Raw genomic sequence first — 56,662 nt, 5'->3', positions numbered from 1 at the left:
CCGCGGGCTTGGCGGGCAGGAACACCACACCGGAATCCAGGTCCAACGGCCCGCGCGGCTCGGCCAACTGCCCGCTGCCACCCTCCTCCTCGGTCACCTTGCGCAGCTTCTGCCCGGGGATCAGTTCGCCGAAGGTCGCCATGCCCCCGATGCTAAGCGCTCCGGCCTCTTGCTCCCACCCTCCGGCCCCAGTGGCAGTGGTCCGCGCGGCTGCTGCCAGCGGTCAGGTTCGAGGCAATGCCACGACCAAGGGAAGGATCGATGGGAAGAGCACACCGCAGGACTGGGTTCGCCACCGCCAGGAAGGCGGCGGGACACACGCGGGAGAGCCTGGCCGCGGCGCTGGGGGTCGACCGGACCACGGTCTCCACCTGGGAGTCGGGGGAGGCGATCCGGCGCAGTCGGGAGGAGTGGCTGCGGATGCGGTCTCCCGAGGGGGTTCGGGGGCGGGAGTTGTCGGAGTTGGCGGCGTGGTTGTACCCGGAGGAGGTCAGGGCTCCTGGGGGGCACGTGCTCGCCGGGCCCGGGTGGCTGTGGGATGAGCCGGTGCCGCTGGACGAGGTGCGATTGCGGTGGGTGGAGGCGGCGCAGCCGGGGGCGTTGGAGGTCGAGCACCTCGTCCCGTTGACCGATCTCGGGGTGCCCTACCGCGGGTACAGCCGGGCGGTGCGGGACGTGGTGCGGCCGCGGTTGATGGAGAACCGACCGAGCTACCGGTTGACCGAGGTGGGGCCGGGTGCCTCGTTCGGGTTCGGGATGACCGCGTTCTTCTCGGTGTTCGACGTGAAGCAGGCGGTGGCGCACGAGTTCAAGGCGGCGTGGGCCGCGGGTGGGCGGGAAGCGCCCGGGTGGGACGAGCTGCCGGTGCGGCGGTCGATCGGGATGCCGTTCGACCCGGCGGCCCTGTTGATGTCGCCGGGGATCTCGACGTTGACCATCCGGCGGGGGAGGCGGGGGGAACACACCTTCGTGCTGCACGAGCGCGACAGCGCCAAGGTGGCAGACGGGGGTGGGTTGGCGCATGTGCTGCCCGCGGGGGAGTTCCAGCCCGCCACCGCCGACCCCCGTGCGGACCTGTCGCTGTGGAACACGATCATGCGGGAGTTCTCCGAGGAGTTCCTCGGCGACCCGGAGCACGACGGCGTCGACCCGGTCGACTACACCCGGCCTCCCTTCACGCGGTTCGAGGCGGCCAAGCGACGTGGGCGGTTCCGGGTCTCCCACTACGGGCTCGTGATGGAGCCGCTGGAGCTCGGCGCGGGCCAGCTCACTGTCGCGGTGGTCGACGGGGACACGTTCGACGTGTTGTTCGCGGACCGGGTGGCTGTCAATGACGAGGGCGCGGTGGGGCGGGATGTCCCCTTCACCGACGAAGCCGTTCGGCGGCTCGAGCCGAGGTTGTCCGGGAGCGCGCTCACGTTGCTGCGGTTGGCGTTGCGGGATCGGCGGTCGCTCGTGTGAGAGGAACGGTGGACAGCCCGGCGGTGCGGGGGTAGCTTGCTAAGCGCTTGCTTAGTGCACAGACGTCGTCGATGATCTGGGAGGATCTTGTGGCTCAGGCCCGTACCGCCATCGTGACCGGGGCCGCGCGCGGCATCGGCGCCGCCGTGGCCAAGCGGCTCGCCAAGGACGGGTTCGCGGTCGCGGTGATCGACCTGGACGCGGCGAGCACCCAGGAGACTGTCGCGGCCATCGAGGCCGAGGGCGGCAAGGCGATCGGCGTGGGGGCCGACGTCAGCGACGCCGAGCAGGTCGCCGCGGCGGTGGCCGAGGTGGCCGAGAAGCTCGGGCCGCCGACCGTGCTGGTGAACAACGCGGGCGTGCTGCGCGACAACCTGCTGTTCAAGATGACCGACAGCGACTGGGACACGGTCATCAACGTGCACCTGCGAGGCTCGTTCCTGATGACCCGCGAGGTGCAGAAGCACCAGACCGAGCAGAAGTACGGCCGGATCGTGAACCTGTCCAGCACCTCCGCGCTGGGCAACCGCGGCCAGGCCAACTACTCCGCGGCCAAGGCGGGCCTGCAGGGCTTCACCAAGACGCTGGCGATCGAGCTGGGCAAGTTCGGTGTCACCGCCAACGCGATCGCCCCCGGGTTCATCGCCACCGACATGACCGCGGCGACCGCCGAGCGGGTCGGCGCGTCGTTCGAGGACTTCAAGAAGGGCGCCGCGGCGATGATCCCGGTCGGCCGGGTCGGCACGCCGGAGGACATCGCCGCCACCGCGTCGTTCCTGGTCTCGGAGGAGGCCGGGTTCGTCTCCGGCCAGGTCATCTACGTCGCGGGCGGGCCACGGGACTAAGCAGAGCACTGGGCCGAGGGGAACACTGTGCACATTTTCGACGGACCCGACTCCATCCCGGCCGCGGTCGGGACGCACCTGGGCCACGGCGACTGGGTGGAGATCACCCAGGAGCGGGTGGACCGGTTCGCCGACGCCACCGGCGACCACCAGTGGATCCACACCGATGTCGACAAGGCCGCGCGGGGCCCGTTCGGCGGCACCGTCGCCCACGGCTACCTGACGCTGTCGCTGCTGCCCATGCTCGGGGCCACGGTCTACCGCTTCGAGAACTTCCTCATGGGCGTCAACTACGGCCTCAACAAGGTCCGCTTCCCCCAGCCGGTGCGGGTGGGGGCGCGGGTGCGCATGGGCTCGGAGGTCGTCGAGGTCAAGCCCGGCGCCCAGGGCATCCAGGTCGTGCTGCGCAACACCATCGAGATCGAGGGCGCGGACAAGCCCGCCTGCGTCGCCGAGGCCGTGGTGCTGCTGGTGCCCAAGCCGGGGGACACCGCGTGAGCGCGCCCGCCACGCCCGAGCAGGTCCGCGGCCTCGTCGCGGACCTGCTCGCCGCGCACGACCCCGCGACCACCGACCGCCTGGCGTTCCTGCGCGCCCGCTGGGCCGCGGGTCTGGCCTGGGTCAACTTCCCGGTCGGCCTCGGCGGTCTCGGCGCGCCCCGCGCGCTGCAGCAGGTCGTCGACGCCGAGCTGGCGGCCGCGGGCGCCCCGGACAACGACCCGCGGCGCATCGGCATCGGCCTGGGCATGGCGGCGCCGACCATCCTCACCTTCGGCTCCGACGAGGTGAAGCAGCGCTTCCTGCGTCCGCTGTGGACCGGGGAGGAGGTGTGGTGCCAGCTGTTCTCCGAGCCGGGCGCGGGCTCCGACCTCGCCGCCCTGGGCACCCGCGCCCGCCGCGACGGCGACGACTGGGTGGTCACCGGGCAGAAGGTGTGGACCTCGCAGGCGCAGACCGCGCGGTGGGCCATCCTGGTCACCCGCACCGACCCGGACGTGCCCAAGCACGCGGGCATGACCTACTTCCTGTGCGACATGCACGCCCCCGGCGTCGAGGTCCGCCCGCTGCGCCAGGTCACCGGCGAGGCCGAGTTCAACGAGGTCTTCCTGACCGACGTGCGCATCCCCGACGCGCACCGGCTCGGCGCGGTCGGCGAGGGCTGGAAGGTCGCCCAGACCACCCTGATGAACGAGCGGGTCGCCATCGGCGGCCGGGCCACCCCGCGCGAGGGCGGCATGATCGGCGTCGTCGCCGACACCTGGCGCGCCCGGCCCGAGCTGCACACCCCCGAGGCGCTCGACCGGCTCACGGCGCTGTGGGTGGAGTCCGAGGCCCTGCGGCTGGCGGGCGCCCGCCAGCGCCAGCAGCTCGCCGCGGGCTCGGTGGGCCCCGAGGGCTCGGCGATGAAGCTCGCCTTCGCCCGCCTGGCCCAGGAGCTGTCCGGGTTCGAGGTGGAACTGCTCGGCGAGGACGGGCTGCGCTACAGCGACTGGACCATGGTGCGCCCGGAGATCGTCGACTTCACCGGCCGCGACGCCGGGTACCGATACCTGCGCGCCAAGGGCAACTCCATCGAGGGCGGCACCTCGGAGATCCTGCGCAACATCATCGCCGAGCGCGTCCTGGGCCTGCCCTCGGAGCCCCGGGTGGACAAGGACGTGGCGTGGAAGGACCTGCCCCGATGAGCGAGCCCGACCTGCTCTACACCGACGTCGAGGAGGAGTTGCGCGCCAGCGTGCGCTCCCTGCTCGCCGACCGCGCCGACGCCGCCGAGGTGCTCGGCCGGGTGGAGTCCGCCCAGCCGCTCGACCTGGACCTGTGGCGCACGCTGGCCGTCGAGGTCGGCGCGACGTCGCTGCCCGTGCCCGAGGCGCTGGGCGGGCAGGGCGCGAGCTGGCGGGAGACCGCCGTCGTCGCCGAGGAGCTGGGCCGGTCCGTCGCGCCGGTGCCGTTCCTGGGCAGCGCGGTGCTCGCCTCGGCGACGCTGCTGCACCTGCTCGGGCAGGGCGCCGACGCCAACGCCGAGGCGCTGCTGTCCCGGCTCGCCGAGGGCGCCGCGACCGCCGTGCTGGCCGTGCCGCTCTCCGCCTTCCCCGGCAGCCCGCTGGCCCCGGTGTCCGACCACGGCGGCGCGCTGTCCGGGTCGATCCGCTCGGTGGCCGACGCGACCGCCGCCGACGTGCTGATCGTGCCCGCGGGCACGGTCCTGCACCTGGTCGAGGCGGCCACCGCGACCGTCAAGCCGGTCGTCTCGCTCGACCTGACCCGCCCGGTGTCCGACATCGAGCTGACGGCGTCGCCGTCGGTCGCGCTGGCGGGCGACGGGGCGGCCGCCGTCCGCGCGGCGCTGCTCGTCGGCGCCGGGGTGCTGGCCTCGGAGCAGGTGGGCGTCGCCGAGTGGTGCCTGACCACGACCGTGGCCTACCTCAAGGAGCGCTACCAGTTCGGCCGCCCGGTCGGCTCGTTCCAGGCGCTCAAGCACCGCCTCGCCGACCTGTGGCAGCGCGTCGCCCTGGCCAGGGCGGCTGCCCGGGCCGCTGCGGACGCGCTCGCCACGGGCGCGCGGGACCTGGAGATCACCGTGCGGGTGGCGCAGGCGCTGTGCGCGCAGACGGCCGTGCACGCGGCCGAGGAGGCGTTGCAGCTCCACGGCGGCATCGGCATGACCTGGGAGCACCCGGTGCACCTGTACCTCAAGCGTGCCAAGGCCGACGAGATCGCCCTCGGCACGCCGGGGCGGCACCGGGCGGCGCTGGCCCCGCTGGTGGGCCTCACCGCATGACCGACCCGGTCGACCTGTGGCCCGACGTGCGGCCCGACGCCGCCAAGCGGCTGATGGCCTCGGCGGTCGACGCCTTCGCCGAGCGGGGCTTCCACGCCACGACGACCAGGGACATCGCGACGGCGGCGGGCATGTCGCCCGCAGCCCTGTACGTGCACTTCCCGTCGAAGGCCGCGGTGCTGTTCGCGATCAGCCGCAGCGGCCACGAGCGGGCGCTGGCGATGGTGAGCGCGGCCGCGGCCGGGCCCGGCGACCCGGCCGCGCGCGTGCGCGACCTGGTGGCCGGGTTCACCACCTGGCACGCCACCCGGCACCGGGTGGCCCGGATCGTGCAGTACGAGCTGCACGCCCTGCGCCCGGCCGACTTCGAGGTCGTCGCCGACCTGCGCAGGCGCACCGAGCGGACCGTGCGCGACCTGATCGCCGAGGGGGTCGCCGACGGCCTGTTCACCGTCGCCGACATCCCCACGGCCGCCCGCGCGATCCTGTCGCTGTGCGTCGACGTGGCCCGCTGGTACACCCCGGGGGCCAAGCCGGGACCCGAGGAGCTGGGCAGGCGCTACGCCGAGCTGGTCGCGGCCATGCTCGGCGCGCGCTGAGCCCCCGGCCCGGGGTCAGCCCTGGATGAGGCCGATCCGGTTGCCCTCGGCGTCGGCCACGGTGGCGACGGTGGTGTTCTCGGCGACCTGGTTGGGCTCGGACACGACCGTCCCGCCCGCCTCGACCGCCGCGGCCACGGCCTTGGCCACGTCGTCGACCCCGAAGAACGGGGTGGGGCCGGTCAGCCCGGCGGCGTGCCCGTTCGGGTCGAGGCCGATCTCCAGGCCGTTGACGGTGAAGCCCACGTAGTAGGGCGACTCGGTGTGCGGGTCGGCGCCCAGCAGCGTCCGGTGGAACGCCGTCGCCGCGGCGGCGTCGCGGACGGGGATGACGAGGGACTGGATACCTGCGGTCACTGTGCTGCTCCTGTCGTGTCAAGGTGTTCATTGGTCAGACACGGGTGGACGGGGGTTTGTGACAGTGTGCTCCGACTTTTTCGAACCGCACCGGTCGAGGCTGGTCGCGGTGGCCACGCGCGTGCTCGGCTCACCCGCCGACGCCGAGGACGCGGTGCAGGAGGCCTGGCTGCGGGCCGGGGCGGCCGACCGGTCCGAGGTGCGCAACACCGAGGCCTGGCTGACCACGATCGTGTCCCGCGTCTGCCTCAACACCCTGCGCTCCCGCGCACCGCTCGACGCCGACGAGCCGCCGGACCGCCCCGACGACGCGGACGGCCCCGAGGCCCAGGCCGTGCGCACTGACGTCGTCGGGCAGGCGCTCGACGTGGTGCTGGACGCCCTGGCCCCGGCCGAGCGGGTCGCGTTCGTCCTGCACGACCTGTTCGGCGTCCCCTTCGACGACATCGCCACCGTGCTCGACCGCACCCCGGCCGCCACCCGCCAGTTGGCCAGCCGCGGCCGCCGCCGGGCCCGCGCCGCCGACCCGGAGCCCAACCCCGACCTGGCCCGCCGCCGCGAGGTCGTCGCGGCCTTCTTCGCCGCCTCCCGCGAGGGCGACCTGTCCCGCCTGCTGTCGGTGCTCGACCCGGACGTGGTCGTCCGCCCCGACGCCGCGGCCCTGGAGATGGGCTCGCCCGCGATGGCGGGCGCGGACACCGTCGCCCGGTTCTTCGACGGCGGCGCCGCCGCTGCCCGCCAGATGCTCATCGATGGCACGCCGGGCGCGGTCTGGTCGCACCGGGGCAAGGTCATGGTCGCCTTCGAGTTCACCGTCCGCGAGGGCCGGGTGGTCGCCATCGACCTGCACGGCGACCCGGCCCTGCTCGACGCGCTCGACCTGGACCGGCACTGAGCGCCAGGAGGGGGCCCAGTCGACTCGGTGGTCTTCGCCACCGGTCTGTCCGTTCGAGTGGGTCGTGCGTCGGTGGCGGCCTCGCGGGGGCGGGAGTGGACGGTCGAGCCGGGACACGCCGGTCGCCCGCCGCCCTGCGCCTGTCCTGAGCCCCGGCAGCCCGGGCTCAGGACAGGCGCAGGGCGGCGACCGCGGCCTCCGGGCCGAGGACCTCGAGGATGCGGTGCATGGAGGCAGGCGCGTTGTCCAGCACCAGGTGACAGCCCGCGGGCAGGGTCGCGGCCGCGTTGAGCAGGGCGATCACGCCGGAGACGTCGATGAAGTCGAGGCTGGCCAGATCCAGGTGGACGTCGCCGGTGGCGTGGGCGCACAGGACGTGGAGGAGGGCCTCGAAGTCGGGTCGGGTGGAGAGGTCCGCGTGCCCGGGGAGGCGGTTGTGCACGGGCGGTCGCGCGTCCCCGGGTTCAGCGATGGCGGCCACCGCCCCGGGCTGGGGGCCACCAACAGCAGCGCACGGCGTTGCCCTCCCAGCGGCGTCGGGTCTGAGTGGGTGGGAGCCTACGCGCGCCCGACGCCGCCGGTGCAGGGGTCGAAAGTCCCCCAAGCTCAGCCCAGCGGCAGGCTCAGGTCGTAGACGGTCTCGCCGCCGATCGAGACCTGGGTGAAGGTGGCCTCCACCCACGAGGAGATCGAGCCGCCACCGCCACCCCGGCCACCGGGGACGTAGTAGCGGACCTGGCCGTCGGCGACGTGGCGCTGGAACTCGGCCAGGGTGGGGGCCGGGTCGCCGCCGTTGAAGCCGCCGATGGCGATGACCGGTCGGCCGCTGGCCAGTTGCAGGCTGCCCGCGCCCATCGAGCCGTTGCTCGCCGCCGCCCACGTGCCCGTGGTCTCCCGCAAGGCGCGCACCAGTTCCGCGTTGGCCTGGCCGCCCGCGCCGCCGCCGAACCCGCCGCCCGTCTGGGACGACACCGGCCCGGAGGCCGGGATGGACCCGCTGTGCCCGGTCGCGGCCGTGGCCACCGCGTACGCCGACATCGCGCCGAACCCGGCCAGCAGCGCCGCCAGCGCCACCGCCACCGCCGCGCGGGCGAACCGGTGCACGCCCATGGTGATCGCCGTCGCGGCGCCCACGCCGAGCGACGCCACGGTCCAGCGCAGCCACGGCAGCCACTCCGGCACCCGGTTCAGCAGGACGAAACCCCAGCCCGCCGTCACCGCGACCAGCGCGCCGAGCACGATCCGCGCGGCCAGGTTGTCCCGGCCCCGCCACAGTTCCACCGCGCCGATGCCGACCAGCCCGGCGATGCCCGGGGCCAACGCCACCGCGTAGTACGGGTGAACAGTGCCTTGCATAAAGGAGAACACCACCGCGGTCACGACCGTCCAGCCGCCCCACAGCAGCAGACCCGCGCGGGTGCGGTCGGTGCGCGGTGCTCGGCGGGTGAACCACAGGCCCGCGACCAGTGCGATCAGCGCGGCGGGCAGCAGCCACGACACCTCGGCGCCGAACGAAGTGTTGACCATGCGGCCGAGCCCCGTCTCGCCGCCGAAGCCGGTGTTCCCGCCGCCCATCCCGCCGCCGTTGCCCTGGCCGCCGAACACGCGGCCGAGTCCGTTGTAGCCCAGCGCCAGGTCCAACTCGGTGTTGTCGGTGGAACCGCCGATGTAGGGCCGCGACGACGCGGGCCACAAGTCGACCACCACGACGAACCAGCCCGCCGACACCACCAGCGCCACCACCGCGCTCAGCAGGTGCAGCACCCGTTTGCCCAGGCCTGTCGGCGCGGCCATCAGGTACACCAGCCCGAACGCGGGCAGCACCAGGAACGCCTGCAACGTCTTCGCCAGGAACGCGAACCCCACCGCCACACCCGCCAGCGCCAGCCACCGCCACGACGCCGTCTCCGTGGCGCGCACGGTGAAGTACGCGCCGAACACCATCAGGAACACCAGCAGCGCGTCGGGGTTGTTGAACTTGAACATCAGCACGGCCACCGGCGTCAGCGCCAGCGCGGCGCCCGCGAGCAGCGCGGCCACCGGGCCGGACCAGCGGCGGACAGCGCTGTGCAGCAGCCACACCGAGCCGATCCCGCACAGCGCCTGCGGCAGCAGCATGCTGAACGAGGAGAAGCCGAACAGCCTCCCGGACAACCCCATCAGCCACAGCGACGCGGGCGGCTTGTCCACTGTGATCACGTTGCCCGCGTCCAGCGAGCCGAAGAACAGCGCCTTCCACGACTGGGTGCCCGCCTGTGCGGCGGCGGCGTAGAAGTCGTTGGCCCACCCGGAAGCGGACAGGTTCCACAGGTACAGCGCGCCGGTCAGCACCAGCAGCGCGATCAGCGACGGCCGCTCCCACCGCGCCCGGCCCGCCGGGGCGGCGGTGGGCGCGGAGGGGGCCGCGGGCAAGGTCTGCGTGATAGTCACCGAACGGTCTCCACACTCGTCTCCTCGAGGACGGACCGGTCTTCGGCACGGCGGAACACCCAGCCGCGCAGCAGCAGGAAGCGCAGGATGGTCGCGCCGAGGTTGGCCGCCACCAGCACGACGACCTCGGTGCCCCGGCTGGGCGCGCCGAGCCCGTGCAGCACCGCCAGCGACCCGCTGGTCAGGCCGAGGCCCAGGGCGAACACGAGCAGCCCCTGGAACTGGTGCTTGGCCGCGCCGCCGGACCCGCGCACGCCGAAGGTGAGCCGCCGGTTGGCCGCGGTGTTGGCCACGGCGGTCACCAGCAGCGCGGCGAAGTTGGCCGCCTGCGCGCCGATCCCGCCGCGCAGCACCACGTACAGCGCCAGGTAGGCCAGGGTGCTGGCGACACCGACCGCGCCGAAGCGCGCCAGTTGGCGCAGCAGCCTGGGCGGCACCCCCGGCGGGTCCACGTTGATGGCGCCGCGGGCGAGCTGTTCGCGCAGCCGGGCGATCGGGATAGCGCCGGTGGCCAGCCCGCGCGCGACCCTGGCGATGCCGCGCAGGTCGGCCAGGGCGGTGGCGACGACCTCGACGCGGCTGTCCGGGTCGTCCACCCAGTCCACGGGCACCTCGTGGATGCGCAGGCCCGCGCGCTGGGCCAGGACGAGCAGTTCGGTGTCGAAGAACCAGCCGGTGTCGGCCACGTGCGGCAGCAGCGCGCGCGCCACGTCCGACCGGATCGCCTTGAACCCGCACTGCGCGTCGGAGAACCGCACGCGCAGGGTGCCGCGCAGGATGATGTTGTAGGAGCGGGAGATGATCTCGCGCTTGGGTCCGCGCGCCACCCGCGCGCCGCGCGCCAGCCGCGAGCCGATCGCCACGTCGGAGTGCCCCGAGATCAGCGGGGCCACCAGGGGCGAGAGCGCGGCCAGGTCGGTCGACAGGTCCACGTCCATGTAGGCCAGCACCTCGGCGTCGGAGCCGAGCCAGGTGGTGTGCAGCGCCCGGCCCCGGCCCTTCTGCTCCAGCCGCACCGACCGCACCTCCGGCAGCTCCTCGGCCAGCGCGTCGGCGACCTCGGCGGTGCGGTCGGTGGAGGCGTTGTCCGCCACCGTGATCCGGAACCGGTAGGGGAACCGCGCCTTGAGGTGGGCGTGCAGCCGCCGCACGCACGGTTCCAGGTCGACCTCCTCGTTGTGCACGGGCACGACCACATCGAGGACGGGGGCCGGTCCGGTGACCCGCACGGGAGCGCGCGGCGATACCTGCCGCGTGGGGAGAGCCGAAGTCGCTGTCATGACGATGAGCCTGCGGTCGGGCGCTGGGTGGGCGGTGTGGTCCGGCTGTGCGCGACCTGTGCGCGGCGCGGTCGTGGGGCGCGTCACGCGGACAGGTCGTAAAGGGACACGCCGTCCACCTCGATGGCGGTGAAGTTCGCCGCGACCCAGTCGGCGATGTCGTGCGCCGCGTCGCTGCCGGAGCCGCCGCGCGGGAACTGCCCATCAATGAACCAGTGCACCTGGTTGTCGGCCACCATCCGCTGGAACCCGGCCAGGGTGGGCGCGGGATCGGTGCCGTTGAAGCCGCCCAGGGCGAACACCGGCAGCTCGACGGCGAGCTGGTAGCCCGCCGCGTTGTTGGACCCGATCACCGCCGCGGCCCAGGTGTGGTTCGCCGAACCCCGTCGCAGGGCCTCGACGACCTCGGTGCTGGGTGTCGGCGCGCCCGAGCAGTCCACCGGCCGCCCCGCCTCCGCGCCCGCCGCCGAAGGACATGCCGCTCGACGGGCCGACCGACGGCAGCGCGCCAGTGTGCGACCGCGCCGCGGTGGCCACCGAGTACGCGCCCGGGGCCAGCAACACCACGATCAACGCGAACGCCGCGATGCCGCGGTCGGCGAACCGGGGCAGCGAGGGCAGCACCACGATCAGCACCGCCGCGGTCAGCCCGCCGAACAGCACCACCGGCCGCAGCCAGGGCGACCAGTCGGGTTGGCGGGCCAGCAGCAGCGAGCACTCGACGGCGGTGATCGCCGTGCCCGCCGCGAGCAGCCCGACCGCGCCGCCGCCGGGCCTCGACCGCGCCGATGCCGACCAGGGCCGCCACCGCGGGGGCCAGCGCCACGGCGCAGTAGGGGTGGATGATCCCGTTCATCAGGCTGAACACGGCCACGGCGACCAGCAGCCAGCCACCCCAGACGACCAGCGCCGCCCGGGCGCGATCGGTGCGCGGCGGGTCAGCCACAGCCCGCACAGCAGGGCCAGCAGCGCCGCGGGCAGCAACCAGGCGATCCCGCTGCCCATCTCCGTGCCGAACAGCCGGGCCAGGCCGGGGGTGCCCCAACCGCCACCGCCACCGCCGACACTGCCCACCTCGTCGCCGTTGAGCCGCCCGATCCCGTTGTAGCCCAAGGTGAGCTCGAGGATGGAGTTGTCCTGCGACCCGCCGATGAACGGCCGGCTGCCCGCCGGGACCAGTTCGGCCACGGCGATCCACCAGCCGCCCGCCACCACCACGGTGCCGAGCGCGGCGGCCAGGTGCCCGACCCGTCTTCCCAGCGTCGTCGGCGCGGCGAGCAGGTAGACCAGCGCGAACGCCGGGAGCACCAGGAACGCCTGCAACATCTTGGTCAGGAACGCGAACCCGACGGCCGCGCCCGCGAGCACCAGCCACCTCGGACTCGCCTTGTCCAGGGCCCGGACCACGCAATAGGCCGCCGCGGTCAGCAGCAGCACGAGCAGCGCGTCGGGGTTGTTGAACCGGACCATCAGAGCGGCCACCGGCGTCAGCGCCAGGGCGGCGCCCGTGATCAACCCCGCCCCCGCGCCGGAGGTCCGCCGCACCGCCGCATGGAGCACCGCGACCGACGCGACGCCCGCGAGCGCCTGCGGCACGAGCACGCTCCACGGGCTGAGCCCCGAAGACCCGCACCGACAGCCCCATCACCCACACCGACGCCGGGGTCTTGTCGACCGTGACCCCACCAGCGGCGTCCGTGGCCCCGAAGAACCACGCCGACAAACTCTCCCCACCCGCCTGCGCCGCCGCCGAGTAGTAGGCGTTCGCCCATCCCGAGGCGCTCAGGTCCCACAGGTACAGCACGGCCGTGCCCGCCAGCAGCACCCCCCAGCCCGATCGGGCGCGGCCACGACCGGCGGTCGGGTGGCGGGGGAGGGGTGCCCTCGCCGGTGGGCACGGCTCGGTCGGCGACGAGTGTCATGGGCCCACCGTGTCCGGCCGCGCTGGGCCCGCTTCGTGCGTCGCCTGTGAACTAGTGGCCCGGTCCAGAACGTGACCCGCCCACGACGCGCCTGACCGGGTTGCCGAAACGACCGAGTACATCCAGTACGCGGCCGTTCCGGCGCCCCGCCCAGACACGCCGGTACACGGCGAACGTTCTGAGCCGAACCACTAGCTGTGCCTGTCGGGAGCGGGGACCCGGGTCCGGTCGGGGACCCCGGCCGGACCCGGGCACCTCACCGCGCCGACCGCCGCAGGTGCTCGCCCGTCGCGGTGCCCGCCAGCGCCAGGTCGGCGGCGGTGCCCTCGAAGACCACCTGCCCGCCGTGCCTGCCGCCCTCCGGGCCCAGCTCGACCACCCAGTCGGCGTGCCCGATCACCTCCAGGTTGTGCTCGATGACGATGACGGTCGACCCGTAGGCGTCCACCAGCCGGTCCAGAACGCCCAGCAGCCTGCCCACGTCGGCCATGTGCAGGCCGGTCGTCGGCTCGTCGAGCACGTAGGTCGCGCCCCGGGTGTGCAGCTGCGGGGCGAGCTTGACCCGCTGGCACTCCCCGCCGGAGAACGTGGTCAACGGCTGGCCCAGGCGCAGGTAGTCCAGACCGACGTCGGCCACCGCCGTCAGCACCTTCGAGACCTTCTTGTTGGCCTTGAAGAACTCCTGCCCGTCGGCGACGGTCATCTCCAGCACGTCGCTGATGCTGCGCCCGCGCAGCCGGTACCGCAGGACCTCGTCGGTGAAGCGGCGGCCGTCGCAGGTCTGGCACACCTGGGCGACCGCGTCGAAGCTGGCCAGGTCGGTGGTGACCACGCCCAGGCCCGCGCAGTTGCCGCAGGCCCCGGTCGAGTTGGCACTGAACAGGGCGGGCGCCACCCCGTTGGCCTTGGCGAACTCGGTCCGCACGGCGTCGGCGACCCCGGTGAAGGTCAGCGTCGTCGACCGCTTGTTGGCCTTGGGCGGGGACTGGTCGACCAGCACCGCCGTCGGGTGCTGGGCCAGGAACGCCCCGCCGACCAGGCTCGACTTGCCCGACCCGGCCACCCCGGCGACCACCGTCATCACCCCGGTGGGGATCTCGACGCTGACCCCGCGCAGGTTGTGGTGGCGGGCGTTCGACACCGCCAGCGTGCCCGTCGGCTCGCGCACGGCGGACTTGATGACCGTGCGGGTGGACAGGTGCTCGCCGGTCAGGGACCCCGACGCCGCCAGGCCCGCGAGGTCGCCCGAGTAGCACAGGCGGCCACCGGCGGCCCCCGCGCCGGGGCCGATGTCGATGACGTGGTCGGCGGCGAGGATCACGTCGCGGTCGTGCTCGACGACCAGGACCGTGTTCCCCTTGTCCCGCAACGCGTGCAGCAGCCGGGTCAGCCGGTGCACGTCGCGCGGGTGCAGCCCGATGCTGGGCTCGTCGAACACGTAGAGCATGTCGTTGAGGCTGCTCGACAGGTGCCGCACGATCTTCACCCGCTGCGCCTCCCCGCCCGACAGCGAGCCCGTCGCCCGGTCCAGGCTCAGGTAGCCCAAGCCGATGTCGACCAGGTGCCCGACGAGCCCGACCACCGAGTCGATGACCGGCTGCACCTCGGGCAGGCTCCACGACTTGAGCGTGCCGAGCAGGTCGTCCGCCTCCATCGCGTTGAGGTCCGCGATGGACAACCCCTCGATCTCGCAGTCCCGGGCGGCCTGGGACAGCCGAGTCCCGCCGCACTCCTCGCACCGCACGGAGGTGGTGTACCGCGCCACCATCTGCTTGGTGCGGTCGCTCTTCTCCTCGGCGACATCGATGTAGCGTCGGCGGAACTTCACCACCGCGCCCTCGTAGGTCAGGTTGACCGTCTGGCCCTTGAACTCCACCGGCACCGGGCCGCCGCTCGCGTGCAGCAGCTCCCGGCGCTCCTCGTCGGTGAACTCGGCCACGGGCTTGTCCATGTCGAACTTGCCGGACTCGGCGAACACCACCCAGTCGTACTTGCCGATGCCGAAGATCGGCGCCAGCAGCGCCCCGCCGTTGAGCGACTTGGACTCGTCGAGGAACGCGGCCATGTCGATCCCGACCACCCTGCCCAGCCCCTCACAGGCCGGGCACATGCCCGCGGGCATGTTGAACGAGAAGGCGTCCGAGTACCCGGCGAACGGCTGCCCGCCCCGGGAGAACAGCAGCCGCAGCATGGGCGCGATGTCGGTGATCGTCCCCACCGTCGACCGCGACCCGCCCGACAGCGGCCGCTGGTCCACCGCGATGGTCGCGGGCAGGTGCTCGACCAGGTCCACCGCGGGCCGCCCCTGGCCGGGCAGGAACCCCCGCACGAACGCGGGCAGCGTCTCGTGGAACTGCCGCGTCCCCTCCGCCGCCACGGTGTCGAACACCAGCGACGACTTGCCCGACCCGGACACCCCGGTCACGGCGGTGACCCGCCGCTTCGGGATCTCGACGTCGACCCCGGTCAGGTTGTGCTCCCGCGCGCCGACGACTCGAATGCACTCGGGAATCGCGTTGTCTGAATTCACGACCTCAACCGTATCGTTGAACCGCCGATGAATAGTTGACCTGCGGATCGCCGCCAGACCGTTGGTCAACCCTCAAATCGACATGGTAGGCATGCGCCCATGACCCTGCGCCCCGTCGACCTCGCCCGCCACGTCGGCGTCTCCACCCAGCAGATCCGCAACCACGAGGCCGCGGGCGTGCTCCCACCCACCACCCGCACCCCCACCGGCCACCGCGTCTACGGCCGCGAACACCTCGACGCCCTGCTGGCCTTCCGCGCCCTCGACGCCGCCGCGGGCCGCGAGACCGCCACCGCCATCATGCGCTCGCTGCACGCCCTGGACCTGTCCACCGCCCTGCGCCGCCTGGACCGCGCCCACGCCGACCTGCACGCCGCCCGCCAAGCCACCGAGGACACCGCCGCCGCACTCGAAGCCGTCGCCGACACCCCCACCGAAGACCAGGGCCCCTTGCGAATCGGCGACGTCGCCGGCCGCCTATCGATCCGCCCCTCCGCCCTGCGCGTCTGGGAGTTCGCGGGTCTGCTCCACCCCGCCCGCGAGAAGGGGACCGGCTACCGCACCTACACCGCCCTGGACCTGCGAGACGCCCGGGTCATCGCGACCCTGCGCGCGGCGGGCTACCCGTTCGCCCGCATCGCCCAGGTCCTCGCGGGCCTCCGGGAATCGGGTGACTCGGCGGCGTTGAGGTTGGCGATCACGGAGCGGCGAGCGGCCCAGGACGCGCAGTCCAGGGGCCTGCTGCGGGCGTCCGCGCACCTGCACGCCTACATCGAGGGCGACTAGAATTCGGCCGACTCACGAGGGGGTTCGGTCTTGGTCGAGCAATCGGCGCACGGGGACGGCATCAACATCCAGGTCGGCAACGACCTTCGCGGCGATGTGTACATCAACCACGGCAGAACCCCCGTCCTGGACGGGTGGCCCCGGCTGGTCGCCCAGTCCGGGGTCTGGCGGCATGTCGCGGACCCCGAGCCCGTGCTGACCGAGGCCGTCGAGATCGCCGCCGCGCTGGAGCGGGCGCACGCCGAACTGGCCGAAGCGCTGGCCGACGACCCGTGGTTCGACGCGGATCTTCCGACTCGGTTCGTCGACAACGTGGGGTGGCTGCTGGGGAAGCGGTCGCTGGAGCTGTCCGCCGCCGAGGGCGCGCTGTTCACGCTGCTGCCGCTCGTCTACCACGTTGTCCGCGCCGAAGCCGTCGTCGAGGGCCCGGGGCAGGGGTTCGAGGAGCACGCCGACCACCACCCGCTCCTGCGCACCCGGTCGGAGGGACCGGACGGCGCGCCGATCCAGGCCTGGCTGCTGCACCGCTGGCTGACCCGCCGCGAACTGGACCCCACTGCGGCCTGCGGCGACTCACCGCTGCTGGACCCCACCCGCGTCCGCCGCCTCCTGCGCGCCGTCCACCGCGGCCCCAGCGTCGGCGGCCGCGAGTTCCTGGACTCCCTCTACACCGAGGACACCCTCCGCCACCACGGCGTCCACCCAGTCCGTGAACGCCGCCTCGCCCTGCTCCTCGCCTTGGCGCACGCGGTCTCCATCGAGCCCCACACCTTCCCCACCGTCATCGCCGAGCACCTCGCCATCCCCGACCCCGTCGACCTGGCCCAACTCCGCACCACCCTCCGCAAAGCCACCTGGTCCGGCCAACACATCCCCGTCCTCCGCGCCACCTGCCACCACGCCGCCACCATCGAAGCCCTCCGCGACCACGTGACCCGCACCGACGAACTCCTCCACGCCCTCCACCGCGCCACCCGCGACGGCCTCGGCGCCCCCATGCCCGCCCTCCCCACCCGCCTCTCCTCCGACGGCGTCGCCCCAGCCGACGCCAGCCTCGCAGGCTGGGCCAGCTTCACCCTCGACACCACCAGGGTCCGCGAACTCCTCATCGGCGAGGCCCTGTACAAGGACCGCGACCTGGCCGTCCGCGAGCTGTACCAGAACGCCCTGGACGCCTGCCGCTACCGCAAGGCCCGCACCGAACACCTCGACCGAGTGCGCACCGCGACCTACACCTACGACGGCTCGATCGAGATCGAGCAGGGCGTGGACCCCGATGGCCGCCATTACCTGGAGTGCCGCGACAACGGCATCGGCATGGGCGAGACAGAGTTGCGCGGGGTCTTCTGTCAGGCGGGCAGCCGCTTCGCCGAACACCCGGACTTCCTCGCCGAGCAGTCGGACTGGTCCCGGCTTGACCCGCCCATCCGGCTGTACCCGAACAGCCGGTTCGGGATCGGGGTGCTGAGCTACTTCATGCTCGCCGAGGAGATCGTGGTGACGACGTGCCGGATGGGCAAGGACGGGGTGGAGGGGCCTGTCCTGCGGGCAACGATCTTCGGCCCAGGCCACCTGTTCCGAATCAGCAAGGTGGCCGAACAGGGAACCGAGTCAGGAACAACAGTCCGCCTCTACCTAAAACTGGATGACCAGTTCTGGGACGGCATCGAGGCTCTTGAGAAGGTGCTGCGCATCGCGGAGTTCCGCACTGTGGCCCGGAATCGACAGGCGGTTCTGACTTGGGACGCCAGGGTCCTTCGCTTAAGGGCGGCGAGTGGGGCAGACACACACGACCTAAGCGGTCCAACAGTCGAGTGGGGCCATGCCCCACCGGGGGTGGACGTTCATTGGTGCTGGTCGGGCGGCGCATTGTTGGTCGACGGACTGGTGGTAGGCACCGGGGATTCGATCGACCTGAAAGGCGTCATCGTCAACCTGACTGGTGAGTGGTCGCCCCGCAGGCTCACCGTGGATCGCAGCGAGGTGCTCGACGACCTCGATCCCACACTGCTCTCACTGCTCGCAGAAGCTGCAGAGGCGGCGCTCGACAGCGAGTTGTACAACTATGACTGGCTTTTCAGAGTCCATGAGGAAAGCGGTGAGCTCGGAGCCATTCTCGTCGATGCCGCCGTCAAGCGTGGGCACGACCTCGTCGACGGGCCGCAGGCACGCATCGCTCGGACGGGCTTGTTCAAGGTCGACCGTGCGCTTGTGCCCAGTCTCGCCTTGGCATCCGGCTCATCCGAGCACGGGTCTCGTCATGCGCGCGAGACCTCCATGGACATCCCCGATGAGGTCTTGTTGTGGCGTCTCGCCGCACACGAGCACTCCGAGGGGATTCGCAGATTTCCAGCTGTGTTCGCCGCCTACTCGGCGGCGATGCGGGTCAGCCCGACTCGCCAGTTCGACTGGTGGCTTCTGGTTGACAACACCCAAGGCTTCAAGGGAGGAGACCGGGTCTCGTTCGGCGACATCGTGGCGCGATTGCGGGAGTGCGGTGCCGACTGCCTGGACATCCCCACCTTGCGCGCCGAGCCCGCTACGGCGCAGACGGTGGAGCTACTCTGGGGACGCTGGCGTCGCCTGTTGGCCGCAGGCTGTGAGGTCAATGCTGCAGATCTGGCAAGCGCGGCCAACGGGTCGCAGCGGTTACCGGAGGATGTCGCCACGCTATGGCGGTCCGCAGGAATCGACGTGTCCGAGATCCATATCGAGCGCGCGTGCTTCTGGCTGGAAATTCACCGGCACATCGGGTCGGGATTGCCAGGTTGGTACACAGCGGATCGAGCGCCCCTGCCCGGCCAGGTCGTTCGGATGTGCCTCGACTGGCGAATGGACGCACACAGCGTGGTGGAACGGTTGCAACCATCAGGGTTGGAGGTCGACCTGAGCCGAGTGCCATCCGTGCCGGGGGAAGAGCACGCCGTCATGCTCAGCTGCGATGGCGACGGGCGATACCCTTGGCTCGACCCCGCGCACACCGTACTGCCACAGAGCATTTTGGCCTCCGCGTCCGAGTTGGGGCGAGAAGTGCACGAGGTTGCGGACTTCTTGCGCAACTTGGGTTTCAAGGTAGCGCCCCTCCCGGCTGACGCGTCAACCGCCCACCACGTACTGCTGGAGCTCGGTAGAGACCACGAGACGATGACGCTTAGCCACAAGGTGGTCTTCTCCGATTTCCCCCGTATCGCAGACACCATAGAGAGACTGCAGAGCTATGGGTTCGCCATTCCGATGCATGTGCCTGACACCGCGTCTCCCCTTGATGACGACCTCTTCGCCAGCGAAGACGGAGTGGTCGACTGGCATCATTGGCAAGTGGGGGCGGAGATTCCGGTCGTGGTGGCGGTCCGGGCGGCGTTCCTGCTCGATGCCCCGCTGAGCCGCGTGCTCGATCGCATGAGGGCCTGGGGCGTTTCGCTATCGGCCTGGGAGTTGCCCGCCGGCATGACGTTCGAGACCGCCACCAAGGTGGCGAGGGTTCGTGCCCGCCCGGACGACACTGACTGGGGGATCACCGACGAGCCGCTGTCCCTCATCGACCTGTACGTGCGGGCGGTCCGCTTGGACATCACCGTGGTGGAGGTGGCGGAGATGCTGCGCGGGTTGGGTTACGTCGTCCCCGACGTCGAGGAGATGGTGGTGGACGCCTTGAAGCGGGTACCGGTGGTCAGCCAGCCGGGAGCCGCACCGTGAAACGGGTGTCTCCCGGTTGGCTGACCACCCGCACAGTCCCGTCGTGCGCCTGCACCACCGCCGCCACAATGGCCAACCCCAACCCCGTGCTCCCCGCCGCCCGGTTCCGCGAACTGTCCCCCCGCGCGAACCGCTCGAACACCTCCGGCAGCAACTCAGCCGGAATCCCCGGCCCATCATCAGCCACCGTCACCACAGCCCACGAACCCTGCTGGGACAACCCCACCGCCACCGTCGTCCCCGGCGGCGTGTGCGTCCGCGCATTCGCCAGCAGATTCGCCACCACCTGGTGCAACCGCGCCTGATCCCCCACCGCCAACACCGGCTCGCCAGGCAGGTCCAGGTGCCACGCGTGCTCCGGCCCAGCCACCCGCGCATCACTCAACGCGTTGATCACCAGCACCGACAGGTCAACCGTCTCACACATCAGCGGCCGACCGGAGTCCAAGCGCGCCAACAACAGCAGGTCCTCGACCAGCACCGTCATCCGCCGCGCCTCAGACCCCACCCGAGACAGCGCGTGCGCCACATCCGGTGGCAGCTCGGCACTCCGACGCCCAGCCAGCTCCGCGTACCCGCTGATGGCGGCCAATGGTGTCCGGAGCTCGTGGCTGGCATCGGCCACGAACTGCCGCACCCGTGTCTCACTGGCGTGCCGGGCGGTCAGCGCCCGCTCGATGTGCCCGAGCATCCGGTTCAGCGCCGAGCCGACCTTCCCGACCTCCGTCCGCTCGTCGGTGTCGGACCGCGCCACCCGGACCGAGAACGCCACCTCGCCCTTGTCCAGCTCCATCTCGGACACCCGCTGCGCCGTCGCGGCCATGCGGTCCAGGGGGAGCAGGGTGCGGCGGATGATCAGAGCGCCCGCGACGCCCGCGATGGTGAGGCCGATGAGTGAGACGCCACCGAGGACGAAGCCGGTGGTCCAGAGGGTGTCGTCGATGCCGCGCATGGGCAGGCCGGTGAGGAGGACCAGCCCGGGTTCCCTGGCCTGGACCGCGATGACGCGGTAGTCGCCGAGGTCGCCGAGGCGCAGGGTGTGCGGTCGGCCGTCGGTGCGGACGGCGGTGAGCAGGGTGGACAGCTCGTCGGGGATGGTCACGCTCTCGCCGCGGGGGGTCTCGCGGTGGACGTTGACGACGGTGCCGTTGTAGATGGTGGCGTTGAGGGCGTCGGGGCCCTGGCCGGGGGCGTTGGCGCCGACGACGTTGACGGGGGGCCTGGGGCCGGGGCCTTCGGCGTAGCGGAGGACACGGCCGCTGGCGTCGCCGAGTTGGTCGTCGAGGGTGTTCACCAGGTAGGTGCGCAGGCCGAGGACGGTCACCACGCCGATCACCAGGCACACCAACGACAGCAGCACCAGTTGCTCGGCCAGCAGTCGCGCGCGCAGCGACGTCGGGCGGGCCTCGCGCAGCCGCTGCCGGGCCCGCGCGCGGGGGCTGAACCCGTCGACGAGAGAGCTCTCAGGCGGCGGGCTTGAGGACATAACCGGCTCCGCGCATGGTGTGGATCATCGGCTGCCTGCCTGCGTCGATCTTCTTGCGCAGGTAGGAGATGTAGAGCTCGACGATGTTGGCCTGGCCGCCGAAGTCGTAGTCCCACACCCGGTCGAGGATCTGCGTCTTGCTCAGCACCCGGCGCGGGTTGCGCATGAGGTAGCGCAGCAGCTCGAACTCGGTGGCGGTCAACGTGATCTCCTCGCCCGCCCGGTGCACCTCGCGGGTGTCCTCGTTCAGCGACAGGTCGCCGACCACGATGCTCGCGTCACCGCCCCCATCGGACACCCCGGCGCGGCGCATCAGCGCGCGCAGCCGCAGGACGACCTCCTCGACGCTGAACGGCTTGGTCACGTAGTCGTCGCCACCCGCGGTGAGCCCGGCGATGCGGTCCTCCACGGAGTCCTTGGCGGTCAGGAACAGCACCGGCAGGCCGTCGACCTCCGCGCGCACGCGGCGCAGCACCTCGATGCCGTCGAAGTCGGGCAGCATCACGTCGAGCACCACCGCGTCCGGCTTGAACTCACGCGCCGCGCGGACCGCGGCGGCCCCGTCGAGGGCGCTGCGCACGTCCCACCCCTCGTAGCGCAACGCCAGGGTCACCAGCTCGGCGAGTGTCGGCTCGTCGTCGACCACCAGCACGCGGACGGGCCGGCCGTCCGGCCTGCGCAACTCGGATCGGGACGGGGCGTTCACGGTCATGCTCCCATCGTCGTGCGCGCGCTTGGGGCAGTGCTGTGGGAATCCTGTGTACCACCTGTGCGAGGTCGACGCCCGGCCGCACAGACACCGCAGAACCGGCGCACAGCGCAGGCACAGGGGAGCCCGCCACTGTGGGTGGCACGCCGGAGGGCACGGGGCCCGAGGCGCCACAGGAGGAGACATGTCCGACCAGTCCGGCCAGCCCGCCCAGGAGCAGCCCGCCGACGCCCAGCGAACCGCGGCGGGGTCGGAGAACATGGAGACCTGGGGCGGTCCCGTCCCGGAGCGACGTGCGCAACCCCGCTGGTCGTGGAAGAAGACCGCCGCGGCCACCGCCGTCGCTGTCGGCGTCGCCACCGCGGGCGGCTTCGCCGTTTACGCGGCAGGCAGCGCCACCGCCGAGCAGGGCCAGCGCGGCGGCCCGGGCATGATGGACCGCCGCCCGGGCTCGAACATCATGGGCGCCCTGCACGGCGAGTTCGTCGTCTCCGACGACAACGGCGGCTACCGAACCATGCTCATGCAAACGGGGGAGGTCACCGCCGTCACCGACACCTCGATCACCACCAAGAGCGCCGACGGTTACACCAAGACTTACACGATCGACGCCGAAACAGTGAAATCATCAGTCACAACCGGCGACGAGGTCACCATCCTGGCCACCCCCTCCGGCGACCAGGCCACCGCCGACACCATCAACGAACCAGGAACCAGATCCCTCGGCAACGGCGGCACACCCGACCAACGAGACGGCCTCCCACCCCGCAGGAACGGCGACTCCGACTCCACTCCAGACCGCCCAGGAAACTGACACCCCCCCGACCCCGTCGACGCTACTTGTCGACGGGGTCGACCACCTTCGCCGCCGCGGTGATGATCGACCACAACGGACTGCGCGTCCGCTCGTAGTACACCCGCCGATTGGCAGGCTCCCGATGCTCGGTCAACATCCCCAGATCCACCAACCGAGTCAGCTCGACCCCACAAGCACTCTGCGCGATAACCGTCTTGGGCGGCTCCGACTGGAAGAACCGCGGACCCGCGTGCTGGTGAATCCACAAAGCCAACCGCAACCTGCTGGGCCGACCGAACAGCAGGCGGCCGACGTCCCCGGCATCCATCTGGTTACCCCTGACTATCGCTTGTCGCTATCCGGTATCAAGATAACGGGGTCGGGGGGTGGGGGCAAGGGGTGGGGGCTGGTTGGGGATGGATCGGTCTCGCTTGTGTGGGACGGCCGTGGAGGTCGTGGTAGCGGGAGAGCCTGAAACAGCCGCTTGCGCGGGTAGACGTGCGCACGGCTCGCTCGGCGTGCGGCCAGCCGGAAGCAGCCCCGCTAGCGCGGGGAAGACGACCACCTGCTGAGGCGAGGGGCTATAGCGCCGGGGAACAGCCCCGCCAGCGCGGGGAAGGCGGCAAGACCGCCCAGACCGTGAAGGGGAACGGGGGAACAGCCCCGCTCGCGCGGAGAAGACTCAACGCGGCCGTGCGCGAGTCCCCGGCCAGCGGGAACAGCCCCGCTCGCGCGGGGAAGACCGCCGACACCCCGCCGCAACCGACGCCGAACGGGAACAGTCCCGCTCGCGTGGGGAAGACCGGTCACACCAGCCTGGAGAACGACTTCGCACCGGGAACGCCCCGCTCGCGCGGGGAAGACGTGATCGTCGTGGGCAGAGGGAACAGCCCCGCTCGCGCGGGGAAGACACGGTGACCCGGCCGCCGGGTGCGCCGGTCTGGGGAACAGCCCCGCTCGCGCGGGGAAGACTCCACGGCCCAGGGGGCAGGCGGCGGCTCTGCCGGGAACAGCCCCGCTCGCGCGGGGAAGACCGACCCCCACCAGGCGCCCACACCAGTGATCACGGAACAGCCCCGCTCGCGCGGGGAAGACGACACCGTTCGCGGCAAGCGCACGGCCGAGCAGGGAACAGCCCCGCTTGCGCGGGGAAGACGTTGGTGGCGGTGGTGACGAGCACGTGCTGCCGGGGAACAGCCCCGCTCGCGCGGGGAAGACGGGTGCACCCCGTCGGCCGAGGCGTAGGCCGGGGGAACAGCCCCGCTCGCGCGGGGAAGACCCACTGCCTCGGGTCAAGCGCCATCTCGGTCTCGGAACAGCCCCGCTCGCGCGGGGAAGACGAGGGCGGCGCGCTCGTCGTCGGTCCAGTCGCGGGAACAGCCCCGCTCGCGCGGGGAAGACACCCGGTGGGACCCCAAGCGCGCCCGTCCCGGGGGAACAGCCCCGCTCGCGCGGGGAAGACGGTCTTTTCACCCCATAAATCCGCAACAAGCTGGGAACAGCCCCGCTCGCGCGGGGAAGACATGACCCACCCCGCTGACATCGAGCGCGTTCGGGGAACAGCCCCGCTCGCGCGGGGAAGACGCCGCGGGCCTGCTGCGCTACATCGTCGATGTCGGAACAGCCCCGCTCGCGCGGGGAAGACGGCACGGCTGTACACGCCTGGTTGGCGGACGCCGGAACAGCCCCGCTCGCGCGGGGAAGACTCTTGTTGACCTGCAGGTTTGTGAGCGCCGAGGCAAGTTTAGCATCACTTCTCGCAGGATCGGCAAGTTGTGTAGCGAACCGGCTACGCTGTGTAACAGGACGCCGTGTCGCGTCCATGTGAAGCTGCACAACGCCTCCGATCAGCTTCCAAGAACCTGCCAACCAGTCAATGTGAGCCGCTGACCACACGTCAAAGCAAAAGCGCCGCATATCACGAAGGTCAGCGCACGCCCGCGGGGCGGAACTGAATGCTGATGCGGGGCCCCACCGCCTTGGAAGTCTTCGGGACCGCATGTTCCCAAGTGCGCTGACAAGAACCACCCATCACCAGCAAATCCCCATGCCCCAACGGAATCCGGTGCCCAGCGCCACCGCCCTCGCGTGGTCGAAGAGCGAGGACCCTCGGTGCCCCCACCGAGACGATGGCCACGAAAGTGTCCGTGTGGGCGCCTCGGCCCTGGGTGTCGCCATGCCAGGCGACGCTGTCGGCGCCGGTTCTGTAGAAGCACAGGCCTGCGGTGGTGAAAGGTTCCGCGTAGTGGGCGCTCAGAGCATCGCGGGCTTGTGAGAGGACGGGGTGGGGGAAGGGGGTTTGGGCACCGTAGAAAGCCAGGAGGCGGGGGACGTCTACTACTGCGTCGTACATGCGGCGGCGTTCGGCGGCCCAGGGGACGGTGTCCACCAAGTGGTCGAACAGGGCGTCCGCGCCGGTGAGCCAGCCTGGCAGGAGATCGATCCAGGCGCCGTGGGAGAGGGGGGTTCGGCGGGTGGGGTGGAGGGGGCCGATGGCTGGTTGCTCGTCGGTCGACCAGAGGGTGGTCTGGAGCGCCTGTCGCATGCTGGGAGGGTACACGGGAGTCGAACGGGTGTTCGAGTGTTCAGGTGGGGGTGATGTTCATGTTTGAATGGTTGGGACCTGTGGTACTCGGCTCTGCCGCTGACCGCCCGCCGGAGAATCGAGGCCCCGTGTGTTTACCGGTGCTCCCGTCCCCGCCACACCCACCAGTCCCAACCTCGCCGTGCAGCCGGGACGTGTGCCTCAGCGCAAGCCTGTCCTGCCCCCGCCGGAACCCGTGCGGCCCGGTGTGCGGCTGCGCGCCGCCGCCGAGACCGTCCTGACCGGACTCAAGGCGGGGGTGGTCCAGGCCGACGCGGCGACCACCCTGGTCGTCGGGTTGGCCTGGACCGCCGCGATGGGGGAGACCTGCCAGGTCGCCGCGCAGGTGCGGGGGGTGCGCTTGGTCATCGAGGCGCTCGCCAGTGGGGACCTCGACGCCGCGGTGGTCGGGTTGGAGCGGGTGGTCGAGGCGCTGCCGTTGGCCCCCGCGTTGCCGGTGCCCCGCGCGTCGGGGGAGCGGGGTTAGCAGGCGGCCCTGGTCGCCAGCTCGAACTCGGCCCGGGGTTCCCGCAGCTCGCCAAGCGCGGCGATGTGTCGGGGGAACACCGAGGCCAGCGCCCAGTCGGCGAGGATGCGGGCCTTGCGCGCGGTGGTGGGCATGGCCGCGAGGTGGTATCCCCGGTGCATCAGCCACGCGGGCAGCCCGGTCATCTTGACGCCGTAGACCTGTGCCACGCCTCGGTACAGGCCCAGGCTGGCGACGGACCCGGCGTTGCGGTGCTTGTACGGCTTCAGCGCCTCGCCGCGCACCGACGCCAGGATGTTCGCGCCCAGTCGCTTGCCTTGGCGCACCGCGTGTTGCGCTGACGGCGGGCAGGTGGCGTCCGGCTCGTCCGAGGCGAGGTCGGGGACGGCGGCGCAATCGCCCGCGGCGAAGACCTCGGGGTGGTCCACGACGCGCAGGGTGGCGTCGCAGCGGATGCGGTCGCGCTCGTCCAGTGGCAGGCCGGTCGCGCGCACCAGGGGGTTGGGGGTGACCCCGGCGGTCCACACGAACGTCTCCGCGTCGAACTCCTCGCCGTCGGAGAGCCGCACGCGGCCGTTCTCGAGCGACTTCACCTGCGTGCCCAGCCGCACGTCGACGTCGCGCTCGCGCAGCTTGGCGACGGTGTACTCACCCAGGTCGGCGCTGACCTCCGGCATGATCCGGTCCATCGCCTCGACCAGCGTCCAGCGCAGGTCCCGCGGCTCGATGCCGTCGTGGAACCGGGTGGCGTAGCGGGCGAGGTCCTGCAGCTCGGCCATCGCCTCCACCCCGGCGTACCCGCCGCCGACGAACACGTAGCTCAGCAGCGCCCGCCTGCGCGCCGGGTCCCGGCACTCCTGGGCCGCGTCCAACGTGGACAGGACCTGGTTGCGCAGGCCGATGGCCTCGCCCAGGCTCTTGAAGCCGGTCGCCCGCTCGGCCAGGCCGGGGATCGGCAGCGTCTTGGACACCGACCCGGGCGCGAGCACCAAGCGGTCGTAGTCGATCCGCTCGCTCCCGCCGTCGACGAGGTCCACCGCGACCGACCTGGCGTCCGGGTCGACCGAGGTCGCCCGCCCGGCCACGACGCGGCAGCCGCGTAGGACCTCCCGCAGCGGCACCACCACGTGGCGCGGCTCGACGTTGCCCGCGGCGGCCTCCGGCAGGAACGGCTGGTAGGTCATCGACGACTCGGGGTCGACCACCGTCACCTCGACCTGCCCCTTGCCCCTGCGGGCCAGGTGCCGGGCCGCGTAGAGGCCCACGTATCCGCCGCCGACGACAACCACGCGCATGCGTCCTCCTCGAACTCGGGAACCAACTTCTGACCTTCCCGGTGTGCGGTCGGGCAAACGTCACCCGCTTGGGTGGTCCACCCGGCGACTACTCGGTTTCGGGCGCATTACCAGGCAGGCTCACCGGAAACACCTCAGGAGTGACCCATGACACGTCAGTTGGACCGGCTCCCGCTCCCCGGAAACCCGTCGCCCGGCCTCGACCTCAGACAGGCGGTCGATGGCGCGCTGACCGCCCTCGCCGCCTCCGCCGACCCGGCCACCGTGGCCGACGCGCTGCTCGGCGCGCTGGCCCGCACGGCCGCCACCGGCGACACCTGCCTCGTGCTGCCCGCGGCGGAGGCGGTCGCCGACGCCAGGGCCCACCTCCAGGAGGGGGAGCCGGGCCCCGCGCGGACCGCGTTGCAGCGGGCCCGCCACCACCTGGGCCGCCGCCGCTTTCGCGCGGGCTGAGGATTGGCGGCGTCCTCGGTTGGCTATCACCGGGCAGTGAACACACAGCAGCAGCCTGATGAGAAGACGATCGAGGCCGTGGGCAAGGTGACCGAGGCGTTGGAGACCGTCGAACGCGCGCGCGGGCACCTGTACTCGTTCCACCAGTTGACCGGCTCCGCCGACCTGGAACTGGGCCGCGCGGTCGACCTGCTGGCCGAGGCCGGGCACCACGAGGAGGCCGAGCGGCTGCGCACGGAGCTGGTCGGCCGCAACGTCCTTCCGGGACGGTGGACGTTCCAGGTCGTCGAGGACTACGACGCCGAGTACTACGCCGCGTTCCGCGAGCTCGAGCAGGGGGTCCGCGACCGGCTCACCGGAGGTCGCCGCCACCTGGCCGAGGCGGCGATGAAGGAGGACCGGCGCACCCACGGCCGGGCGCACCACGAGGCGGCGCCCGCCGACCTGCGGGAGTGAACGGCGAAGGGGGCGCGAGCCGCTTCGGCCCGCGCCCCCGTGTCCGGTGGGTCAGCGGCGCTTGCTGCGCAGCCGGGACACCGCGGCCTTGGCCTTGGCCTGGTTGCGCGGGTCGCGGGCGGCCTGCTGCGCCTTGGCCACCAACGCCCGTCCCTTCGGGCCGCGCAGGTACGCCTTGATGCGGTTGAGCAGTCCGGCCATCGCAGAACCTCCGTTTTTGTCCGTTTCAACCAAGGTACCCCCATTCGGGGCGCCTCAACCCGGCCCGGCCGCCGCCGGGGTGTGATCATCGTCGGGTGGTGTCGCGGCGGCGGCACGCGCCCATGCCGTTACCATCGCCGGACAACACGCCCGAGGGTCCCTGGAGCAGGTGGATATGGATGCTGTCCTGGCCAACCAGGGCCTGGTACGGGTGCTCCTGGTCGAGGACGACGCGGGGGACGCGATCCTGGTCGAGGCGCTGCTGGAGGAAGCCGCCGCGCCGATCGTCCTCACCCGCGCGCAGAGCATCGCCGAGGCGATGGCGCTGCTGCCCGGTCAGCACTGCGTGCTGCTCGACCTCGGCCTCCCCGACGCGACCGGCCTGGAGGCCGTCCAGCGCGTCGAGCAGGCCAGCCGCGGCCAGGTCGCCGTGGTCGTGCTCACCGGGCTGGCCGACGAGCAGCAGGGCATCGCCGCGGTGGCCGCGGGCGCGCAGGACTACCTGGTCAAGGGCAACGTCGACGGCAACCTGCTGACCAGGGTGATCCGCTACGCCGTCGAGCGCGTGCGGGCCGAGGAGATCGCCAGGCAACTGCACGAGGAGCGCGTGTACGCCGTGGAGAAGGCCCGCCTCGAGCGCGGGCTGCTGCCCTCCCCGGTCCTCGACGACGCGCGGCTGCGGGTGCAGCCGCAGTACCGGCCGGGCAGGCAGCGCATGCAGCTCGGCGGCGACTTCTACGACGTCGTCCAGGTCGAGGACGGCACCGTGCACGTCATGATCGGCGACGTCTGCGGACACGGCCCGGACGAGGCCGCCCTCGGCGTCCACCTGCGCGTGGCCTGGCGCGCCCTGGTCCTGGCGGGCCGGCCGCTGGACGAGGTGCTCTCGACCATGCAGCGCGTCCTCGTGCACGAGCGCCACCTCGAGGGCCTGTTCGCGACCGTCTGCGTGCTCTCCATCGCCCCCGACCGGCGCTCCGCCGAACTGCGCCTGGCCGGGCACCCGCCGCCCGTGCTGCACACCCCCGCGGGCACCGGCCTGCTCTCGGCCCCCGTCGGCGTGCCGCTGGGCGTGCGGCCCAAGGCGAGCTGGGGGTCGGCGACGGTCGAGCTGGGCGAGGCCTGGCACGTGGTGCTCTACACCGACGGCCTCATCGAGGGCCGGATGGGCGACACCGCGGAGCGCCTGGGCGTCGACCGGCTGACCGACATGGTCGGCGAACTCGCCGGGGCGGGCCCGGGCTGGCCCGCCACCCTGCTCGAGGACCTGATCCAGCGGGCGCGCGCGCTCAACCAGGGCGACCTGGTCGACGACGTCGCCGCCCTGCTGGTCAGCAGGGTGGACCATGCGGGCTGACCGCCCGGACCCCCAGCAGTGGTCGCTACGACGGTGGGTCGGGCTGGCCGCCGTCGTGCTCGTCGCGGTCTTCGGCGGCGCGGTGGCGGCGGGGGCGCTGGCCATCTCCGGGCTCATCGACGCCCGCGTCGCGCTCGTCGACCGGATCGACCCCGCCGTGCAGCAGGCGCTGCGGGTCGACCTGGCCCTGGCCGACCAGGAGACGTCCGTGCGCGGCTACGCCCTGACCGGCCGGGACGACTTCCTCGAGCCCTACCGGTCCGGCGCGCTCCGAGAGGCCGCGGCGATGGGCGCGCTCACCCCGCTCATCCAGGAGATGCCCGAAGCCGCGGCCGCCGCGCGGCGCGTCGCCGCGGCGGCGGTGGCGTGGCGCACCGACTACGCGGAACCCGCCGTCGCGGCCGTTCGGGACGGGCGGCCGGTGGTCGGGGCGGAGGCCGCCGCGGGCAAGGCGCGTTTCGACGAGGTCCGCGAGGCGATGCGCGACCTGCAGGGGACCCTGGAGGCGGCGCGGATCCAGGGGCGGGACTCGCTGTCGGGCGCGGCGACGACGCTGGTCGTCGTCTGCGTGGCGATGACCCTGGTGCTGCTCGTCGTGTTCGTGCTGGTCACCCTGGCGCTGCGGGCGGCCGTGGCGGGCCCGGTGGCCCGGCTGGCCGCCGATGTGCGGCGGGTGGTGGCCGACGACGACTTCGCCCAGGAGCTGCGGGTCGGCGGGCCGCGCGAGCTCGCCGAGCTGGCGGGCGACATCGACTCCATGCGCAGGCGCATCCTGGCCGAGGTGGCGGCGCAGCGGGTGGTCAACACCGAGCTGGACGTGCGCACCGAGGACCTCAAGCGGTCCAACGCCGAGCTGGAGCAGTTCGCCTACGTCGCCTCGCACGACCTCCAGGAGCCGCTGCGCAAGGTGGCCAGCTTCTGCCAGCTCTTGCAGCGCCGCTACTCCGGGGAGCTCGATGAGCGGGCTGACCAGTACATCGGCTTCGCCGTCGACGGCGCCAAGCGGATGCAGGTGCTCATCAACGACCTGCTGGCGTTCAGCCGCGTCGGGCGGCAGAACCGCGAGCGCGGCCCGGTCGACCTCGGCGCGGCCGCCGCGCAGGCCGCGGCCAACCTGTCCGCCGCCGTCGAGGAGGCGGGCGCGGTGGTCGAGGTCGGCGAGCTGCCGGTGGTGCACGGCGAGGAGGTGCTGCTCACGGCCGTGCTGCAGAACCTCATCGGCAACGCGGTGAAGTTCCGCGGCGAGGAGCCGCCGCGCGTGTCGATCACCGCGCGGCGCGACGGCGACCAGTGGGACCTGCTGGTCGCCGACAACGGCATCGGCGTCCGGGAGGAGTACGCCGAGCGCGTCTTCGCCATCTTCCAGCGGCTGCACGGCAAGGAGGACTACCCGGGCACCGGCATCGGCCTGGCGATGTGCCGCAAGATCGTCGAACACCACGGCGGCCGGATCTGGATCGAGCCGAGTGAGCGCGGCACGCGCGTCCGGTTCACCTTGCCGGTCGCCGACCCGACTAGGCTGGCCCCAGCGCCCGGCGGGACCGGGACGACCCCAGAGACACCGGAGACCTCGTGACAGACCCCACCGGCATGAAGATCATCGACGTCCTGCTCGTCGAGGACGACGACGGCGACGTGCTCATGACCCGCGAGGCCTTCGAGCACTACAAGATCCGCAACACCCTGCACGTGGTCCGCGACGGCGAGCAGGCCGTCCGCTTCCTGCGCCGCGACGACGAGTACGCCGACGCCCCGCGCCCGGACCTGATCCTGCTCGACCTCAACCTCCCCCGCTTCGACGGCCGCCAGGTCCTCGCCGAGATCAAGGCGGACTCCACCCTGCGGTCCATCCCGGTGGTCGTCCTGACCACGTCGGAGGCCGAGGAGGACATCCTGCGCAGCTACGAGCTGCACGCCAACGCCTACGTCACCAAGCCGGTCGACTTCGACCGCTTCATCGAGGTCATCCAGAAGATCGACGAATTCTTCGTGACCGTGGTCAAGCTGCCCCGCTAGGCACTACGCCGTGGGCGGTGCCTGACCTGGGTCGAGGGCTCGGCTCGCGGTGATGGCCTCAGCCGTCGTTGCCGGGGCCGTCGTCATCGTTGTCATCTCCGTTGTCATTGCCGTTGTCATTGCCGTTGTCGTCGTTGTTGTCGTCTCCGTTGTTGCCGTTGTCGTCCTGGTCGTCGTCGCCGGGCCCCTGGTCGTCCTGGTCGTCGTTGTTGTCGTCCGAGTCGGTGGACGTCGGGGCGGGGGCCGTGCTCGCGGGGGTGTCCTGGGGGTCTTGGGTGGTCGTGCAGCCGAGGGCGCCGAAGAGGAGGGCCAGGGTCGCGGCGAGTCCGGTAATGGTGCGGGTCACGTGTCTACTCCGTCCGTTTTGTCTTTTACTGATGAGACGTGCCACCGAATAAGAGGTTGCTCTCTCAACGGTGACCGCGCTCACCAGGCGGACGGGGCGTAGTCCTTCATGAAGACGCCGCGGATGTCCTCGCCCAGTTCGCCGCGCACGATCGGGTCGTAGACGCGGGCGGCGCCGTCGACCAGGTCGAGCGGGGCGTGGAACCCCTCGTCGGCCAGGCGGACCTTGGTGGGGTGTGGGCGCTCGTCGGTGATCCAGCCGGTGTCGACGGCGGTCATGAGGATGCCGTCGGTGAGCATCTCCTCGGCGCTGGTGCGGGTCAGCATGTTCAGCGCGGCCTTGGCCATGTTGGTGTGCGGGTGGCCGGGTCCCTTGTAGGCGCGGGAGAACTGACCCTCCATCGCGGACACGTTCACCACGTACTTGCGCCGCGCGCGGGCCGCGGCCATCGCCGGGCGCAGCCGGGAGACGAGGATGAACGGCGCGGTCTGGTTGCACAGCTGCACTTCCAGCAGCTCGACCGGGTCGACCTCGTGCACGCGCTGGGTCCAGCTGTTGACCGCGTGCAGGTCCGGCACCAGCCCGCCCGCATCGATCGCCGTGCCCGCCGCGATGCGCTCCGGCGACGCCGAGCCCGCGGTCAGCGCCAGCGCCGTGGCGGCCTGCGCGTCCATGGTCAGCGTGCCCGCCAGCGCCCGGGGGTGCGCGTCCGAGGTGCGGCCCAGGCTGATCATCTCCGGCCGCGGGCCGTCCGGCGCGGGCGCCGACTCGGCCTCGGCCAGCAGGGCGTAGGCGCCGGGGGAGCGGCGCACGGTCTGCGCGGCGTTGTTGATCAGGATGTCCAGCGGGCCCGCCGCGGCGACCGTGTCGGCGAGGTCGACGACCTGGGCCGGGTCGCGCAGGTCGACGCCGACGACGCGCAGCCGGTGCAGCCAGTCGTCCGCGTCCGCCATGGCGGCGAACCGGCGCACGGCGTCCTGCGGGAACCGGGTGGTGATGGTGGTGTGCGCGCCGTCGCGCAGCAGCCGCAGCGCGATGTACATGCCGATCTTGGCGCGGCCGCCGGTGAGCAGCGCGCGGCGGCCGGTCAGGTCGGTGCGCGCGTCGCGGCGCGACCGGTTGAGCTCCGCGCACGCCGGGCACAACTGGTGGTAGAACGCGTCGACCTCGTGGTAGCGGCGCTTGCAGGTGTAGCAGGAGCGTGCGCGCAGCAGCGTGCCCGCGGTGGCGCCCGGGGTGTTCGAGACCAGCGGGATGCCCTGGGTCTCGTCGTCGATGCGCTGCGGCGAGCCGGTCGCGGTGGCCTCGGTGATCCGCCGGTCGTTCTCGGTCACCGCCGCCCGCCTGGCCGACTTGCGCCGCTGCTTGACCGACTTGAAGATCCCGGCGGTCGCCCGGCGGACCGCGACCGCGTCCGGGTGCTCGGTCGGCAGCTCGTTCACCTCGGCCAGCACGGCCAGGCACGCGGCCAGCCGGTCGGCGTCGATGCCCGGGTGCCCCTCGGTCACGTCCAGTGTGTCGGTGGTGCCCAACTCGGTCATCGCTTCCCCTGCCCCGGCGCTCCTGCGGCCTACCACTCTAGAAGGCCCGTCCGGGTGACCCGGATCGCACCGGGCGCTGCGCCGCGCGGCGGCACAATGGGCCGTTCGGAGCGAGGACGCTGGGAGTGGCGACGTGGGTGTTGAGCTGGATCGGGTCGGGCCGGTGGCCGTGGTGACGGTGGACTCGCCGCCGCTGAACCTCTACACCGCCGCCCTGCAGGAGGAGTTCGGCGACGTGCTCGCCGCCATCGAGGCCGACCTGCCCAGGGCGGTGCTGTTCCAGGCCCGGGGCAAGGTCGTCAGCGGCGGCGTGGACGTGTCCCTGTTCGACGCCCAGGGCACCAGGGGCGACGCGCAGCGGCTGTTCGACACCATGCTGGACCTGCCCGAGCGGGTGGCCGCGCTGCCGGTGCCCACCGTCTTCGCCGCGCACGCGCTCTGCCTGACCTGGGCGTTCGAGATCGCGGTCGCCTGCGACATCCTGCTCGCCGCGGAGCGGGCGGGGTTCGGGCTGGTGGAGAACGTCATCGGGCTGACCCCGACGATGGGCGGCACGCAGCGGCTCGCGGCGCGCGCGGGCGTGGGGCGAGCCAAGGAGTTCGTCTTCACCGGCGACCGGTACCCGGCGGCGACCCTGGAGCGGTGGAACGTCGTCAACGCCGTCCTGCCGGACGAGGGCTTCGCCGAGGCCGCGCTGGCCTACGCCGACCGGCTCGCGCAGGGGCCGACGCTGGCGCACGGCGCGACCAAGCAGGTCCTGCGCCACTTCGAGTCCGGCGGGGTGCCCGAGGCCAACCGGCACGTCACCGCCATCGCCGCGGGCCTGTTCGACACCGAGGACCTGCGCGGCGGCGTCGCCTCGTTCCTGGCCGACGGCCCGGGCAAGGCCACCTTCTCCGGCCGCTGAGACGGGTCAGGGGCGGCCCGGGAGACCCGGACCGCCCCTGACCCGGCGCGACTCAGACCTCGGGCTCTTCCTGCAGCTCGGACAGGGCGGCCTTCACCTTGGCCAGCTCCGCCTCGAGCTCCTCCATCCGCGCGCGGTGCTGCTCGCGGGCGGCGTCGAGGACGGTCTCGATCGCCTTGGCGATGTCCTCGTGCAGCTCGGCGGCCGCGCGGGACACCGACGTGGCGGGCACGGACACGCCCTGCAGGACGCGCTTGCCGCTCTGGGTCAGCTCGGCCTGCCACTCGCCCTCGGCGGTGCCGGTGACGGTGAGGGTCAGCTCCACCATGCGGGTCTTCTTGGCGGTGCTGGGGGTGCGGGTCGCCTTCTTCTTGGCGGGCGCCTGCTTCGGCGCCGGGGCGGGCTCCTCGGCCTCCTCGACCGGGGCGGCGGTCTGGGGGGCTGCCGCGGCGGTTGGCTCGCTGGGCTTGTCCTCCGGCTTCGCCGCCGCCTCGGCCGGGGCGGCGGGCGCCTGCGTGGCCGCAACGGCGGCCTGCGGGGCGGTGGTCACGGTCTCGACACCGGTCTCGGTGGACACGATCGACTCCCTCTCACGACACGGGGTGGACGCGAATTAGAACACTAGTTCACCTGCCGCCGATCATCGGGGCGGCCTCGGCGTGTCGCGCGGACCGCCGCCCGCCGCACTGGTGTCCCTTGTGGACATGAACGGTGACCGGCCCTGGAACGCGACCGAGGCCGGCGCTCTCCTCAGCGCCCGGCGGAGAGCACCGCGTGGGCCGTCCGCCGCCCCGAGACCAGGGCGCCCTGCAGGGACGGTGTGTCCCGGTGGTCGCCGCACACGAACAGGCCGTCGCCCAGGTCGACCGGCATCCGCAACGGCCCGCCCGAGACCGGGAGGGCGTCGGCGACGCGGTAGGACCGCACCGGCTCCCAGGCCGAGGTGTCCCGGTGGTACAGCTTCGCCAGGTGCGCCCGCACCGCCGCCTCGCCCGGGTCCTCGGTCCCGACCGAGGTCGACGAGACCAGCACCCGGCCCGGCGCGTACTCCGGGTTGGCGTTGGTCAGCACGATGCTGTTGGTCAGCGGGCCGCGCCCGGCCGCCTCCAGCACCAGCGCGGCGTGCTCGGTCGGGACGGCGTCGGCGAGGTGGTAGTGGGTCACGCAGCCGCGGGTGCGCACCGGGTCGACGCGCCCGCCGAGCAGCCGGTGCGCGGCGGGCCCACCGGTGGCCACGACGACGTGCTTGGCCGTGACCGGGCCGAAGTCCCCGCGCACCCCGCCCGGCGACACCTCCGCGATCGGGAAGCTGTACTTGACCATCCCGGCGGGCAGCGAATCGGCGAGCTGGTCGGGGATGGCGCGCATCCCCGCCGCCGGGACGCCGATGGTCCCCCGGGCGAAGCTGCGCAGCACGAACTCGGCGAACCGGGTCGGCACGGTCAGCTCCGGGTCCAGGAACACCCCGGCCAGGAAGGGGCGCAGGAACCGCTCCAGCACCGGCCCGCGGATGCCGTACTCGGCCAGCCGCCTGCGGAACGGCCGGTCGTCGCGCCCGCGCAGGGTCCTGGCCGGGGCGGCGGCCAGGGCCGCGGCGTAGGCGCCCAGCATCGCCTTGCGCGGCAGCGAGCCGATCGGGGCGCGCAGCGTCGCGGGCAGCCGCGCGGGCTCGCGCCTCGGGTCGGCCACCAGGTGCAGGCCGTCGTCGTCGCTGACCAGCGCGCCGGGCAGGAACGGGCGCACGCCCAGCGCCTCGACGTCGAGCAGGTCGCGGGCCGCGGGGTAGCCTGCGTTGAAGACCTGGAACCCGCGGTCGAGCAGGAGCGGCCCCGCCGCGGTGTCGAGCCGGTCCGTGCGGACCCGGCCGCCGGGGGCCTCGTCGGCCTCCAGCACCACCACCTCGCGCCCCGCCCGGTGCAACGTCACCGCCGCCGCCAGCCCGGCCAGCCCCGCCCCGACGACCACCACGTCCGTGTCCACGGCACCACCGTATGGCGGTCGGGATCAGCGCGCTGAAGAGCAGGCGCGCGCCAGGTCCACGTCGACCTCGGCGAGGGCTCGCCGCGCCCGCTCCCGGCCCAGGTTCCACTCCGTCAGCCGCTCGTCCGCCTCGAGCTCGGCGAGCTGCTGGGACAGCAGGCAGGACCGCTGCGGCTCCGGCAGCGCCGCCAGCGCCGGGACCGCGTCGGCCATGAGCGTGCTCAGGTGGTGGACGTCGAGGCGGCCGGTCTCGGCGAACCGGGCCACGTTGCGCTCGGCGATGAACCGCTCCGGGTCCAGCAGCCCCAGCGCGAGCAGGGCGACCAGCGCCGAGCCCACCACCGCCGAGGGCAGCCACGGCGCCCGCCGCCGCGCGCCCGCGACGAGGACCAGGACGAACAGCACCGCCATCCACAGCTCGGCCACGCTGACCAGCAGCCGCAGCAGCGTGTACCCGTAGGCGCCCTGGTAGACCCAGATCCGCACCAGCGCCGAGGCGACGATCACCAGCGCCAGCACCACCAGCACGCCCAGCACCGACCGCAGCCACAGCCGCTCCCCGGCCGTCTCGCGCGGCGCCACGCGGGCGACCACACCGATGACCGCCAACGTCAGCGCGGTGACCATGAGCAACTGCCAGAAGCCGGACCGCGCGTACTCGGCGTAGGTGAGCGACGCGGTGCGCAGCACGTGCCCCTCGCCGCCGAACAGCGAGCGCACCTGCGTGGCCACGAACGCCGCGAACAGCGCCACCAGCACCCCCACCGGCCACGCCCACTCCGCCACCCGCACGGTCCGGCGCGGCCGGTCCGGCTCAGGCGCGTCGACGGGGGAGTCGAGCAGGAAGGACCCGGCCAGCACCAGCGCCAGCAGCACGGCGAACACCCACGCCGACAGGACCAGGCTCTCCCCGTCCACCGCGGGCAGCACGACGTCGATCAGGTCGGCGAAGTCGGAGTCCGCGCCCGCCAGCAGCCCGCCGAACACCAGCAGCACCAGCAGGCTCAGCACCACCGTGCGCGTCACCCGCACCCCGCCCTGGCCGCCGCCCACGTGCTTGAGCCCCCGGCCCGCCCACGGGACGGCCCGGAAGACGGCCGCGCCGTAGAACACCGGCGCCCACACCAGGTCCCGCGCCGCCCGGCCGCGCGACACCGACGCCGCCAGCGCGACCCCCGCGCCCAGCACGGCCAGCGCCGTCAGCCACGACGCCGCCCGCAGCGTCGGCAGGGTCATCAGCGCCACGCCCAGCAGCAGCCACCACCAGTTCGCGCGCGCCGTCCGCCCGAGCGCGAGGAGGGCCGTGGCCACCCCCAGCGCGGCCACGGTCCACCCCGCCCCCGGCACTTCCAGCGGCAGCGCCCACGCGCCCAGCAGCGCCGCCCCCACCGCCCACAGCACCACCGGCCGCGACGCGCGGGGCGAGCGCGGTCGCCAGTGCCGGTCCATCCAGCCCGGCTGGGCCGGGACCCGGCCCAGGTGCACCGGTCGCGACGACCCGACACCCTCGGCGGGCTCGGTTTGGATGGTTCGCTCGTCCATGACAGGGGTCTCCAGGGGTCGCTCGTGGCGCCCGCGGGCGGGGCCCGGGGCGGTTCAGGGGTGGGTGGGGTCAGGTGGGCAGGGTGATGCGGATGCGGCAGCCCAGGTCGTCGACGACCTCGATCGTGCCGCCGTGCAGCTCGACCACCCAGCGGGCGATCGCCAGCCCCAGGCCGGTGCCGCCGCCGCTGGCCCGTTCGCCTCGGGTGAACCGGCGGAACACCAGGTCCCGCTCGGCCGGGTCGATGCCGGGGCCGTCGTCGGCCACGTCCAGCACGGTGCCGCGCGGGCCGGTGCCCGCCAGCACCCGCACCTCGCCGTCGGGCGGGCCGTGCCGCACGGCGTTGTCGCACAGGTTGACCAGCACCTGGTGCAGCCGCTCGCGGTCGGCCCGCACCACCGACGCCGAGGGCGACACCGACGTGGTGAACCGGACCGAGCGGCCCGCCGCGGCGGCGTTGACCCTGGCCTCGGCGACGACCTCGGCCAGCAGCGGCGCCACCTCGACCTCCTCCCTGGCCAGGGCGTGCACGCCCGCGTCGACCCGGGACAGGTCCAGCAGCTCGTCGACCAGCCGCCCGAGCCGCTCGGTCTGGGCGAGCGCGGTGCGCATCGTCGCCGGGTCGGCCGAGCTGACCCCGTCGACGACGTTCTCCAGCACCGCGCGCAGCGCGGCGATCGGGGTCCGCAGCTCGTGGGAGACGTTGGCGATCAGCTCCCGCCGCGACCGGTCGGCCTGCGCCAGGTCGGCGCTCATCTGGTTGAACGCCCGGCCCAGGTCGCCGACCTCGTCGCGGGCGGTCACCCGCACCCGGCGGGAGTAGTCGCCGCGGGCCATGCCCCTGGCCGCGGCCGTCATCTCGCGCAGCGGCCTGGTCATGCCGTGCGCGAGGACCTGCGAGGTCAGCACCGCCCCGACGATCGCGGTGATCGACGTGGTGGGCGGTATCCAGCCGATCGCCCACCAGAAGTACGCCAGGCCGACGCAGCCGGAGACGACCAGCAGAATGCCGATCTTGACCTTGATCGAGCGCACCGGGTCCAGCGGCCGGGGCAGCCAGTCGGCGACGGTCCGCAGCGCGGTCACGCGGGCACCTCCAGCGCGTAGCCCACACCGTGCACGGTGCGGATGAGGTCGGCGCCCAGCTTGCGCCGCAGCGCCTTGATGTGGCTGTCCACCGTCCGGGTGCCCGCCGCCTCGCCCCAGCCCCAGATCTCGGCCAGCAGCCGCTCCCTGGGCTGCACCGCGCGCGGCCGGGCGGCCAGGTAGGCCAGCAGCTCGAACTCGATCGGGGTCAGGTGCGCCTCGTCGCCGCCCCGGCGCACCCGGCGCTGCACCGGGTCGACCTCCAGGTCGCCCACGGTCAGCACGCCGTCGGTGCTCGCCCGCCGCTCCACCCGGCGCAGCAGCGCGTGCACCCTGGCGGTCAGCTCGCGCGGCGAGAACGGCTTGGTCAGGTAGTCGTCCGCGCCCACGGCCAGGCCGACCAGCAGGTCGGTCTCGTCGTCGCGGGCGGTGAGCATCAGCACCGGCACCGGCCGCGCCGCCTGCACCCGGCGGCACACCTCCAGGCCGTCGAAGCCGGGCAGCATGACGTCGAGCACCAGCAGGTCCGGCCTGCCCGACTCGGCCGCGGCCACCCCCGCCGGGCCGTCGTGGGCCAGGTCCACCTCGAAGCCCTCGGCGCGCAGCCGGACCGCGATCGACTCGGCGATGGTGGGGTCGTCCTCGACCACCAGCACCTTGCGCTTGCTGCCCATGCTCTGGACTGTATGCCGGGGTGGTGGGGGTGCTCAGTGCGGATTGTGAACATCCTGTGGAGGTAATCCGGGTGAGCGCGGTCCCGGGCATTGCCTAGGCTGGGGGCAAATGAGTGCCGAAACGACCCCCACCCTCGCCGACCTGCGCGACCGGCTGCCCGAGCTGATGGCCCGCGACGAGCGCAGGCTCGGCCGCAGGCTGGAGGGACTGCGCAAGACGCGCGACCCCGGCAAGCGGGCCCAGGCCCTGGCCGCGGTCGCCGCCGAGGTGGCCGCGGCCGAGGCCAGGCTCGCCGCCCGCCGCGACTCGCTGCCGCCGCTGAAGTACCCGGCCGAGCTGCCGGTGAGCCAGCGCCGCGAGGACATCCTGGCCGCCATCCGGGACAACCAGGTCGTGGTCATCGCGGGGGAGACCGGCTCGGGCAAGACCACCCAGATCCCGAAGATGTGCCTGGAGCTGGGCCGGGGCGTGCGCGGCATGGTCGGGCACACCCAGCCGCGGCGGATCGCCGCGCGCACCGTGGCCGAGCGGGTCGCCGAGGAGGTCGGCACGCCGCTGGGGGAGACGATCGGCTGGAAGGTGCGGTTCACCGACGAGGTGGGCGAGCGCACCCTGGTCAAGATCATGACCGACGGCATCCTGCTGGCCGAGATCCAGCACGACCGCACCCTGTCCCGCTACGACACGATCATCATCGACGAGGCGCACGAGCGCAGCCTCAACATCGACTTCCTGCTCGGCTACCTGGCCAGGCTGCTGCCCCGCCGCCCCGACCTCAAGGTCGTCATCACCTCGGCCACCATCGACCCGGAGCGCTTCTCCCGGCACTTCGGCGGCGCGCCGGTCATCGAGGTCTCCGGCCGCACCTTCCCGGTCGAGGTGCGCTACCGGCCGCTGGTCGACCCGGAGGACCCCGAGGCCGACCCGGACCGCGACCAGACCCAGGGCATCGTCGACGCCGTCCGGGAGCTGTCCGCCGAGGGGCCCGGCGACGTGCTGGTGTTCCTCTCCGGCGAGCGCGAGATCCGCGAGGCGGCCGACGCCCTCGTCGCCGCGGAGCTGCGCGGGACGGAGATCCTGCCGCTGTACGCGCGGCTGTCCTCGGCCGAGCAGCACCGGGTGTTCCAGGCCCACTCCGGGCGGCGGGTCGTGCTGGCCACCAACGTCGCCGAGACGTCGCTGACCGTGCCGGGCATCAAGTACGTCGTCGACACCGGCACCGCGCGCATCTCCCGCTACAGCAACCGCCTCAAGGTCCAGCGGCTGCCGATCGAGCCGGTCTCGCAGGCCTCGGCCAACCAGCGCAAGGGCCGGTGCGGGCGCACCTCCGACGGCATCTGCGTGCGCCTCTACAGCGAGGACGACTTCGACGCCCGCCCGGAGTTCACCGACCCGGAGATCCTGCGCACGAACCTGGCCTCGGTCATCCTGCAGATGGCCGCCGCCGACCTCGGCGAGATGGCCGACTTCCCGTTCATCGAGCCCCCCGACCGCCGCCACATCGCCGACGGCACCCAGCTGCTGGTCGAGCTGGGCGCGCTGGACGCGGACAAGAAGCTGACCGAGATGGGCCGCAGGCTCGCCGCGCTGCCCGTCGACCCGCGGCTGGCCAGGATGGTGCTCGAGGCCGACCGCAACGGCTGCCTGGCCGAGGTCATGGTCATCGCCGCCGCGCTGTCCATCCAGGACCCGCGCGAGCGCCCGCAGGACAAGCAGCAGCAGGCCCAGCAGAGCCACGCCCGCTTCGCCGACCCGGAGTCGGACTTCCTGTCCTACCTCAACCTGTGGAACCACCTGCGCGAGCGGCAGAAAGAGCTGTCCGGCAACAGGTTCCGCCGCGAGTGCAAGGCCGAGTTCATCAACTACCTGCGCGTGCGCGAGTGGCAGGACATCCACTCCCAGCTTCGCCAGGTCGCCCGCCAGCTCGGCATCACCGCCAACGACGCGCCCGCCGCCCCCGCCGACGTGCACAAGGCGCTGCTGTCGGGCCTGCTGTCGCACATCGGCTTCCGCGACCCGGGCCTGAAGTCCACCGGCCGCGACGTGGGCCGCGAGTACGTCGGCGCGCGCAACGCCAAGTTCGTGCTGTTCCCCGGGTCGGTGCTGTCGAAGAAGCCGCCGCGCTGGGTGATGGCCGCCGAACTGGTGGAGACCTCGCGGCTGTTCGGGCGGACCGCGGCGCGGGTCGAGCCGGAGTGGATCGAGCCGCTCGCCGAGCACCTGCTCAAGCGCACGTACTCCGAGCCGCACTGGGAGGCCAAGCAGGGCTCGGCGATGGCGGTCGAGCGGGTCACCCTCTACGGCCTGCCGATCGTGGTGGCGCGCAAGGTCCGCTACGGGCGCATCGACCCCGAGGTCTCGCGCGAGCTGTTCATCCGGCACGCCCTGGTCGAGGGCGACTGGCAGACCCGGCACCACTTCTTCCGGGACAACCGGGCGCTGCTGGCCGAGGTCGAGGACCTCGAGCACCGCTACCGCCGCCGCGACATCGTCGTCGACGACGAGGCGCTGTTCCAGTTCTACGACCAGCGGGTGCCCGCCGAGGTCGTCTCGGCCCGGCACTTCGACTCCTGGTGGAAGCAGGCCAGGCGGGCGACCCCGGACCTGCTGACCTTCAGCAAGGCGGACCTGGTCAACGACACCGTCGAGGTCAACGCCGAGGCGTTCCCCGACGCGCTGCGGCAGGAGGGGCTGACCCTGCCGCTGTCCTACCGCTTCGAGCCCGGCCGCGACGACGACGGGGTGACCGCCCGGGTCCCGATCTCGGTGCTCAACCAGCTCTCCGGCGACGGGCTGTCGGTGCAGGTCCCCGGGCTGCGCGAGGAGGTGGTGACCGCGCTGATCCGGTCGCTGCCCAAGGCGGTGCGCCGCAACTTCGTGCCCGTGCCCGACTTCGCCAAGGCCGTCGTGCGCGGCCTGGCCCCGGTGGAGGACTCCCTGCCGGACGCGGTCGGGCGCGAGCTGCGCGCGCTGACCGGGGTCATGATCCCCCGCGAGGCATGGCAGCTCGACGCCGTCCCCGACCACCTCAAGACCACCTTCCAGGTGGTCGACGGCGACAAGACCCTGGCCACGGGCAAGGACCTGGGCGCCCTCAAGCACCAGCTCCGCTCCCAGCTCCGCGCGTCGCTGCACGAGGCCACCGTCGACCTGCACCGCACCGGCCTGACCGCGTGGACGATCGGCGACCTGCCCAAGGTCGCCCGCACCGAGCAGAACGGCCTGGTCGTCACCGCCTACCCGGCCCTGGTCGACGAGGGCGCGACGGTCGCCGTCCGGATGCTCGACACCGAGGCCGAGCAGCGCGCCGCCATGTGGACCGGCACCCGCAAACTCGTCCTCCTCGGCGTCGCCTCCCCGACCAAGCACGTCGTCCGCTCACTGTCCAACCAGGACAAACTGGCCCTGTCGCACAACCCCCACGGCGGCGTCCCCGCCCTGCTGTCGGACTGCGTCAACGCCGCCACCGACTACCTGATCGCCCAAGCGGGCGGCGTCGCCTGGACCGAGAAGTCCTTCGACCGCCTCCGCACCTACGTCCGCACCAACCTCAACGCGACAACCCTCGACGTCCTGCGCACCGCCCGCCAGGTCATCGGCGCCTGGAACACCCTCCAGAACCGCATCGATCCCCTGCGCGGACCGATCTACAAAGAGCCCCTGGACGACATCAAGTCCCAGCTCTCCCACCTGATCCACCCCGGCTTCATCACCACCACCGGCGCCGCCCGGCTGGCGAACCTGCACCGGTACCTCCAGGCCATCGATCGCAGGCTGGACAAGCTCGCGGAGCGGCCGGACCGGGACCGGGCGTGGATGCACATCGTGCAGGACCTGGAGGACGCCCACCACGAGGCGGTCCAGCAGCGGCACCCGGCGCTGCGGGAGACGGCGGAGGTGCACGAGGCGCAGTGGATGATCGAGGAGTTGCGGGTCAGCTTCTTCGCCCAGACCCTCGGCAACCCCACCTCGGTGTCGGAGAAGAAGGTCCGCAACGCGATCGCCTCGCTGATCCCGTGAGGGAGGCGACACCCCGCTGCCCCGCCTTCTCTAGCCTGGTGGGGGTTTGCCGCTGGAGCCCGCCGGCCCCGGGAGGACAGATGGGCCTGCTGATCATCCTCGTTTCCCTCGGTGTGGCGTTCGTGCCCGTGACGAACCCCGCGGCCCGGGTCGTGGTCATGTCCGCGCACCTGGCGGTCACCGCGGGGCTGGTCGGGTGGCTGGTGTTCTCGGGTGTCTGGGGCCCGGACCTCATCCTCGCCATGACCTTCCTCCCCGGCGCCTTGGTGGCATCGATGCGGCTCGGCAGCACGGTGTCCAGGAGAGCGCGCGGACTCCCGGTGTGAGCGCGAACGCCGCACCGCACGGGTGTCAGGGGCGGACGGCCCAGGCGTTCACGGCCAGGCGACCGGTGTTGCCGAGGTCGATCCCGCCGCGCGGGGCGACGACCTGGGTCGGCTCGCCCGCGGCCGGTGCGATCTCCAGGTAGCGGCCGACGGTGGCGTTCACCGTCGAGTCGGTGACCGTGTTGCGCCACAGGACTCGCGCCGTCGCCCGCTCGCCGGGCCGCAACGTGACCGGCTGGGGCGCCGTGTCGTAGCTGTCCGGTGCGCTGACCGGCGGCGACCCATTGCCGACGACGACGTCGAGCGGTCGCCGGTCCGCGTCCAGCACCCGGACCACCGGGTAGCCGTGCACGGTGTGGTCGCGGGTACCGCAGTTGGTCAGGAAGACGCCGAGCCCCCGCAGGCCCGAGGCGCTGTCCACCTCGCCCGCCGAGATGGCGACCCCCGACCCCGGGCACGGGTCGTCGACCGCGGTGCTGGTGGGGGACGAGGTGGGCGGGGGCGGGACGGGCTGGCCTGCGCCACAGGCGGTGAGCAGCACGCTCCCGCACAGCAGCGCGCCGACGGTCATCACCGAAGTCGGGGGACGCACGGGTCAGAGCCTGCCACCCCCGGTGGCGGAACGGTCGACCGGTGGGGTCAGCGGTCGATCTGGAGCTGGACGCAGGTGCCGGTGTGGGCGTCCGAGCGGATGCGCACCAGGTCGCAGAGCTGGTTGGCCAGCCAGACGCCCCGGCCGCCCAGGGTGGCGGGGATCGGGGCGACCCGGCCCACCAGGGGGTTGCGGATGTGGCCGCTGTCGGTCACCTCGCAGACGAAGGTCGTCTCCGTGTGCCACAGGCGCAGGGTTCCCCGGTCGCCGCCGTGGACGATGCTGTTGGTGACGATCTCGTTGGTGGCGAGGGTGAGGTCCAGGGCCCGTTCGCGGGGCAGGCCGAACGCGCCCGCGCGGACGGTGACCAGGTCGCGGAGTTCGGGGAGGTCGTCGAGGGTGAAGTGGACGGCGGCGAGGGCCTCGGTGGGGGCGGTGAGGGTGGCGCCGAAGGCGTCGACGGCGGTGCCGGGGGAGAAGGCGGCGCTGGTGCGGGCCTCGTCCGCCGAGACCAGGACCGGGTGGGTGCGCTCGGCGGTGGGGGCGCGCTCGGCGGTGACGGCGCAGCGCAGGGCGAAGCCGGTGGTGTCGGCGAAGGCGAGGTTGAGCAGCGCGTCGTGCAGGGCCAGCTCGGCGGCGGCGTCGGCGTGGCGGGGGCTGGGCATGGGGTCGGCCAGGCAGCGGACGGGACCGTCCGCGCTGTCCACCAGTTCGCGCAGGACCGGGATCAGGCGGGCCGGGTTGCGGGCGAGCTTCTCGGCGTCGACCAGGCGCACGCCGGTCCCGGCCAGGCCGCCCAGCAGGTGGTGGCGGGACGAGTCGACCAGGGCGACGGCGGACTCGCCCGCGTCCACCGCGGCGCGCAGGAACGCCTCGGCGCCCGCGCGGTAATCCTCGTCGCCGTGGTGGACGAGTGCCTCGTGCACGAACCCGACCATCTGCGTCCCCTCTCGTGGCCAGGGGCAGAGTACCCGCGCGAGTGGCCACGCACCCCGCTGTCCGGGAGGGTGAACGTCATGATGATCGACGGCATGGCGCCGGTGCCCAAGCGGCACCGGGTCGACGTGGACGACTGGGTGATGCTGGCGCTGGCCGTGGTGTCGACGGCGCTGCTGGTCTACCGGGCGTTCTGGCACCCCCCGGCGGCCGTGGGCGAGCTGATCGTGCGGCTCGACTGGGCGTTCTGCGCGGTGTTCGCGGTCGAGTACCTGTGGCGCTGGGCGCGCGCGGGGTGGACCGGCCGGTTCGTGCTGCACAACTGGTTCGACCTGATCGGCATGGTGCCACTGGCGCACGTGTGGCTGCGCGCGTTCCGGCTGCTGCGCGCCGTGCGGATCGGGGTGCTGCTGTTCGGCGTGCGCAGGCCCGTCGACCGGTCGATGGCCGAGGAGCTGGCGAACCGGGCGATGGGCCGCTTCGGCGGCCTGCTCATCGACGTGGTCAAGAAGCCGCTGACCGTCGCCGTGCTGGAGGAGGTCGTCTCCGTGCTGCGGACCGGCCACTACGCGCGCAACCTGGCCGCCGCGCTCGAGGAGAACCGCGCCGACATCCGCGACATGGTCCTCGAGAAGCTCAAGGACGACCCGCAGGCGGGCCGGTTCAAGCGCGTCCCCTTCCACGACGAGATCGTCAGCACCGTCTCCGACACCGTCATCCGCGTGGTGCTGGAGATCCTGGCGGACCCCCGCACCGACGAACTGGTCGCCGACCTGCTGCGGGAGAACATCGAGCAGATCCGCCAGGCCGTGCGCACCGGCGTGCACCAGAACCTGCCCGATCCCCCGCCCGCCGACCGGTGAGCGCATCGGATTTCGCCCTCGACCCCGCCGTCCACCACCTCAACCCCGGCGCCTTCGGCATCGTCCCCGCGGTCGTCCGCGCCGCCCAGGCCCGGTACCAGCGGGCCGCCGACGCCAACCCGATGCGGTTCCACCGCGTCGACGGGCCCGCGCTCGTCGCCAGGGCCCGCGAGGCGGCGGGGGAGTTCCTCGGCGCCGAGGTCGTGCTCGTGCGCAACGCCACCGAGGCGGCGGCGACCGTGCTGGCGGCGGCCGACCTGCGCGCGGGCGAGGAGGTCCTGGTCTCCGACCACGGCTACGGCGCGATCGCCCACTCCGCCCGGTCCACCGCCGAGCGGACCGGCGCGCGGGTGCGCGTCGCGCCGATCCCGGTCGGGGCCACGTCGGAGCGGATCGTGGCGGCGTTCGCGGCCGGGCTCACCGACCGCACCAAGCTGGTGCTCGTCGACGCCATCAGCTCGGCGACCGCGCTGGTCCTCCCGGTGGCCGAGATCGCCGCCGTGTGCCGGGAGCGGGGCGCCCTCGTGCACGTCGACGCCGCGCACGCGCCGGGGCACCTGCGGCAGCGGCCCGACCAGCTCGGCGCGCACACCTGGGCGGGCAACCTGCACAAGTGGGCCTACACGCCCAACACCAGCGCCGCGCTGTGGATCGCCCCCGAGCACCGTGAGCGCGTCCGGCCGCTCGTGCCCAGTTGGGAGTTCCCGCACGGCTACCCCCGCTGGTTCGACCACGCGGGCACCAGCGACTACTCCGGTTGGATGGCCATCCCGGACGGCCTGGCGTACTGGGCGTCGATCGGCGGGTGGGACGCCGTCGACGCGGGGGCCCGGTCCTTGGACCGGGGCGTCGAGGTGGTCTCCGCTGCCCTCGGCGCCCCGGGCCAGGTCAGCCCGCTGCACGCCCCGCTGATGCGGCTCGTCCGGCTGCCCGCGGGCCGGGTGGTCGACCTCGCGTCGTCGAACGCCCTCTACGCGGAGCTGAGCGCGCGCGGGGTCGAGGCGGCCGTCGTCGAGTTCGGCGGCGAGGGCTTCGTCCGGCTGGCCGGGTCGCCCCACATCACCGAGAACGACTACCGCGCCCTGGCCGATGCCCTCACGGCCCAGTTCGCCTAGCCTTCCTCGACACCGCGTTCTGACTCCACCGCCTCGACGCCGCGCAGCGCGCGCACGGCCGCGATGTCGGGCGGGGCGATCACGCCGGTGATCACCCCCACGTGCTCGAGCACGGTGTCCACGACCAGTCCGGCCGCCCGCAGCCGCGCCACGAGCTCCGGGAGCCGGGCCACACCGTCGTCGTTGACGGTGACCAGCACCCGCACGAGGACCACCCCCTCCGGTGCTCCAGGTCCACCAACCCCGATCCCATCCTGACCCGATCGGAGGCAGTTCGTGACCGGTGTCACCGCGATCGCACTCGAATGGCCCAGGCCTCCCGCCAGGTGCGACGCCGCCGCCCCGGCCGTGCGCGCCGGTTAGGGTCGAGCCATGCAGACCTGGCCATCCCACCCGGTTCCGGACGTCGCGGGCACCCCCCGACCGCTGCGGATGTACGACACCTCCTCGGCGCAGGTCCGGCCGACGGCGCCCGGACCGACCGCCACCATGTACGTGTGCGGCATCACCCCGTACGACGCCACCCACCTGGGCCACGCGGCGACCTACCTGGCGTTCGACCTGGTGCACCGGCTCTGGCTCGACAACGGCCACGACGTCCACTACGTGCAGAACGTGACCGACATCGACGACCCGCTGCTCGAGCGCGCGATCCGCGACCAGGACGACTGGGTGGTGCTCGGCATGCGCGAGACCGCGCTGTTCCGCGAGGACATGGCCGCCCTGCGGGTGCTGCCGCCGCGCGAGTTCACCGGCGCGGTCGAGTCGATCCCGGACATCGTCGCCGCGGTCGCCAAGCTGCTGGCCGCGGGCGCGGCCTACCGGGTGGACGACCAGGAGTTCCCCGACGTCTACTTCGACCACGCCGCCACCGGCCGCTTCGGCTACGAGTCGGGCTACGACCGGGAGACCATGGACCGGTTCTTCGCCGAGCGCGGCGGCGACCCCGACCGCCCCGGCAAGCGCCACCCGCTCGACGCCCTGCTGTGGCGCTCGGCCCGCCCCGACGAGCCGAGCTGGCCCAGCGAGCTGGGCCCGGGCCGCCCCGGCTGGCACATCGAGTGCTCGGTCATCGCCCTCAACAGCCTCGGCATGGGCATCGACCTGCAGGCAGGCGGCTCAGACCTGATCTTCCCGCACCACGAGTACAGCGCGGCCCACGCCGAGTCGCTGACCGGCGAGCACCCCTTCGCCCGGCACTACGGCCACTCGGCCATGATCGGCCTCGACGGCGAGAAGATGTCCAAGTCCAAGGGCAACCTGGTCCTGGTCTCCCGCCTGCGCGCCGACGGCGTGGACCCCATGGCCATCCGCCTGGGCCTGCTGTCCGGCCACTACCGCCAGGACCGCTCCTGGACCCAGGACATCCTCGACACCGCCCAGTCCCGCCTCGAGACCTGGCGCGCCGCCGTCACCCGCCCCACCGCACCCCCGGCCACCGAGCTGATCACCCGGCTCCGCGACCACCTGTCCAACGACCTGGACACCCCCCAGGCCATCGCCGCCATGGACGCCTGGTCCCGCCAAGACGGCACCGACCCCAACGCCCCCACCGCAGTAGCCCAAGCCATAGACGCCCTACTGGGCATCAAGCTCTGACAGTGGCACACCCCCACCACAACCCACCCCACCTCGTCACCCCCGGGCCTCGACCCAGTCCTGGCCGCTCGTAGCTCCGTGGGACCGGTGTCAGGGGTGGGCGAAGCCCATCGGCGAAGCCGACGCCGAAGGCGCCCTTGACACCGGTCCCACGGAGTTACACACTCCGCGGTCCCACAGGACGAGCCCTACTCGCACCGCCCCCAGCCCCCACACAACCCAGCCCCATCACACCCCAGTAGGCCCAGGCCCCGACCCACCACGCCCCGGCCCAGGCCGCCGCCTGCGCAAATACCGCTCGAACTCCGCGGCGATCACGTCCCCGCTGGTCTCACCCAGCTCGTCAGCGTCATCACCACGCTCCTCGAGCGCACGCACGTAGTTGCGCACGTCCTCGTCCTCCTCGGCCATCTCGCTGACCGTCGCCTGCCACTCCTCAGCCTGCTCCGGCAGCGCGCCCAGCGGCACCTCCACGTCCAGGACCTCCTCGACGCGGTGCAGCAGGGCCAGCGTCGCCTTGGGCGAGGGCGGCTGGGACACGTAGTGCGGCACCGCGGCCCAGATCGAGATGGCGGGCACCCCGGCCTGCACGCACGCGTCCTGGAACACCCCCACGATGCCGGTCGGCCCCTCGTAGCGGGAGCGCTCGAGGTTGAACTTGGCCGCCGAGTCGGCGTCGTAGGCGGTGCCGGTCACCGGCACCTGGCGGGTGTGCGGGGTGTCGGCGAGCAGCGCGCCCAGCGTCACCACCGTCGTCACCCGCAGGTCCTCGATGTGCTGGAGCAGCTCGGCGCAGAACTTGCGCCAGCGCATGTTCGGCTCGATCCCGTGCACGAGCACGACGTCGCGGTTCGACCCCGGCGGCCTGCACACCGACAGCCGGGTCGTGGGCCACTCCACGCGGCGGGTCACCCCGTCCACCAGCTTCACCGTGGGCCGGGTCACCTGGAAGTCGTAGTAGTCGTCCGGGTCGACCTCCAGCAGCGGCGTCGCGTCCCAGGTCAGTTGCAAGTGCTCGATGGCGGTGCTCGCCGCGTCACCCGCGTCGTTCCAACCCTCGAAGGCCGCCACCAGAACGGGGTCGACCAGGTCGGGGTGCTGGGCGTCGGGCACGCGGTCGGCGGCCATCTGCGGGTCCTCATCGGTCACCGCGCCAGCCTACGGCCCGGGGTGGACGGGGGGTGATCGTAGGCTGGTGACATGCCGAGCAAGCCTGTCGACAGCCCGTCCGACCCCGCTCTGCCCGCCGCTGTGCTGTGGGACATGGACGGCACCCTGCTCGACTCGGAGAAGCTGTGGGACATCCCGCTCCACGAGTTCGCCGGGCGCCTCGGCTCCACCCTGTCCACCGAGACCAGGGTCGCGATGATCGGGTCCAACGTGCCCACCACCATGGCGCTGCTGTTCGCCGAGGCCGAGATCGAGCCGACCGAGGACGACATCCGCTCCGCGGTGTCCTGGGTCGACAGCCGCATGGCCGAGCTGTTCGCCGCCGACCTGCGTTTCCGCCCCGGGGCGCGGGAAGCGCTGCGCGCGGTCCGCGACACGGGCGTCCCCACCGCGCTGGTCACCTCCACCGAGCGCCCGCTGACCGAGATCGCCCTCGACACCATCGGCCGCGACCTGTTCGACACCACCGTGACCGGCGACGAGGTCGGCGGCCGCAACAAGCCGCTGCCCGACCCGTACCTGCGCGCCGCCGCCCTGCTCGGGGTCGAGGCCCGCGACTGCGTCGCCGTGGAGGACTCGCCGACCGGGACCACCGCCGCGGTGGCGGCGGGCTGCCTGACCGTCGTGGTCCCCTGCGAGGTCCCCGTCGCCGAGGGGCCCGGCCGCGTCCTGCGCGAATCCCTGGTCGGCTTCGACGCCGCCACCCTGCGCGCGCTGGCCGCGACCACCCGGTGACCGGCGGGCGCGGCCGGTGCGGCAGGATCGTCCGCCGTGAAGACCTTCGACGAACTGTTCGCCGAGCTCACCGAGCGCGCCAGGCTGCGCCCTGACGGCTCGGGCACTGTCGCGGCCCTCGACGCCGGGGTGCACGCGCAGGGCAAGAAGGTCCTCGAGGAGGCGGGCGAGGTGTGGATCGCCGCCGAGCACGAGTCCGACGACGACCTCGCCCTCGAGGTCTCCCAGCTCCTCTACCGCGTCCAGGTCCTCATGATCGGCCGCGGTCTCACCCTCGAGGACGTCTACCGCAAGCTCTGACCCCGCGGGCGAGGCCAGTCCCGCCCTCCAGCGGCCTGGGCCGTGTTTCGAAAGCCGCTGTCCGCGATAGCCGCCAGGAACCGCCTCGATCACGACTCTCATCGAACGAGGCTCCCGGAACACGACCTAGTCCGCCCTGTCCACTGCGGACTCGTCGCCCGGGTCGGGTTCGGGCCAGCCGGGGTACTCCGGGGGCGTGCCGCCGTAGACCGGGCACAGCGCCTGGTGGGCGCACCAGTCGCACAGGCGGGTCGGGTTGGGGCGGAAGTCGCCGGTCTTGGCGGCGCGGAGGATCGCCTGCCAGATGGCGTCGAGGGTGCGTTCGAAGCGGGTGAGCTCGGCCTCGTCGGGGGTGTAGGCCAGGTTCTGGCGGTCGGCGAGGTACATCAGCTGCAGGCGGCGGGGGACGACGCCGCGCAGGCGCCAGAGGGCCAGGGCGTAGAACTTCATCTGGAACATGGCCTTGGCCTCGCCGATCTCGCGCGGGGCCGCCCCGGTCTTGTAGTCGACGACGCGGATCTCGCCGGTGGGGGCGACGTCGACGCGGTCGATGAAGCCGCGCAGCAGGACACCGGAGTCGAGTTCGGTCTCGACCATCAGCTCACAGGCGTCGGGCTCCAGCCTGCGCGGGTCCTCCAACTCGAAGTAGCCGTCGATCAGCGGGGTCGCCGAGGCGAGCCACGCGTGCACCTCGGCGGCGTCGGCCGCGTCGTCGAAGATCTCGCTGAGACCGGGCTCGCGGGCCAGCAGGTCGGCCCAGGTCGGCTCCAGCATGGCGTGCGCGGTCGCGGGGACGCGCTCCGCGGTGGGCAGGCCGTAGAGGCGTTCGAGCACCGCGTGCACCACCGTGCCGCGCGCCTGGGCCTTGCTCGGGCGCTCCGGCAGCCGGTCGACCGCCCGGAACCGGTAGAGCAGCGGGCACTGCTTGAAGTCGCTGGCGCGCGACGGCGACAGCGCTGGCCGCCGTCGCCGCGGCGCCTCGGTCCGGACATCCGTGCCTACAGCCATGGCACAACCCTAGTGACGCCCACCGACGATCCGGGGACGGCGGGGGAGCCCGGCCGCCACCAGCGCGTCGCCCCCCGGTCGGATCGGCGCGGATCACCGCCGTCCCACACCGGTGGGCCTACGCTGTGGCGGGTGTCGAGCCCCGCGCACCCCGCCCCCGAGGCCCTGGGCGGGCTGCTGCTGTTCCGCTACGTCGGGGTCCCCGTCGTGCTCGCGCCGTCGTGGTGGCTCGGCGCGCTCGCCATCGTCGTCCTCTACGCCCCGCTGGTCGGCAACTTCATCCCCGGCGCGGGCCCGGCGGAGACGGTCCTGCTGGCCGCCGCGTTCGCGGTGCTGCTCGGCGTCTCCGTGCTCGCCCACGAGCTGGGGCACTGCGTCGTCGCGCTGCGGCTGGGGCTGCCGGTGCGGCGGGTGCGGCTGTTCCTGCTCGGCGGCCTGTCCGAGATCGCGCGCACCCCGCGCAGGCCCGGCCACGAGGGCGTGGTGGCCGCGGCGGGCCCGGCGGTGTCGATCGCGCTCGCCGCGGTGTGCGGGGCCGCGCTGCTGGTCATGCCGCCCGGCGGCGCGGTGTGGCTGCTGGTGGTCGAGTGCGCCTTCGCCAACGTCGCCGTCGGCGTGTTCAACCTGCTGCCCGGCCTGCCGCTCGACGGCGGCCGGATGCTGCGCGCCGGGGTCTGGGCGCTGACCGGGCGGCGCCGCACGGGCACCAGGGCGGCCGTGGTCGGCGGGTGGGTCGTGGCCGCGGTGCTGGTGCTGTGGGCGCTGGCCGGCCTGGTGCAGGAGAGCCCGGACCGCTGGCTGCGGCTGGGCGTGTGCCTGCTGACCGCGTGGTTCGTCGTCGCCGGGGCGGGGGTCGAGCTGGCCTCCGACCAGTTCCGCGAATGGCCGCCCGGCCTGCGCCTGGCCGACCTGGTGCGCCCCGTGCTGCAGCTCCCCGCGGAGAGCCCGGTCGCCGACGCGCTCGCCGCCGCGGCCGGGCGCGGGGTCGTGCTGGTGCGCGCCGACGGGGTGGCCGCCGGGCTGCTGGACGAGGAGGTGGCCAGGGACCTGGCCGCGACCGCGCCGTTCACCCCGGCCGAGCGCGCCGCCGAGCCGATCATGCCCGACTCGGTGCTGCTGTCCTCCGAGCCGGGCGAGGACGTCGCCGAGCGGGTCCGGGCCACCTCGGCCGCCCAGTTCGTCGTGGTCGACGACGAGGGCAGGCCCGCGGGCGTGCTGCACCGCGACGACCTGCTGGCCGCGCTGGACGCCCGCCACTGACCCGCGCGCCCGCCCCACCCGACCGGTCTGCGACCATCTGCGGTCGATCCAGGTTCAGCGAGAGCGAGGCAGGGCGTTGCGGAAGGTCAGTGGACCGTTCGAGGTGGGGGACCGGGTACAGCTCACCGACCCGAAGGGCAGGCACTACACGCTGGTGCTGGCAGAGGGGGAGAAGTACCACACCCACCGGGGGGCGTTGGCCCACGACGACCTCATCGGCCTGCCGGAGGGCTCGGTGGTCACCTCGGCGGCGGGCACCGCCTACCTGGCGCTGCGCCCGCTGCTGAGCGACTACGTGCTCTCGATGCCGCGCGGGGCGCAGGTGATCTACCCCAAGGACGCGGCGCAGATCGTCATGCAGGGCGACATCTTCCCCGGGGCCAGGGTGCTCGAGGCCGGGGCGGGCTCGGGCGCGCTGACGTGCTCGCTGCTGCGCGCGGTCGGTCCCACCGGGACGGTGACGTCCTACGAGATCCGCGAGGACCACGCCGAGCACGCCGAGCGCAACGTGCGCCAGTTCTACGGCGAGCACCCGGAGAACTGGACGCTGACCGTCGCCGACCTCGCCGAGCACACCGGCGACGTCGACCGGGTCATCCTCGACATGCTCGCCCCGTGGGAGCAGTTGCCCACGGTCGCGGCCAACCTCATCCCGGGCGGTGTCCTGGTGGTCTACGTGGCCACCACGACCCAGCTCTCGCGGGTGGCGGAGGCGCTGCGCGAGCAGACCTGCTGGACCGAGCCGCACGCCTGGGAGACGCTGATCCGCCCGTGGCACGCGGTCGGCCTGGCCGTGCGCCCGGAGCACCGGATGATCGCGCACACCGCCTTCCTCATTACCTGCAGGCGCCTGGCCGACGGCGTGGTGACCCCGCGCCCGCAGCGCAGGCCGAGCAAGGGCTGAGCGGCGCCGGACGCGAGCGGGGCGGGNGGGACCGAGGTCCCGCCCCGCTCGCGTCCGCGTGCTGTCTCAGATGGTGACGCACCAACCGTTCGCGCCCTTGCGGAACAGGATGGGCACCGAGCTCTGCGAGCCACCGGGCCTCAGCGCGACCTGCGTGTCCAGTTGGGCGAGGCTCGCGCTGGTCTCCTTCGGCGGGCCGGACGCGGTCATCTTGCCCTCCTTCGTGCCCGCGATGGCGCTGAACATCACGCTCGGCTCGCCGGTGCAGGACAAGGCCTTGGCCTCGGCCTCGTCGCGGTTGTTGACCGCGGCGACGAAGCGGTTCGCGGCGGAGGTCAGGTCCGGGTCGCCGCCCGCGGCGCCGCCGCCCGGCGGGTCGGACTCGTCGGTCGGCTCGTCCTCGGGGGTGCTCAGCGGCGGACGGGTGACCGACCTCGGCGGGGTCCGCGAGGTGCTGGTGGCCTCCTCGTCCTCCGACGGCGCGGCTTCGCTGCTGCTGCTCGGCGGCGGCGGGGCGGCGCTGTCGCCGCCGCGGGTCAGGAAGAAGACCCCGAAGCCCGCCCCGACGAGGACGACCACCACGACGGCGACGATCGCCGCGATCACGCCGGTGTTCTTCTTCGGCGGCTGCCCGCCGGGTCCGCCGTAGCCGTAGGGGTTGTTGGGGTCGTAGCCCTGCTGCGGGTGGCCCTGCTGCTGGGCGTACGGGTTGTTGGGGTCGTACCCGCCCTGGGGGTACTGCTGGGTCGGGGGGTAGCCCTGCTGCGCGGGGTCGTGGCCCGGCTGCGGCTGGCCGTACGGGTTGCCCTGCTGGTTGTACGGGTCCTGCCCCCAGCCCCCTGGCTGCTGCGGTGGGTAGGTCATGAAGTGCAGACTCCTCGCTGGTCACCGGGGTTCCATCGGATCGGCGCGCCTTGAGGAGCAGGTTCCCCGACCTGGTGTGCCCGGATGATACGCACGATCACCGCGTGGTCACTGGCTGGACTTCTCGCCGCAGAACTTCCACTCGCCGGACTCCCGCACGACCTTGATCTCGATCGTGTACTTCGACGCCTTGCCGGTGTCGGCCGTGGTGAGCTCCAACTGGAACTTCGCCGAGGCGACGGTGCCGGTGATCGTCGGCTCCCGCGGGTCGGTCGCGGTGATCGAGTACGGGCGCAGCCGGTCCTCGAGGCTCGTGGTGTCGGTGCCGTACTTCTTCTTGTAGGCCGCGCAGGACTCGTTGACGACCTCGCCGAACGACTTGGACTCGTAGGCGTCCATGTAGGCCCGCAGCACCGCGGCGGGGCCGGTCTCGTCCGGTTCGGGCGCCGCGCTGCCGGTGCGCGAGCGGGGGGTCGTGCTGGGGCTGTCGTCGCCGCCGTCCTCGCTCTCGCTGGTCGCGGGCGGGGCCTGCTGCTCGCCGTTCGCGTTCGTGTCGTTGTCGCGCAGCAGGAAGTACGCGCCGATCCCGCCGCCGCCGAGCAGCAGCACGACGACGGCCACGATCGACACGATCATCGCGGTGTTCTTCTTGGGCGGCCCGCCGCCGGGGAAACCGGGCGCGGGGTAGCCCTGGTACGGGGGCTGGGGGAAGCCGCCGGGCCCCGGCTGGCCCTGGTTGTGGCCGTCGAACTGACCGGTGCCCTCGTACCCCTGCTGGGGGAAGCCGCCCGACCCGGGGTAGCCGCCGCCGTGGGGCTGGTTGCCGTGCTGCGGGTTGCCCCGCTGCTGACCCTGGTCCTGCCCCCAGCCGCCCCAGCCGCCGGTCTGGTCCGGTCCGCCGCCGTGGGACCCGGGCTGCTGCGGAGGGTAGGTCATGCTCGCCCCTGACTGTCGTTCTCGCGTGCCGCCGGTGCGCGACCTCGTCCGGGTGAACGGGAGCTGGTGTGGCCCCGTTCCCACGCCCCATCGTATTTGCCCGATCCGCCACCGCCGCCGAGGGTGGACCGATTGGGGCCTCGATCGGATGACGAAACAGGAACAATGCTGCTCAGCGCCACCGACCGGTCGCGCTCAGCCGTGGCGCCGCCGTGAGCGCCGTGCCCCGTCGCTGTGCCGGTCGACCGGGGCGTACGGCCGACGGTTGACCGCCGCGGTGTTCGTCGCCGCGTTCATCACCGCCGCCGCAAGGCTTCTGGTGTGCCCGTGTCGTGTCCACCCGTCAGGATGAGAACCGGAATCATTGTGATGCCGGTCACAGTGATGCTTACTCCTGGTGGCAGCCCGGGATGAGGGGCGGAGTCGTCTGCCCGCTGCGCTGCCACCCATGTGAGTGAAGAGGGGTGGCTGCGGTGCGTGACCGGCCGTGATGGCGTCGACCGTGCTCGCCAGTGCGGCCCGCCGGTCGTCGG

At 72.8% G+C, this 56,662-nt stretch carries 52 protein-coding genes and 1 pseudogene (1 of these 53 running past the window's edge); 26 read left to right on the top strand and 27 right to left on the bottom strand.

The genetic code is table 11. The features are described 5' to 3' along the window. Positions 1-142: the 5' portion of a hypothetical protein gene (locus GCL84_RS14780; RefSeq protein WP_156756030.1), read on the bottom strand. It extends 44 nt beyond the left edge of the window; only the first 142 of its 186 coding nucleotides appear in the window; its start codon is at positions 140-142; its stop codon lies beyond the left edge, outside the window. 119 nt (positions 143-261) lie between these two features. Here GCL84_RS14780 and GCL84_RS14775 point away from each other — a divergent pair, with 119 nt between their 5' ends. The 6 genes from GCL84_RS14775 (at position 262) to GCL84_RS14750 (ending at position 5,687) form a co-directional block, all read left to right on the top strand. Beyond that, complete coding sequence (locus tag GCL84_RS14775; RefSeq protein WP_156756029.1) at positions 262-1,461, top strand: helix-turn-helix domain-containing protein; 1,200 nt, start codon at positions 262-264, stop codon at positions 1,459-1,461. 89 nt (positions 1,462-1,550) lie between these two features. After that, positions 1,551-2,306, top strand: coding sequence for a 3-oxoacyl-ACP reductase FabG (gene fabG, locus GCL84_RS14770; RefSeq protein ID WP_235926258.1), 756 nt, complete (start codon positions 1,551-1,553; stop codon positions 2,304-2,306). A 27-nt stretch (positions 2,307-2,333) separates the two neighbouring features. After that, positions 2,334-2,804, top strand: a complete 471-nt coding sequence (locus tag GCL84_RS14765; protein ID WP_156756027.1) for a MaoC family dehydratase — start codon at positions 2,334-2,336, stop codon at positions 2,802-2,804. Next, positions 2,801-3,991, top strand: a complete 1,191-nt coding sequence (locus GCL84_RS14760; protein ID WP_156756026.1) for an acyl-CoA dehydrogenase family protein — start codon at positions 2,801-2,803, stop codon at positions 3,989-3,991. The genes GCL84_RS14765 and GCL84_RS14760 overlap by 4 nt, the downstream gene beginning before the upstream one ends. Beyond that, on the top strand, positions 3,988-5,088 hold the full coding sequence (locus tag GCL84_RS14755) for an acyl-CoA dehydrogenase family protein (RefSeq protein ID WP_156756025.1): 1,101 nt from the start codon (positions 3,988-3,990) through the stop codon (positions 5,086-5,088). Before GCL84_RS14760 ends, GCL84_RS14755 begins: the two co-directional genes overlap by 4 nt. Further along, positions 5,085-5,687, top strand: a complete 603-nt coding sequence (locus tag GCL84_RS14750) for a TetR/AcrR family transcriptional regulator (protein ID WP_156756024.1) — start codon at positions 5,085-5,087, stop codon at positions 5,685-5,687. The genes GCL84_RS14755 and GCL84_RS14750 overlap by 4 nt, the downstream gene beginning before the upstream one ends. A 15-nt stretch (positions 5,688-5,702) precedes the next feature. Here the strand turns inward: GCL84_RS14750 and GCL84_RS14745 are convergent, their stop codons facing one another. After that, positions 5,703-6,044, bottom strand: a complete 342-nt coding sequence (locus tag GCL84_RS14745) for a VOC family protein (RefSeq protein ID WP_156756023.1) — start codon at positions 6,042-6,044, stop codon at positions 5,703-5,705. Between the two features lies 1 nt (position 6,045). On the opposite strand from GCL84_RS14745, the gene GCL84_RS14740 reads away from it, so the two are divergent. After that, a complete protein-coding gene (locus tag GCL84_RS14740) occupies positions 6,046-6,939 on the top strand; it encodes a sigma-70 family RNA polymerase sigma factor (protein WP_328618776.1) in 894 nt (297 codons plus the stop codon). A gap of 166 nt (positions 6,940-7,105) precedes the next feature. Here the strand turns inward: GCL84_RS14740 and GCL84_RS29290 are convergent, their stop codons facing one another. The 5 genes and pseudogenes from GCL84_RS29290 to GCL84_RS14715 form a co-directional block, all read right to left on the bottom strand. Then, complete coding sequence (locus tag GCL84_RS29290; protein ID WP_197523250.1) at positions 7,106-7,420, bottom strand: STAS domain-containing protein; 315 nt, start codon at positions 7,418-7,420, stop codon at positions 7,106-7,108. Between the two features lie 125 nt (positions 7,421-7,545). Next, positions 7,546-9,369: an ArnT family glycosyltransferase gene (locus GCL84_RS14730; RefSeq protein WP_407924392.1), complete on the bottom strand. Its 1,824-nt coding sequence runs from the start codon at positions 9,367-9,369 to the stop codon at positions 7,546-7,548. After that, positions 9,366-10,649, bottom strand: a complete 1,284-nt coding sequence (locus GCL84_RS14725) for a bifunctional glycosyltransferase family 2/GtrA family protein (RefSeq protein WP_156756020.1) — start codon at positions 10,647-10,649, stop codon at positions 9,366-9,368. Before GCL84_RS14725 ends, GCL84_RS14730 begins: the two co-directional genes overlap by 4 nt. A gap of 83 nt (positions 10,650-10,732) precedes the next feature. Continuing rightward, positions 10,733-12,571: pseudogene (locus tag GCL84_RS14720) on the bottom strand (ArnT family glycosyltransferase). Between the two features lie 256 nt (positions 12,572-12,827). Further along, complete coding sequence (locus GCL84_RS14715; protein ID WP_197523249.1) at positions 12,828-15,101, bottom strand: ATP-binding cassette domain-containing protein; 2,274 nt, start codon at positions 15,099-15,101, stop codon at positions 12,828-12,830. A 99-nt stretch (positions 15,102-15,200) separates the two neighbouring features. Between GCL84_RS14715 and GCL84_RS14710 the strand changes: the two genes are divergently transcribed. Together GCL84_RS14710 and GCL84_RS14705 are read left to right on the top strand one after the other, a co-directional pair. Next, complete coding sequence (locus tag GCL84_RS14710) at positions 15,201-15,887, top strand: MerR family transcriptional regulator (RefSeq protein ID WP_156756019.1); 687 nt, start codon at positions 15,201-15,203, stop codon at positions 15,885-15,887. 30 nt (positions 15,888-15,917) lie between these two features. Beyond that, positions 15,918-19,583: an HD domain-containing protein gene (locus GCL84_RS14705; protein ID WP_156756018.1), complete on the top strand. Its 3,666-nt coding sequence runs from the start codon at positions 15,918-15,920 to the stop codon at positions 19,581-19,583. On the opposite strand, the gene GCL84_RS14700 is transcribed toward GCL84_RS14705, so the two are convergent. Together GCL84_RS14700 and GCL84_RS14695 are read right to left on the bottom strand one after the other, a co-directional pair. Further along, positions 19,558-21,069 carry a sensor histidine kinase gene (locus GCL84_RS14700; RefSeq protein ID WP_156756017.1) on the bottom strand — a complete coding sequence of 504 codons (1,512 nt, stop codon included), beginning with the start codon at positions 21,067-21,069 and terminating at the stop codon, positions 19,558-19,560. The two genes, GCL84_RS14705 and GCL84_RS14700, sit on opposite strands and share 26 nt — an antisense overlap. Next, the gene (locus GCL84_RS14695) at positions 21,047-21,781 is read right to left on the bottom strand and encodes a response regulator transcription factor (RefSeq protein ID WP_156756016.1); all 735 of its coding nucleotides are present in this window, start codon (positions 21,779-21,781) and stop codon (positions 21,047-21,049) included. The genes GCL84_RS14700 and GCL84_RS14695 overlap by 23 nt, the downstream gene beginning before the upstream one ends. Before the next feature lie 181 nt (positions 21,782-21,962). On the opposite strand from GCL84_RS14695, the gene GCL84_RS14690 reads away from it, so the two are divergent. After that, positions 21,963-22,592 (top strand): hypothetical protein, encoded by a 630-nt coding sequence (locus GCL84_RS14690; RefSeq protein WP_156756015.1) that lies wholly within the window; start codon positions 21,963-21,965, stop codon positions 22,590-22,592. A gap of 22 nt (positions 22,593-22,614) precedes the next feature. Here the strand turns inward: GCL84_RS14690 and GCL84_RS14685 are convergent, their stop codons facing one another. Together GCL84_RS14685 and GCL84_RS14680 are read right to left on the bottom strand one after the other, a co-directional pair. Then, positions 22,615-22,902, bottom strand: coding sequence for a hypothetical protein (locus GCL84_RS14685; protein WP_156756014.1), 288 nt, complete (start codon positions 22,900-22,902; stop codon positions 22,615-22,617). 1,599 nt (positions 22,903-24,501) lie between these two features. Then, positions 24,502-25,119, bottom strand: coding sequence for an alpha-ketoglutarate-dependent dioxygenase AlkB (locus GCL84_RS14680; protein ID WP_156756013.1), 618 nt, complete (start codon positions 25,117-25,119; stop codon positions 24,502-24,504). 196 nt (positions 25,120-25,315) lie between these two features. Between GCL84_RS14680 and GCL84_RS14675 the strand changes: the two genes are divergently transcribed. Next, entirely contained in the window at positions 25,316-25,645 is a 330-nt protein-coding gene (locus GCL84_RS14675; protein WP_156756012.1) for a hypothetical protein, read from the top strand. Here the strand turns inward: GCL84_RS14675 and GCL84_RS14670 are convergent. Then, positions 25,642-26,940 carry an NAD(P)/FAD-dependent oxidoreductase gene (locus tag GCL84_RS14670; protein WP_156756011.1) on the bottom strand — a complete coding sequence of 433 codons (1,299 nt, stop codon included), beginning with the start codon at positions 26,938-26,940 and terminating at the stop codon, positions 25,642-25,644. The genes GCL84_RS14675 and GCL84_RS14670 overlap by 4 nt on opposite strands. Positions 26,941-27,087: 147 nt before the next feature. Between GCL84_RS14670 and GCL84_RS14665 the strand changes: the two genes are divergently transcribed. Together GCL84_RS14665 and GCL84_RS14660 are read left to right on the top strand one after the other, a co-directional pair. Further along, complete coding sequence (locus GCL84_RS14665; RefSeq protein WP_156756010.1) at positions 27,088-27,393, top strand: hypothetical protein; 306 nt, start codon at positions 27,088-27,090, stop codon at positions 27,391-27,393. A 36-nt stretch (positions 27,394-27,429) separates the two neighbouring features. Then, a complete protein-coding gene (locus GCL84_RS14660; protein ID WP_156756009.1) occupies positions 27,430-27,849 on the top strand; it encodes a hypothetical protein in 420 nt (139 codons plus the stop codon). A 51-nt stretch (positions 27,850-27,900) separates the two neighbouring features. On the opposite strand, the gene GCL84_RS29285 is transcribed toward GCL84_RS14660, so the two are convergent. Further along, positions 27,901-28,050 carry a hypothetical protein gene (locus GCL84_RS29285; protein ID WP_197523248.1) on the bottom strand — a complete coding sequence of 50 codons (150 nt, stop codon included), beginning with the start codon at positions 28,048-28,050 and terminating at the stop codon, positions 27,901-27,903. A gap of 175 nt (positions 28,051-28,225) precedes the next feature. Here GCL84_RS29285 and GCL84_RS14655 point away from each other — a divergent pair, with 175 nt between their 5' ends. From GCL84_RS14655 to GCL84_RS14645, 3 genes are read left to right on the top strand one after another with little or no spacing between them, the layout of a single operon-like run. Further along, complete coding sequence (locus GCL84_RS14655) at positions 28,226-29,407, top strand: PP2C family protein-serine/threonine phosphatase (RefSeq protein WP_197523247.1); 1,182 nt, start codon at positions 28,226-28,228, stop codon at positions 29,405-29,407. Next, the gene (locus GCL84_RS14650; protein ID WP_156756008.1) at positions 29,397-30,983 is read left to right on the top strand and encodes a sensor histidine kinase; all 1,587 of its coding nucleotides are present in this window, start codon (positions 29,397-29,399) and stop codon (positions 30,981-30,983) included. The genes GCL84_RS14655 and GCL84_RS14650 overlap by 11 nt, the downstream gene beginning before the upstream one ends. Positions 30,984-30,997: 14 nt before the next feature. Further along, positions 30,998-31,423, top strand: a complete 426-nt coding sequence (locus GCL84_RS14645) for a response regulator (protein WP_197523261.1) — start codon at positions 30,998-31,000, stop codon at positions 31,421-31,423. Between the two features lie 58 nt (positions 31,424-31,481). On the opposite strand, the gene GCL84_RS14640 is transcribed toward GCL84_RS14645, so the two are convergent. Both GCL84_RS14640 and GCL84_RS14635 read right to left on the bottom strand, forming a co-directional pair. Next, complete coding sequence (locus GCL84_RS14640) at positions 31,482-31,769, bottom strand: hypothetical protein (protein ID WP_156756006.1); 288 nt, start codon at positions 31,767-31,769, stop codon at positions 31,482-31,484. Positions 31,770-31,849: 80 nt separating this feature from the next. After that, entirely contained in the window at positions 31,850-33,310 is a 1,461-nt protein-coding gene (locus GCL84_RS14635) for an SDR family NAD(P)-dependent oxidoreductase (RefSeq protein ID WP_156756005.1), read from the bottom strand. A gap of 133 nt (positions 33,311-33,443) precedes the next feature. On the opposite strand from GCL84_RS14635, the gene GCL84_RS14630 reads away from it, so the two are divergent. Further along, the gene (locus GCL84_RS14630) at positions 33,444-34,217 is read left to right on the top strand and encodes an enoyl-CoA hydratase/isomerase family protein (RefSeq protein WP_156756004.1); all 774 of its coding nucleotides are present in this window, start codon (positions 33,444-33,446) and stop codon (positions 34,215-34,217) included. 52 nt (positions 34,218-34,269) lie between these two features. Here the strand turns inward: GCL84_RS14630 and GCL84_RS14625 are convergent, their stop codons facing one another. The 5 genes from GCL84_RS14625 to GCL84_RS14605 form a co-directional block, all read right to left on the bottom strand. Beyond that, a complete protein-coding gene (locus tag GCL84_RS14625; protein ID WP_235926255.1) occupies positions 34,270-34,794 on the bottom strand; it encodes a DUF6319 family protein in 525 nt (174 codons plus the stop codon). Positions 34,795-34,967: 173 nt separating this feature from the next. After that, positions 34,968-36,197, bottom strand: coding sequence for an FAD-dependent oxidoreductase (locus tag GCL84_RS14620; protein ID WP_156756003.1), 1,230 nt, complete (start codon positions 36,195-36,197; stop codon positions 34,968-34,970). A 24-nt stretch (positions 36,198-36,221) separates the two neighbouring features. Beyond that, a complete protein-coding gene (locus tag GCL84_RS14615) occupies positions 36,222-37,739 on the bottom strand; it encodes a DUF4153 domain-containing protein (protein ID WP_156756002.1) in 1,518 nt (505 codons plus the stop codon). Positions 37,740-37,809: 70 nt separating this feature from the next. Beyond that, on the bottom strand, positions 37,810-38,826 hold the full coding sequence (locus GCL84_RS14610) for a HAMP domain-containing sensor histidine kinase (protein ID WP_156756001.1): 1,017 nt from the start codon (positions 38,824-38,826) through the stop codon (positions 37,810-37,812). Next, positions 38,823-39,500: a response regulator transcription factor gene (locus GCL84_RS14605; RefSeq protein WP_156756000.1), complete on the bottom strand. Its 678-nt coding sequence runs from the start codon at positions 39,498-39,500 to the stop codon at positions 38,823-38,825. The genes GCL84_RS14610 and GCL84_RS14605 overlap by 4 nt, the downstream gene beginning before the upstream one ends. A 109-nt stretch (positions 39,501-39,609) precedes the next feature. Here GCL84_RS14605 and hrpA point away from each other — a divergent pair, with 109 nt between their 5' ends. Together hrpA and GCL84_RS14595 are read left to right on the top strand one after the other, a co-directional pair. After that, positions 39,610-43,521 (top strand): ATP-dependent RNA helicase HrpA, encoded by a 3,912-nt coding sequence (gene hrpA / locus GCL84_RS14600; RefSeq protein ID WP_156755999.1) that lies wholly within the window; start codon positions 39,610-39,612, stop codon positions 43,519-43,521. Positions 43,522-43,601: 80 nt separating this feature from the next. Beyond that, entirely contained in the window at positions 43,602-43,847 is a 246-nt protein-coding gene (locus tag GCL84_RS14595; RefSeq protein WP_156755998.1) for a hypothetical protein, read from the top strand. A gap of 25 nt (positions 43,848-43,872) precedes the next feature. Here GCL84_RS14595 and GCL84_RS14590 read toward each other — a convergent pair whose 3' ends face one another. Further along, positions 43,873-44,439 (bottom strand): DUF4232 domain-containing protein, encoded by a 567-nt coding sequence (locus tag GCL84_RS14590; protein WP_235926253.1) that lies wholly within the window; start codon positions 44,437-44,439, stop codon positions 43,873-43,875. Between the two features lie 47 nt (positions 44,440-44,486). Continuing rightward, a complete protein-coding gene (locus tag GCL84_RS14585; protein ID WP_197523246.1) occupies positions 44,487-45,365 on the bottom strand; it encodes an anti-sigma factor RsbA family regulatory protein in 879 nt (292 codons plus the stop codon). A gap of 90 nt (positions 45,366-45,455) precedes the next feature. On the opposite strand from GCL84_RS14585, the gene GCL84_RS14580 reads away from it, so the two are divergent. Together GCL84_RS14580 and GCL84_RS14575 are read left to right on the top strand one after the other, a co-directional pair. Further along, positions 45,456-46,238 (top strand): ion transporter, encoded by a 783-nt coding sequence (locus tag GCL84_RS14580; RefSeq protein ID WP_235926252.1) that lies wholly within the window; start codon positions 45,456-45,458, stop codon positions 46,236-46,238. Continuing rightward, entirely contained in the window at positions 46,235-47,353 is a 1,119-nt protein-coding gene (locus GCL84_RS14575) for an aminotransferase class V-fold PLP-dependent enzyme (protein ID WP_156755996.1), read from the top strand. The genes GCL84_RS14580 and GCL84_RS14575 overlap by 4 nt, the downstream gene beginning before the upstream one ends. On the opposite strand, the gene GCL84_RS14570 is transcribed toward GCL84_RS14575, so the two are convergent. Beyond that, positions 47,350-47,559: a hypothetical protein gene (locus GCL84_RS14570; RefSeq protein ID WP_156755995.1), complete on the bottom strand. Its 210-nt coding sequence runs from the start codon at positions 47,557-47,559 to the stop codon at positions 47,350-47,352. The two genes, GCL84_RS14575 and GCL84_RS14570, sit on opposite strands and share 4 nt — an antisense overlap. Positions 47,560-47,725: 166 nt before the next feature. On the opposite strand from GCL84_RS14570, the gene mshC reads away from it, so the two are divergent. After that, positions 47,726-48,952: a cysteine--1-D-myo-inosityl 2-amino-2-deoxy-alpha-D-glucopyranoside ligase gene (gene mshC, locus GCL84_RS14565; RefSeq protein WP_156755994.1), complete on the top strand. Its 1,227-nt coding sequence runs from the start codon at positions 47,726-47,728 to the stop codon at positions 48,950-48,952. Positions 48,953-49,180: 228 nt separating this feature from the next. Here mshC and GCL84_RS14560 read toward each other — a convergent pair whose 3' ends face one another. Next, positions 49,181-50,080, bottom strand: a complete 900-nt coding sequence (locus tag GCL84_RS14560) for a PAC2 family protein (RefSeq protein ID WP_156756093.1) — start codon at positions 50,078-50,080, stop codon at positions 49,181-49,183. Positions 50,081-50,152: 72 nt separating this feature from the next. Here GCL84_RS14560 and GCL84_RS14555 point away from each other — a divergent pair, with 72 nt between their 5' ends. Together GCL84_RS14555 and GCL84_RS14550 are read left to right on the top strand one after the other, a co-directional pair. Then, positions 50,153-50,857 carry an HAD family hydrolase gene (locus GCL84_RS14555; RefSeq protein WP_235926251.1) on the top strand — a complete coding sequence of 235 codons (705 nt, stop codon included), beginning with the start codon at positions 50,153-50,155 and terminating at the stop codon, positions 50,855-50,857. A 36-nt stretch (positions 50,858-50,893) separates the two neighbouring features. Beyond that, a complete protein-coding gene (locus GCL84_RS14550; protein WP_156755993.1) occupies positions 50,894-51,157 on the top strand; it encodes a phosphoribosyl-ATP diphosphatase in 264 nt (87 codons plus the stop codon). Between the two features lie 126 nt (positions 51,158-51,283). On the opposite strand, the gene GCL84_RS14545 is transcribed toward GCL84_RS14550, so the two are convergent. Further along, positions 51,284-52,165, bottom strand: coding sequence for a RecB family exonuclease (locus tag GCL84_RS14545; protein ID WP_156755992.1), 882 nt, complete (start codon positions 52,163-52,165; stop codon positions 51,284-51,286). A 132-nt stretch (positions 52,166-52,297) separates the two neighbouring features. Between GCL84_RS14545 and GCL84_RS14540 the strand changes: the two genes are divergently transcribed. Together GCL84_RS14540 and GCL84_RS14535 are read left to right on the top strand one after the other, a co-directional pair. Next, complete coding sequence (locus GCL84_RS14540) at positions 52,298-53,425, top strand: site-2 protease family protein (RefSeq protein WP_156755991.1); 1,128 nt, start codon at positions 52,298-52,300, stop codon at positions 53,423-53,425. A 76-nt stretch (positions 53,426-53,501) separates the two neighbouring features. Beyond that, positions 53,502-54,329 carry a tRNA (adenine-N1)-methyltransferase gene (locus GCL84_RS14535; protein WP_156755990.1) on the top strand — a complete coding sequence of 276 codons (828 nt, stop codon included), beginning with the start codon at positions 53,502-53,504 and terminating at the stop codon, positions 54,327-54,329. 66 nt (positions 54,330-54,395) lie between these two features. On the opposite strand, the gene GCL84_RS14530 is transcribed toward GCL84_RS14535, so the two are convergent. Beyond that, the gene (locus tag GCL84_RS14530; RefSeq protein WP_156755989.1) at positions 54,396-55,193 is read right to left on the bottom strand and encodes a hypothetical protein; all 798 of its coding nucleotides are present in this window, start codon (positions 55,191-55,193) and stop codon (positions 54,396-54,398) included. Positions 55,194-55,301: 108 nt separating this feature from the next. Then, complete coding sequence (locus GCL84_RS14525; RefSeq protein ID WP_156755988.1) at positions 55,302-56,129, bottom strand: hypothetical protein; 828 nt, start codon at positions 56,127-56,129, stop codon at positions 55,302-55,304. Positions 56,130-56,662 lie beyond the last annotated feature (533 nt).

The sequence above is a fragment of the Actinokineospora pegani genome, assembly GCF_009745975.1.
Classification (GTDB): Bacteria; Actinomycetota; Actinomycetes; order Mycobacteriales; family Pseudonocardiaceae; genus Actinokineospora; species Actinokineospora pegani.
Note: the sequence above shows the minus strand (reverse complement) of the source record. Positions and strands in the feature narration are given on the sequence as shown.

Coding starts and splice junctions, on each gene's coding strand:
- GCL84_RS14775 (WP_156756029.1), top strand. CDS start 262: ATGGGAAGAGCACACCGCAGGACTGGGTTCGCCACCGCCAGGAAGGCG.
- mshC (WP_156755994.1), top strand. CDS start 47,726: ATGCAGACCTGGCCATCCCACCCGGTTCCGGACGTCGCGGGCACCCCC.
- GCL84_RS14645 (WP_197523261.1), top strand. CDS start 30,998: ATGAAGATCATCGACGTCCTGCTCGTCGAGGACGACGACGGCGACGTG.
- GCL84_RS14700 (WP_156756017.1), bottom strand. CDS start 21,069: ATGTCCTCAAGCCCGCCGCCTGAGAGCTCTCTCGTCGACGGGTTCAGC.
- GCL84_RS14725 (WP_156756020.1), bottom strand. CDS start 10,649: ATGACAGCGACTTCGGCTCTCCCCACGCGGCAGGTATCGCCGCGCGCT.
- GCL84_RS14555 (WP_235926251.1), top strand. CDS start 50,153: ATGCCGAGCAAGCCTGTCGACAGCCCGTCCGACCCCGCTCTGCCCGCC.
- GCL84_RS14755 (WP_156756025.1), top strand. CDS start 3,988: ATGAGCGAGCCCGACCTGCTCTACACCGACGTCGAGGAGGAGTTGCGC.
- GCL84_RS14545 (WP_156755992.1), bottom strand. CDS start 52,165: ATGGCTGTAGGCACGGATGTCCGGACCGAGGCGCCGCGGCGACGGCGG.
- GCL84_RS14685 (WP_156756014.1), bottom strand. CDS start 22,902: ATGGATGCCGGGGACGTCGGCCGCCTGCTGTTCGGTCGGCCCAGCAGG.
- GCL84_RS14680 (WP_156756013.1), bottom strand. CDS start 25,119: ATGCGACAGGCGCTCCAGACCACCCTCTGGTCGACCGACGAGCAACCA.
- GCL84_RS14670 (WP_156756011.1), bottom strand. CDS start 26,940: ATGCGCGTGGTTGTCGTCGGCGGCGGATACGTGGGCCTCTACGCGGCC.
- GCL84_RS14635 (WP_156756005.1), bottom strand. CDS start 33,310: ATGACCGAGTTGGGCACCACCGACACACTGGACGTGACCGAGGGGCAC.
- GCL84_RS14615 (WP_156756002.1), bottom strand. CDS start 37,739: ATGGACGAGCGAACCATCCAAACCGAGCCCGCCGAGGGTGTCGGGTCG.
- GCL84_RS14665 (WP_156756010.1), top strand. CDS start 27,088: ATGACACGTCAGTTGGACCGGCTCCCGCTCCCCGGAAACCCGTCGCCC.
- GCL84_RS29285 (WP_197523248.1), bottom strand. CDS start 28,050: ATGGCCGGACTGCTCAACCGCATCAAGGCGTACCTGCGCGGCCCGAAG.
- GCL84_RS14560 (WP_156756093.1), bottom strand. CDS start 50,080: ATGGCCGCCGACCGCGTGCCCGACGCCCAGCACCCCGACCTGGTCGAC.
- hrpA (WP_156755999.1), top strand. CDS start 39,610: ATGAGTGCCGAAACGACCCCCACCCTCGCCGACCTGCGCGACCGGCTG.
- GCL84_RS14650 (WP_156756008.1), top strand. CDS start 29,397: ATGCGGGCTGACCGCCCGGACCCCCAGCAGTGGTCGCTACGACGGTGG.
- GCL84_RS14710 (WP_156756019.1), top strand. CDS start 15,201: ATGACCCTGCGCCCCGTCGACCTCGCCCGCCACGTCGGCGTCTCCACC.
- GCL84_RS14580 (WP_235926252.1), top strand. CDS start 45,456: ATGATGATCGACGGCATGGCGCCGGTGCCCAAGCGGCACCGGGTCGAC.
- GCL84_RS14530 (WP_156755989.1), bottom strand. CDS start 55,193: ATGACCTACCCACCGCAGCAGCCAGGGGGCTGGGGGCAGGACCCGTAC.
- GCL84_RS14525 (WP_156755988.1), bottom strand. CDS start 56,129: ATGACCTACCCTCCGCAGCAGCCCGGGTCCCACGGCGGCGGACCGGAC.
- GCL84_RS14695 (WP_156756016.1), bottom strand. CDS start 21,781: ATGACCGTGAACGCCCCGTCCCGATCCGAGTTGCGCAGGCCGGACGGC.
- GCL84_RS14750 (WP_156756024.1), top strand. CDS start 5,085: ATGACCGACCCGGTCGACCTGTGGCCCGACGTGCGGCCCGACGCCGCC.
- GCL84_RS14655 (WP_197523247.1), top strand. CDS start 28,226: ATGGATGCTGTCCTGGCCAACCAGGGCCTGGTACGGGTGCTCCTGGTC.
- GCL84_RS14595 (WP_156755998.1), top strand. CDS start 43,602: ATGGGCCTGCTGATCATCCTCGTTTCCCTCGGTGTGGCGTTCGTGCCC.
- GCL84_RS14690 (WP_156756015.1), top strand. CDS start 21,963: ATGTCCGACCAGTCCGGCCAGCCCGCCCAGGAGCAGCCCGCCGACGCC.
- GCL84_RS14605 (WP_156756000.1), bottom strand. CDS start 39,500: ATGGGCAGCAAGCGCAAGGTGCTGGTGGTCGAGGACGACCCCACCATC.